The organism is Synechococcus sp. R5-15 (genome assembly GCF_047462035.1).
Classification (GTDB): domain Bacteria; phylum Cyanobacteriota; class Cyanobacteriia; order Thermostichales; family Thermostichaceae; genus Thermostichus.
This window is the reverse complement of sequence record NZ_JANSIK010000047.1, coordinates 1-43,440: the sequence shown is the minus strand read 5'-3', so window position 1 is coordinate 43,440 and position 43,440 is coordinate 1. Positions and strand designations below refer to the sequence as shown.

The 43,440-nt window shown below is 59.8% G+C and carries 36 protein-coding genes; 19 read left to right on the top strand and 17 right to left on the bottom strand.

Annotated features, from left to right (window positions below):
* Positions 1-128 precede the first annotated feature (128 nt).
* Positions 129-938 carry a hypothetical protein gene (locus tag NW839_RS05005; protein ID WP_414329129.1) on the top strand — a complete coding sequence of 270 codons (810 nt, stop codon included), beginning with the start codon at positions 129-131 and terminating at the stop codon, positions 936-938.
* On the opposite strand, the gene argB is transcribed toward NW839_RS05005, so the two are convergent.
* From argB to NW839_RS04990, 3 genes are all read right to left on the bottom strand, one after another.
* Positions 935-1,873 (bottom strand): acetylglutamate kinase, encoded by a 939-nt coding sequence (gene argB, locus NW839_RS05000; RefSeq protein WP_414329128.1) that lies wholly within the window; start codon positions 1,871-1,873, stop codon positions 935-937. The genes NW839_RS05005 and argB overlap by 4 nt on opposite strands.
* A gap of 154 nt (positions 1,874-2,027) precedes the next feature.
* Positions 2,028-2,909, bottom strand: coding sequence for a M56 family metallopeptidase (locus tag NW839_RS04995; protein WP_414350622.1), 882 nt, complete (start codon positions 2,907-2,909; stop codon positions 2,028-2,030).
* Positions 2,906-3,340: a BlaI/MecI/CopY family transcriptional regulator gene (locus NW839_RS04990; protein ID WP_011433287.1), complete on the bottom strand. Its 435-nt coding sequence runs from the start codon at positions 3,338-3,340 to the stop codon at positions 2,906-2,908. Before NW839_RS04990 ends, NW839_RS04995 begins: the two co-directional genes overlap by 4 nt.
* 122 nt (positions 3,341-3,462) lie before the next feature.
* Between NW839_RS04990 and miaB the strand changes: the two genes are divergently transcribed.
* Positions 3,463-4,797, top strand: coding sequence for a tRNA (N6-isopentenyl adenosine(37)-C2)-methylthiotransferase MiaB (gene miaB, locus NW839_RS04985; protein ID WP_414332191.1), 1,335 nt, complete (start codon positions 3,463-3,465; stop codon positions 4,795-4,797).
* 286 nt (positions 4,798-5,083) lie between these two features.
* Here miaB and NW839_RS04980 read toward each other — a convergent pair whose 3' ends face one another.
* Positions 5,084-5,434 (bottom strand): hypothetical protein, encoded by a 351-nt coding sequence (locus NW839_RS04980; RefSeq protein WP_011433285.1) that lies wholly within the window; start codon positions 5,432-5,434, stop codon positions 5,084-5,086.
* A 234-nt stretch (positions 5,435-5,668) separates the two neighbouring features.
* Between NW839_RS04980 and gltX the strand changes: the two genes are divergently transcribed.
* The 3 genes from gltX (at position 5,669) to NW839_RS04965 (ending at position 9,240) form a co-directional block, all read left to right on the top strand.
* Complete coding sequence (gltX, locus tag NW839_RS04975; RefSeq protein ID WP_414350623.1) at positions 5,669-7,108, top strand: glutamate--tRNA ligase; 1,440 nt, start codon at positions 5,669-5,671, stop codon at positions 7,106-7,108.
* A 78-nt stretch (positions 7,109-7,186) separates the two neighbouring features.
* Positions 7,187-7,993, top strand: coding sequence for a GAF domain-containing sensor histidine kinase (locus NW839_RS04970; protein WP_414350624.1), 807 nt, complete (start codon positions 7,187-7,189; stop codon positions 7,991-7,993).
* 167 nt (positions 7,994-8,160) lie between these two features.
* Positions 8,161-9,240 carry an isocitrate/isopropylmalate dehydrogenase family protein gene (locus tag NW839_RS04965; protein WP_414350627.1) on the top strand — a complete coding sequence of 360 codons (1,080 nt, stop codon included), beginning with the start codon at positions 8,161-8,163 and terminating at the stop codon, positions 9,238-9,240.
* A 59-nt stretch (positions 9,241-9,299) separates the two neighbouring features.
* Here NW839_RS04965 and NW839_RS04960 read toward each other — a convergent pair whose 3' ends face one another.
* Entirely contained in the window at positions 9,300-10,226 is a 927-nt protein-coding gene (locus NW839_RS04960; protein WP_414350629.1) for a D-isomer specific 2-hydroxyacid dehydrogenase family protein, read from the bottom strand.
* 335 nt (positions 10,227-10,561) lie between these two features.
* On the opposite strand from NW839_RS04960, the gene NW839_RS04955 reads away from it, so the two are divergent.
* From NW839_RS04955 to queA, 4 genes are all read left to right on the top strand, one after another.
* Entirely contained in the window at positions 10,562-11,773 is a 1,212-nt protein-coding gene (locus tag NW839_RS04955) for a phosphodiester glycosidase family protein (protein ID WP_414350631.1), read from the top strand.
* A gap of 1,078 nt (positions 11,774-12,851) precedes the next feature.
* Positions 12,852-13,559, top strand: a complete 708-nt coding sequence (locus NW839_RS04950) for a cob(I)yrinic acid a,c-diamide adenosyltransferase (protein WP_414350633.1) — start codon at positions 12,852-12,854, stop codon at positions 13,557-13,559.
* 123 nt (positions 13,560-13,682) lie between these two features.
* Positions 13,683-14,264: a dCTP deaminase gene (gene dcd / locus NW839_RS04945; RefSeq protein WP_011433274.1), complete on the top strand. Its 582-nt coding sequence runs from the start codon at positions 13,683-13,685 to the stop codon at positions 14,262-14,264.
* 83 nt (positions 14,265-14,347) lie between these two features.
* Positions 14,348-15,526, top strand: coding sequence for a tRNA preQ1(34) S-adenosylmethionine ribosyltransferase-isomerase QueA (gene queA / locus NW839_RS04940; protein ID WP_414350635.1), 1,179 nt, complete (start codon positions 14,348-14,350; stop codon positions 15,524-15,526).
* Here queA and NW839_RS04935 read toward each other — a convergent pair.
* The 4 genes from NW839_RS04935 to NW839_RS04920 all read right to left on the bottom strand — a co-directional run bounded on the left by NW839_RS04935 (position 15,523) and on the right by NW839_RS04920 (position 18,247).
* Entirely contained in the window at positions 15,523-16,344 is an 822-nt protein-coding gene (locus NW839_RS04935; protein ID WP_414350637.1) for an HAD family hydrolase, read from the bottom strand. The two genes, queA and NW839_RS04935, sit on opposite strands and share 4 nt — an antisense overlap.
* A 61-nt stretch (positions 16,345-16,405) precedes the next feature.
* On the bottom strand, positions 16,406-16,675 hold the full coding sequence (locus tag NW839_RS04930; protein WP_414350639.1) for a hypothetical protein: 270 nt from the start codon (positions 16,673-16,675) through the stop codon (positions 16,406-16,408).
* Positions 16,676-16,687: 12 nt separating this feature from the next.
* The gene (gene fabF / locus NW839_RS04925; protein ID WP_414350641.1) at positions 16,688-17,968 is read right to left on the bottom strand and encodes a beta-ketoacyl-ACP synthase II; all 1,281 of its coding nucleotides are present in this window, start codon (positions 17,966-17,968) and stop codon (positions 16,688-16,690) included.
* 33 nt (positions 17,969-18,001) lie between these two features.
* Complete coding sequence (locus NW839_RS04920) at positions 18,002-18,247, bottom strand: acyl carrier protein (RefSeq protein WP_414343279.1); 246 nt, start codon at positions 18,245-18,247, stop codon at positions 18,002-18,004.
* Between the two features lie 231 nt (positions 18,248-18,478).
* On the opposite strand from NW839_RS04920, the gene rpsF reads away from it, so the two are divergent.
* From rpsF to NW839_RS04900, 4 genes are all read left to right on the top strand, one after another.
* Positions 18,479-18,769, top strand: coding sequence for a 30S ribosomal protein S6 (rpsF, locus tag NW839_RS04915; RefSeq protein WP_011433268.1), 291 nt, complete (start codon positions 18,479-18,481; stop codon positions 18,767-18,769).
* 73 nt (positions 18,770-18,842) lie between these two features.
* Complete coding sequence (locus NW839_RS04910) at positions 18,843-19,241, top strand: single-stranded DNA-binding protein (RefSeq protein ID WP_414332102.1); 399 nt, start codon at positions 18,843-18,845, stop codon at positions 19,239-19,241.
* Positions 19,242-19,268: 27 nt separating this feature from the next.
* Entirely contained in the window at positions 19,269-19,973 is a 705-nt protein-coding gene (locus tag NW839_RS04905; protein ID WP_414350642.1) for a M14 family zinc carboxypeptidase, read from the top strand.
* Positions 19,974-20,068: 95 nt separating this feature from the next.
* Positions 20,069-20,716, top strand: a complete 648-nt coding sequence (locus tag NW839_RS04900; RefSeq protein ID WP_414350644.1) for a universal stress protein — start codon at positions 20,069-20,071, stop codon at positions 20,714-20,716.
* 4 nt (positions 20,717-20,720) lie between these two features.
* On the opposite strand, the gene NW839_RS04895 is transcribed toward NW839_RS04900, so the two are convergent.
* The 5 genes from NW839_RS04895 to purM form a co-directional block, all read right to left on the bottom strand.
* Complete coding sequence (locus NW839_RS04895; RefSeq protein WP_414350645.1) at positions 20,721-22,181, bottom strand: DUF4340 domain-containing protein; 1,461 nt, start codon at positions 22,179-22,181, stop codon at positions 20,721-20,723.
* A 14-nt stretch (positions 22,182-22,195) separates the two neighbouring features.
* A complete protein-coding gene (locus NW839_RS04890; RefSeq protein ID WP_414350646.1) occupies positions 22,196-23,755 on the bottom strand; it encodes a GldG family protein in 1,560 nt (519 codons plus the stop codon).
* Between the two features lie 47 nt (positions 23,756-23,802).
* Positions 23,803-24,588: an ABC transporter permease gene (locus NW839_RS04885; RefSeq protein WP_414350648.1), complete on the bottom strand. Its 786-nt coding sequence runs from the start codon at positions 24,586-24,588 to the stop codon at positions 23,803-23,805.
* A complete protein-coding gene (locus NW839_RS04880; RefSeq protein ID WP_414350650.1) occupies positions 24,585-25,595 on the bottom strand; it encodes an ABC transporter ATP-binding protein in 1,011 nt (336 codons plus the stop codon). The genes NW839_RS04885 and NW839_RS04880 overlap by 4 nt, the downstream gene beginning before the upstream one ends.
* A gap of 215 nt (positions 25,596-25,810) precedes the next feature.
* Positions 25,811-26,875, bottom strand: coding sequence for a phosphoribosylformylglycinamidine cyclo-ligase (purM, locus tag NW839_RS04875; RefSeq protein WP_414350651.1), 1,065 nt, complete (start codon positions 26,873-26,875; stop codon positions 25,811-25,813).
* A 144-nt stretch (positions 26,876-27,019) separates the two neighbouring features.
* On the opposite strand from purM, the gene NW839_RS04870 reads away from it, so the two are divergent.
* Positions 27,020-28,186, top strand: coding sequence for a septal ring lytic transglycosylase RlpA family protein (locus tag NW839_RS04870; RefSeq protein WP_414350652.1), 1,167 nt, complete (start codon positions 27,020-27,022; stop codon positions 28,184-28,186).
* Here the strand turns inward: NW839_RS04870 and NW839_RS04865 are convergent, their stop codons facing one another.
* The 3 genes from NW839_RS04865 to NW839_RS04855 all read right to left on the bottom strand — a co-directional run bounded on the left by NW839_RS04865 (position 28,187) and on the right by NW839_RS04855 (position 33,425).
* Positions 28,187-29,197 (bottom strand): response regulator, encoded by a 1,011-nt coding sequence (locus tag NW839_RS04865; RefSeq protein ID WP_414350654.1) that lies wholly within the window; start codon positions 29,195-29,197, stop codon positions 28,187-28,189.
* Complete coding sequence (locus NW839_RS04860) at positions 29,194-32,115, bottom strand: PAS domain S-box protein (RefSeq protein ID WP_414380492.1); 2,922 nt, start codon at positions 32,113-32,115, stop codon at positions 29,194-29,196. Before NW839_RS04860 ends, NW839_RS04865 begins: the two co-directional genes overlap by 4 nt.
* Before the next feature lie 311 nt (positions 32,116-32,426).
* Positions 32,427-33,425, bottom strand: a complete 999-nt coding sequence (locus NW839_RS04855) for a ribose-phosphate pyrophosphokinase (protein ID WP_011433256.1) — start codon at positions 33,423-33,425, stop codon at positions 32,427-32,429.
* A gap of 133 nt (positions 33,426-33,558) precedes the next feature.
* On the opposite strand from NW839_RS04855, the gene NW839_RS04850 reads away from it, so the two are divergent.
* The 5 genes from NW839_RS04850 (at position 33,559) to NW839_RS04830 (ending at position 43,354) form a co-directional block, all read left to right on the top strand.
* Positions 33,559-35,073 (top strand): ABC transporter ATP-binding protein, encoded by a 1,515-nt coding sequence (locus tag NW839_RS04850; RefSeq protein ID WP_414350657.1) that lies wholly within the window; start codon positions 33,559-33,561, stop codon positions 35,071-35,073.
* A 154-nt stretch (positions 35,074-35,227) separates the two neighbouring features.
* Positions 35,228-39,826 (top strand): NINE protein, encoded by a 4,599-nt coding sequence (locus NW839_RS04845; RefSeq protein ID WP_414350659.1) that lies wholly within the window; start codon positions 35,228-35,230, stop codon positions 39,824-39,826.
* Between the two features lie 223 nt (positions 39,827-40,049).
* Positions 40,050-41,360, top strand: coding sequence for a rod shape-determining protein RodA (gene rodA, locus NW839_RS04840; RefSeq protein WP_414350661.1), 1,311 nt, complete (start codon positions 40,050-40,052; stop codon positions 41,358-41,360).
* A 120-nt stretch (positions 41,361-41,480) separates the two neighbouring features.
* Positions 41,481-42,686 (top strand): cysteine desulfurase family protein, encoded by a 1,206-nt coding sequence (locus NW839_RS04835; protein ID WP_041436530.1) that lies wholly within the window; start codon positions 41,481-41,483, stop codon positions 42,684-42,686.
* Between the two features lie 59 nt (positions 42,687-42,745).
* Positions 42,746-43,354 (top strand): CPP1-like family protein, encoded by a 609-nt coding sequence (locus NW839_RS04830; RefSeq protein WP_041436527.1) that lies wholly within the window; start codon positions 42,746-42,748, stop codon positions 43,352-43,354.
* Positions 43,355-43,440: the final 86 nt, after the last annotated feature.

Genomic DNA, 43,440 nt, shown 5'->3' with positions numbered 1-43,440 from the left:
AGCAGAGCAGGCTCAGGGCTACTGAAAGCCCGCTCCGTACCGCTTAGCGGTCGGAGTCGGGTAGTTTACGAGCTTCTGGCCGCTCGGTTCGGGCAGGCTGTAGGCAGCTTGATGAGGAGAAACCGGCAATGTCTTACTCAACCTCTTACTCCGTGTCTTACTCGAAAATCTTTTTCCCAGTTTGGGTGGCGGGGCTGCTGTTGTTGATCGGCGGTGGGATCCTGTTTGGCCTGTTGCGGGCTTTTGGGCTACCTATTGGGGAGCTGGCCGACTGGGCCATTGGGATCGCCAGCTTTTGGTGGCTGGTGGTGATCGTCACCCTTCCCTGGAACCTCTACTTTCAGGCCAAGGCCGTTCAGCAGGAGGCGGTCGTGTCTCAGGAACGAGGGATCCCGGTGGAAGATTCAACCTTGGCTTTCCTACAAAAGCTCAGCCGCTGGTCGTTGCGCGTGGCCATTGCCCTGCATGGGCTGTCGGCTCTAGCTTTCTATGGCTTGGCCGTTGGGCAAGTCACCCCCATTGGCTACCCCAGCGCCGTGGCTGCGGTGTTGTTAACGGCTCTGCGCCCGGCCATCCGGGGCTACGAGTATTTGGCCGACCGCTTGGCCCAGTTGCAAGGGCAAATCCGCATCCCTCGCGAAGATGCCCTCGAGCTGGCGGAACGACTAGAGCAGTTGCAGCGCCAAGTCGAGCAGTTGCAGGAGCAATGGGATCCCGGCAAGCCCGGTTCTTGGGCCCAACAGGAGGAAGAAACCCGGCGCTACCTGCGGCAGGAGCTGGCCGCGCTCAAAGCCCAACTGGAACAGTTCCGGGCCAGCAACGAGCTGGAGCACAGGCAATTGCGCCAGGAGACCCACCAAGCTGTGGCTCAGCTCAGTGTGGATAGCCAGTTTCTCGGCCATGTGCGGGAGATTCTTCGCTTTATCAAGGAAGCTTAGCGGGATCCGTTGTTCAGTCCTTCCAACTGGGCGGCAAATTGAGAAGGAACCAGCTTGGTGCCCACGCCGGCATCGGTCAGCAGCTCCAGCAATAGGGAATGAGGGGATCCTCCATCCAGAATGTGGGCCGCCCGCACCCCTTGTGCCAGGGCGCGAATGCAACACTGCACCTTCGGGATCATGCCGCCCTTGACGACACCGGCTTGGATCAACTGGCGAGCCGTCTCGATATCCAGCAACGTAATCAGAGAGCTGCGATCCTGAGGATCTTTGAGAATGCCAGGGGTGTCGGTGAGCAAAATCAGCTTTTCTGCCCCCAGAGAGGCCGCCAGTTCTCCCGCCACCGTATCGGCGTTGATGTTGTAGGCTTGGCCCGTCTCATCGGCAGCCACACTGGAGATCACCGGAATCTGTCCACCTTCCAATAGGGTTTGCAGCAACTGGGGGTTGATACTGCTCACTTCCCCAACAAAGCCAATCTCCGCCCGGCCCTGGGATCGCGCCTTGATCAAGTTGCCATCTCGCCCGCACAGCCCCACCGCCGATCCGCCGGCCAAGCTGATGAGCTGCACGATCTGCTTATTGACCTTGCCCACCAACACCATCTCCACTACTTCCATGGTGGCGGCATCGGTAACCCGCAAGCCATCCACAAACTTGAAGGGAATGTCCAGTTTTTGTAGCCAACTGTTGATCTCCGGCCCCCCCCCATGCACCAACACCGGGCGGATCCCCACACAGGCCAGAAAGACGATGTCTCGGAGCACCTCGGCCCGTCGCTCTTGGTGCACCATGGCTGCGCCGCCGTATTTGATGACAATAACGCGGCCCTGGTACTGCTGAATGTAGGGTAAAGCCTCGATGAGGATCTGCGCCCGCGTAAGGGGATCACACGCCGACCCGGTCGCCTCAGAAAGGGAAGAGTTGGTTTGCACTGCTGTAAGTCCCTAGAAGTCCAGAAAACCTGACCTAGAGTATCCCATTCTGCTTGCAAAGCAGATCTCAGGCTTTGGGCGTCAACTGGTGGTTTTTTTTCAAGCTCGCTTCCCCAACCCAAGGACAATTTGGTTGAGGAATCGCCGTCAATCTTCAGGTATGGAACGGGATCGCCAGCAAAGGCAATAGGGACAACCCCAACCAGGCCCAACCCCGAATGGAAGAAGAATGGGGTAGGGGATCGACGGGCCCTGACTCTGCCTGCTGCAGCAGGGCATCGATACGCTCCTGCAGCCGTTGCCCTGAGTCTGAACTCACGGCCATTGCAAAGCCAACCCAGGCCGCCGCCGGTTGCTCCACCACGCCATAGCCCACCACCTGCAGCAGGGCCTCTCCCAACAGCAAGGGATCCACCCGTTGGGCCGCCCAGCGATCCGCCCGCAGCTCCCGTAGGGTGAGCAATTCCTGCCAGAGGGCCTCGGTGTTGGGCAGCCAGCCGGTGAGGCGTCGCAGCCAGCCCACCCCAAACATCCACAGGGTGTCGCGGTAGTGGCGATGGGCTTCTTCGTGGGCGATTACAGCCCGCAAGTGCTCATCATCCAACTGCTCCAGCAGGCCGCGGCTGACCACCAACTGGGCATTCCACACCCCCACTTGGGCAGCAAAAGGAATCTCCAAATCCAGCACGTAGGCCGGAGAGCCATGCAAATCCACCTGGGCCAGAGCTTGCAGATGGGCACGTCGATAGGAGCGCCAGTATTCCCAAATCCAGTGCAAGGCCACGCCGCCGGCCACGGCCAGCAACAGCAGGGCACAGCCGTAGCAGAACCAGCCCCCCGCTCCGGCCATTTGTCCCCACGGCCCCATCCAGGCCAAGGCCAGAGCAGTGGTCAGCAACAGCAGCGGGGGCAGCAAGAAGTGGATCCAAGCCCGCTGCCAACGCCGGCTCCACCCGCCCCCCTTATCCAGGCGCACTTGCACCCGCCACAGCCAACTGAGGCCCAAGCCCAGCAATAACATGCCCAAGTGGCTCATCGCGGATCCCTCCTGGCTTGACGGGCTGCCCGCAGCCGTTCGGCAATCGCCTGCAACTGGGACACACTGGCCTGATCCAGGCTATCGGCAAAGGCTGCCACCGTATCGGGATCCCCTACAGCCAAAAACTGCTGCAGGTGGGTGAAGGCCCTGAGGCTGGCCGCTTCCTGACGCGAAAGACGAGGCCGCCACAGCATGGGCAGATTCCGCCCTTGGGGATCGGTGCGGCGCTCACAGCTCACCCAGCCCTTCTGGCTTAAGCGCTGCAAAACTGTAGTCACAGAGGCATAGGCCAGCTCCCGATCCGGATCGGCCAAGATGCGCTCGTGGATTTGACGGGTGCTGGCACTGCCCAGATCCCAGAGGATGTCCAAGATTTCCGACTCCAGAGGGCCCAGCGACAGTTGCTTGGGACGATGCTTGGGCAACATGAGCCTTTGCCGGTGTAGGAATTTCTATCTAGCTAGATTAACTGTTGGAGTCTCAAGCCCCTCAGCCATTTTTAAGGATCCGCTAAGCTCGAAGATGGTGGTTCTTTGTGCTGTTACTTCCCATGGCTGCTCCCACCTACCACACCATCACCTTCGGCTGCCAAATGAACCGCGCCGATACCGAGCGCATGGCCGGGATCCTGGAGTCCCTGGGGTATGTGGCCACCGAAGATGAGTTGCAGGCGGACTTAGTTCTCTACAACACCTGCACCATCCGCGACAATGCTGAGCAAAAGGTCTATTCCTACCTGGGCATCCAGGCACAGCGCAAGCGCAAGAACCCGGCCATCAAGCTGATCGTGGCCGGCTGTGTGGCCCAGCAAGAGGGGGAGAAATTGTTGCGCCGCGTCCCTGAGCTGGATCTGGTCATGGGCCCCCAGTACGTGAACCGCCTTGGGGATTTGCTGGCGCAGGTGGAAGCCGGAAACCAGGTGGTGGCCACCGATCCGGTTGAGATCCCAGAAGACATCACCAAGCCCCGCCGCGACAGCCAGGTCACTGCTTGGATCAATGTCATCTACGGTTGCAACGAGCGTTGTACCTACTGCATCGTGCCGCGGGTGCGAGGGCAAGAGCAGTCCCGCCAGCCCCAGGCCATTCGCGCCGAAATCGAAGACGTGGCCAGAGCGGGCTACCGCGAGGTGACGTTGCTGGGGCAGAACATCGATGCCTACGGACGGGATCTGGATCCGAAAACCAACCTGGCCAGCTTGTTGCGCTTCGTCCATTCGGTGGAAGGTATTGAACGGATTCGCTTTGCCACCAGCCACCCGCGCTACTTTACCGAGGAGCTGATCGCCACCTGCGCCGAGCTGCCCAAAGTCTGCGAGCACTTCCACATCCCCTTCCAGGCGGGCAGCAACGAAGTGCTCAAGCGGATGCGGCGCGGCTACACCCACGAGCGCTATCGCCAGATCATCCAGCTCATCCGCCAATACATGCCCGAAGCCGCCATCAGCGCCGATGCCATTGTCGGCTTCCCGGGAGAGACCGAAGCTCAGTTCCAAGAAACCCTGCAACTGGTGCAGGACATTGGCTTTGACCAAGTGAACACCGCCGCCTACTCCCCTCGTCCCGGCACCCCCGCCGCTGAGTGGCCCGACCAAGTGCCCGAGGAGGAAAAAAGCGACCGCCTGCAACGGCTGAACCGACTGGTGGCCGAGGTGGCCGCCGCCCGCAGTGCCCGACTCCTAGGCCAGGTGCAAGAGGTGCTGGTGGAAGGACCCAACCCGAAAAACCCCCGCCAGGCAATGGGGCGTACCCGCGGCAATCGCTTGGTGTTCTTCGAAGGGGATCCAGAGCAACTGAAGGGATCCCTGGTGCCGGTGCGCATTACCGCCACGCGAGCTTTTTCGCTGACCGGAGAGGCAGTTACCGTCCGCGCGAGCGGGCCATAGGATGAAGGCTCTCACAAACACAACTTTCCCCAGTTCCCTCTTGTCCGATTGCGCTGGCGGAGCGCCTCTCCAGGGAGCTGTTTCGCTGAGAAAAACCATGCCCTCCTGGGTGAACAGCTTTAAGGCAACCGCCAGGCAGTCACTGCCCTTTCCGCCACGCCGACCAGGGCACAACCACCGCCCTAGCTAGCTTTCTTCCGCGCAGCAGTAGAACGGAGCTTCATACACAACGTTTTGGCAACAGCAACAGGCCGGCGCTGGAACAGGCCCCGAATACCTGCCCTGCCTAGCGCAAGATTTCAAAATCCAAAACGGGCTCTGTCTGGGTCACGCGGTAGTACCCGGCCTGGGTACGAACCGAAGCCTGATAGGGACTGGGCAAATCTAGCGAGCGCAGGGGTGGGATGTTGGTGCGTTGGTTCAGCAGCGTGGTGAAGAAGGCGGTGGTCTGCCGGGCCTGGGAGCGCACCACCTCCTCAGGGAAAATGACCGGATCCACATTCCTACCTGTATCCAACAGGATCCTGTCTAGGGCATCTCCCACCGGATAAGAAGGATAGGCAATTTGGGCCAAGGCGGATCCAATCGGGATCCCGGCGGACAGACAACCCAGAAGAATGGCCAAAGTCAGACGCATGTGCTGGGATTCCTCCTGCGCTACAGCTTTTCCTCAACACCGGAAAAAAGGGGGGGTTGGACGTTGCCAATCAACCTTGATCCCCGTGCAGCCTACCTTTTGACCGGCGGCTAGAGCGGATTCTACTCGAAATGCCTCAATTGGCAACCGCCTGCAACCCAATGGAGGGCCAATATGACAAAGGATCTCGCCGCCGACTAGGATCAGGATGCTCTGCTTGGGAGCCTTCAGCCTGTGAGTGTTTGTGTTCGCATTGCCCCCAGCCCAACCGGAAATCTGCACATCGGCACCGCCCGAACGGCAGTGTTCAACTGGCTGTATGCCCGTCGCCACGGTGGCCGGTTCATTTTGCGCATCGAGGACACCGACCGCGACCGCTCTTTGCCCCGCTACACCCGCAACATTTTGGCGGGCCTGGCCTGGTTGGGCCTAGACTGGGACGAAGGGCCGGTCTACCAATCCAAGCGCATCGAGCGCTATCAAGCGGTGGTACAGCAGCTTCTGGATCGAGGGTTGGCCTACCGCTGCTACGTCAGCGAGGCGGAGCTGGAGGAGATGCGCGCTGCCCAGAAGGCCGCCGGCAAAGCCCCCCGCTACGACAACCGCCACCGCTTTCTCACCGAAGCCCAGCGACGGGCCTACGAAGCCGAGGGTCGGCAGCCGGTGATCCGCTTCAAAATCGAGGAGCCCCTGGAAGTGTCTTGGGTGGATCTCATTCGCGGCCCCATTACCTGGAACACCCAGGACTTGGGGGGGGATATGGTCATTGCCCGGGCGGATGGCTACCCTCTCTACAACTTGGCGGTGGTGGTGGATGATATTGACATGGGCATCACCCATGTGATTCGCGGCGAAGATCACATCGGCAATACCCCCAAGCAGATTTTGCTCTACCGCGCTCTTGGCTACGAACCTCCCCAGTTCGCCCATTCTCCTTTAATCCTGAACCCGGAGGGGAAAAAGCTCTCCAAACGGGATGGAGCAACTTCGGTAGCAGAGTTCCAGCAACTGGGCTTTTTGCCGGAAGCTCTCAAGAACTATTTGGCTTTGCTCAGTTGGTCGCCCCCGGATGGGGAAGAGCTTTTCTCTTTGGAAAAGGCGGCTGCGCTGTTCGACTTTGACCGGGTTAACCGTGCGGCTGCCCGCTTTGACTGGGACAAGCTCAACTGGATCAACAGCCAGTACATCAAGCAGCTTTCCCCGCCAGAACTGGTGGAGCGGCTCACCCCCTTTTGGCAGGCGGCAGGGTTTGACCTTTCCGGAGTGCCGGATCCCACCTGGTTGGAAGATGTGGCCCGCCTGATTGCCGATGGTATCGACCGCCTGGCAGAGGCTCCTCCGCTCAGCCGCTTTTTGTTTCAGGAGCCCCTCAGCTACACGTTGCCAGCTCTGGAACAGTTGCGCCTGCATGGGGTGGCAGAGGCTATGGCTGCAATGGCCACCACGTTGGCTGCTGCCGAGCTGCCCCAGGTTTCGGCGGACAGCTTAAAACCGCTGGTGGATCAGGTGGCCAAAGCCCAGAACATGAAAAAGGGCCTGCTGATGAAGAGTTTGCGGGCCGCCCTGACAGGGGATCTGCAGGGGCCGGATTTGCTGCAATCTTTTGCGCTTCTGCAGCGGCGGGGCTGGGCCTTGGGGCGGTTAGAGGCTGTGCAGAAGTTGGTTTCTTGTTGATGGAAGTTTATCTCTTGCTGTTAAGCCTTCGGTTGCCTCTGTTGAAAGTGCTCCGCACCGCTGCCGCGATGGGATCCCATGCTGTCACGCCAGCTACAGGCTGCAAACCAAATTGTCCAAGAACTGGTGCTGCTCTCTTCTCAGTTGTCTTCCCCATCCTCTTCGGACTCTGTAGAGACGAGGGAGCTGGAGCAGTGTGTGCTCAAGCTGGCCCAGACCTTGGTACGGCAGATGGTGGATCGTCTGGGTGCAGCCTCAGCTCGCCTTTGGATTTTCGACCCGCAGGAAGGATGTTTTCAGTCGGTGGCCCATGCCGGCCTGCTCAGCCCTGCTCACGACCAAATTCAGCGGATCTATCCTGACGACAGCCCTTTGGGACGGGTGGCCCAGGAGGGTCTGCCGCTTTTGAGCAACAATCCCGCCCAAGAAGCCTGGATGCCCGCCCCAGAGTGGGTGAAGGCCAATGGCTTGCGAGGCTTTGTTGCCTACCCGATTAACCGGGGGGAGGAGCGGCTGGGGGCTTTGGCTCTGCTGAGCCGGACACCTCTGGAAGCCAGCTTTCTGATTGTCAAACACGCGGGGGCACGGCGCATCGATCTCATCATTCAGCCCAAGGCGCAACAGGACGCCGGTTCCTCTATCAACCCTCAGGCTCCCTACACCCACTTGGAGCTGAAGATCATCGACGATGGCTGTGGTATGCCGGAGTCCAAGAGCGGGGTGGATCCCGCCCAGCCGCCCGGCCATGGCCACGGGTTGCTCAACATGCGCTACCGAGCCGAGTTGATCGGGGCAAGCATTGCTTGGCGTAATCGCCGCTTTGGCAGTGGCACAGTTGTAGAGCTGCGAGTCCCTCTGCCGCCGAGTCCCCGATCTTGCGGCTAGCCCCCCCTTTTCTGAGGTAGCAGACGCAGCATTTTCAGTCTCAACCTGTTCTATAGTCGTTTAAGCTCAAGGGTTCCCGGTTCTCTAACCTGTCTGGTGGAGGGATCCTCTCACGCCGGCAGGACGGAGTTTCTGCACTGTCGTTGACACTGCGAGGAGAAGCATCTGTGGCCTATCGTGTGACTTTGATCCCTGGGGATGGCATTGGCCCGGAAGTGGCCAAGGCGATGACCACGGTCTTGGAGGCTACTGGGGTTCGGTTCGAATGGATCCCGGTAGAAGCAGGAGTGGAGGTGATCGAGAAATACGGCACCCCCTTGCCGCCCCAGGTGTTGGAGTCCATTCGGGAAACCAAAGTGGCGATCAAAGGGCCGATTGGCACTCCCGTAGGTACTGGCTTTCGTTCGGTCAACGTAGCCATTCGCAAGGAGCTGGATCTCTACGCCAATCTGCGCCCGGCCAAATCCATGCTCGGTGTCAAAAGCCCTTTTCAAGACATTGACCTAGTGGTGGTGCGGGAAAATACTGAAGATCTCTATGCCGGGATCGAGTTTGAACGGGGCACGCCGGAAGCCATCCAGGCGCGGGAGGAAATGATGCGCCTCTCCGGCAAACCCATCCGCGAGGGATCCGCCATTGGCATCAAGCCCATTTCGGACTTCGGCAGCCGCCGCATTGTCAAATTTGCCTTTGAGTACGCCCGCCAGAATGGCCGCAAGAAGGTGACGGCAGTGCACAAAGCCAACATCATGAAATTCACCGATGGCTTGTTTCTGCAGGTGGCGCGGGAGGTGGCCCAGGAGTATCCCGACATCGAGTTTGAAGATCGCATCGTGGACAACATGTGCATGCAACTGATGCAAAAGCCGCAGCTCTACGATGTGCTGGTGCTCACCAACCTCTATGGGGACATCATTTCCGACTTGTGCGCGGGGATGATCGGCGGGCTGGGGGTGGCGCCGGGGGCCAACATCGGCGACGGCATTGCGGTTTTTGAGGCCATTCACGGCTCTGCTCCCAAATATGCCGGCCAAAACAAAGTCAACCCCTGCGCTCTGATCCTCTCCGGGGCGATGATGCTGCGCTACCTAGGAGAGCGGGAGGCTGCCGCAAGGGTGGAGGCGGCGGTGCAGGCGGTGATCGCCGAGGGCAAGCAGGTCACCTATGACCTGGCCACAGGGGATCCCGTCGGCACTCAGGAGATGGCAGAGGCCATTGCTGCCCGCGTGCAGGAGATGGCTCCGTAGTAGGGTTTGGCGTCAAATGTTCTGATCCCAGGCTCCTCAAAAGGGAGGGACTGGGGGCCTCAGTACCCCAAAGCCAGATCCACCACCCCCAGCAAGGGATCCCCGGCCCGGAAGCGCCGCACATTTTCTCGCACCCGCTTAGAGAGGGCTGGGACAATCATGGCATCGGTAAGAGCAGTGTGGGGGGTAATCAGGCAGTTGGGCAAGCTCCAGAGGGGATGCCCATCCGGTAGGGGCTCGGGATCCGTGACATCCAAGGCGGCCCCGCGAATGACCCCCTGCTGCAGGGCGGCCACCAAGTCGGAGGTCACGATGTGCTTGCCTCGCGCCACATTCACCAGCCAGCACTGGGATCCCATCTGCTCCAACTCAGCTTGGGCGATGATCCCCTCGGTTTCTGGCGTGAGGGCCAAAGCCAGGATCACCACATCTGCCCCTGCCAACACCGTTTGCCGTTCCGCGAGTGTCACCACCCGCGTGGCCCCCGGCAAGGGATCCGCCTTGCGACGCACCACGTCGATGGAGCACTGAAAAGGCTGCAACAGCTTGATCAACTCTTGGGCGATGCCCCCGGCCCCGAAAATGACCACGCGGCTGCCCCAGAGGCTGGTACCGGAGCCTTCCTGCCACGTTTGGGCCAAGGCGCGGATCTTCAAGTCGCGCAAGCCGGCCAAGGTCAAGGCCAAGGCATGTTCCGCCACTGGCTGGGCATAGACCCCCTTGCCACAAGTCCACACATAAGCGGGATCCAAGACTCCCGCCCGAACAAAGGGTTCCACCCCTGCCCAGGGCAGCTGCACCCAGCGGATCCCTTTCCCTTCCGCCAGACAGCACTTCAGGCCGGGCACATCAAAGGCATCGGCCCAGACCAAGGCTTCTGCTTCTGCCAGGGGCACAATTTCGCCACCCCCTGCCAAAACAGCCTCTTTGAGCCAGGGGCGAAGATGGCCGGGTTCGACGGCAATGCGTTTGCCTTGGATGCCCATAGGAACCGTTGGATGAGGCTTTCCCCTTGCCAGGATACTGTCGGCAGAGCGAGAGATGGCATGCACGGGCAGCCGCAAAAACCGGTGATCGAGTGTTAAGGGATCCCAAAGGGAGCCTGGAGCACCCTTCTGGGATCGCTAGGGTGGAAGCCGGAGCTGTTGTGTTGGTTAAATCTCCAGTAGGTGGCATTCCCCGATGACCCTTTCCGAACTGCTGATCTTGGTGACGCTGCTCTTTCCCGGGATCCTGTTGTCGCTCATTGTGATGGGAACCTTTGCCGCAGGGGGATAATCATCTCCCAATGACAATGGTGAAGCCCTAAAGACGTGAAGACATGTCCAAAACCAAGCTGAGCGCCTGGGTCATGGGCTGGGGGTTAGCCTGCACTGCTGCTCTCTTTTTGCCCAGCGTGGCTGCTCAAGCTCAGGTGACCCTCGGTGTGCAGCCGGTGCGGGTGGTGCAAGGGATCCCTTTGTACCAGAAGGAGGTTTGGGTTGGAGACAATCGGATCCCCGTTTCTATCGTGGTCATTTCTCTCGCAGCGGGCCAACTGCGGCCTATCTGGGCTGCACCTGCGGGGCTGGTGGGTCTGGGGGAGCTGTCTTCCTTTGGCCCCGAACAGGGAGCAGTAGCCGCCATTAACGGTGGGTTTTTCAACCGCAACACCCGTCAGCCGCTGGGGGCAATTCGTCGGGATGGCCGTTGGATCTCCAGCCCCATTTTGGGCCGTGGGGTCATCGCTTGGTCGGATGGGACGGCAGGGCAAGAAGGGGGATCCGTGCGCTTTGCCCGTTTGCGGATGCAAGCAGAGCTGCGCAATGCCATTGGGGATCAAATCCCAGTGGTGGGCATCAATACAGGCTATATCCTGCCCGGCATCTCCCAGTTCACCCCCGACTGGGGATCCACCTACACCACCCAAACGGACGACGAAATGCTCGTGATGGTGCGGGAGGATCGGGTGCAAGAGATTCTGATGGCTGGCCTGGCCGGCAGTTTAACGGTACAGATTCCCAGTGAGGGGTATGTATTGGCAGGGCGGGGGCTAGAAGGTGCCCTAGAAGCCCGCAAGCTGGTTCCCGGGGATCGCCTCAGCCTTCATCTGCGCTTGGATCCGCCCGAGCTGGAAGCTTATCCCCACATCCTAGGGGCAGGGCCGCTCTTGCTCTTGGATGGGCAGGTGGTTTTGGATGCCCGATTGGAGGCATTTCAACCCCTCTTTCGCAGGCAGCGAGCCGCCCGCAGTGCCATTGGCCAACTGGACAGCGGACATTTGCTGCTGGTGACCGCCGGCAATGCCCAGGAAAATCAAGGGCTCACCCTGCTGGAGATGGCACAGTTGATGCAGCAATTGGGCTGTCGCCATGCCCTGAACTTGGATGGGGGCAATGCTTCCACCTTGGTGCTGGGGGGAGAGGCCGTCAATTGGGAACACCGACACCCAGAAGCCAGCCCACCCAACAGTGAGACGGATCCCAGTCCCTCCCGGCGGCGCACACCCCGAGTTCACAATGGCCTAGGGTTTTTCCCAAGCCCAAGTCGGTGACAGAAAACTTTTGTGCCGGCGGGATAGAGTCTTTTCCCTTTGATCCAGGGATCGAGGGTGGGATCCCCGGACTTCCCGGCTGCTTGGATGAGGGATCAGGTATTCTCCAGGATTGGATCTACCTTCTCAAGAAAAAGATCTCTCCCCCCGCCAGAGGAAGGACTCGGCTTTGATTGCGCAATGGGATCCCGGCAATCTCAGCACCCAAAGCCCCAGAGCTTTTTCAGGTCAATTTTAAGTGGGATCCAAACTGAACGCCCAATGCTCATTTCTCATAACAGAAATAGAGATTAAATTAAGTAGAAAACATCGGCCTTGAGACCGGTAAGAAAAATGATCAAAGAGGCGATCTCTTGAAGAAGACGACCTCAGAGTATAAAAGGCACGCAATTCTTTACGCTTCTGCTAAATCAGATGCTGGTTTTCAAAAAAGTATTGTCAATAATCCATTTTTTGACGAAGATGATTGACGAATTTATATTTCTTCACTCTCGAGGTTAGAAATTAACTCCTTGGACTTTTGGTTACAATTCTCTCTACTACGAATGTTCGCTAATGTGTAGGCCTACCCGGCTCCCGACCAAATGTATAGTTATTTTAAAAATGACTATCTCTCCTGGTGGACAAGGCTTTTGGGGTAGGTTGACCCTTGCTCCTCTCTCGTGGGTGGGCTGCTGGTACTGGCATTCCTGTTTGTGAGAGTTAATCTTATTTGGAAGAAATTGATCTTTTTCTCAAATTTTTATAGAGCACCTCTATACTCAAGTGAGATAGCCCCACACACAAGCTTCTGGGCTAGGCCTGAAATTTTATTGAGATCCCCTGTCAAAGCTTTTCAGGTATTGCCTCTTGTGCCAAAAGGCTAGGATGGGCAAGGATTGTATTTTCTATTACTCTATTGGGGATGATTTGTATGCCAGCTAGAAGCAGAACCGACTCATTGACGGATACGCACAGGTGGTGTTTCATGGAATCCATAGCCGACGCTCTCCACCACTTGTAGGCCCTATAACCTAGGGCCGTGTTCTCTAGCCTGCTCGCGAGATAGAACGTGGTTTGCACTGCTTCTCCAAATCCTATGCCTTCCTCCAAGGATGCCGCTCCTGTAGCCCGCGCCAAACAGCCTGCGGCTCAAGCCAGCCCTGCTGCCGGCGAGCTTTTCCTTCAGCAGAATGGATCCCTCTCCGCCCAGTTGGTTCCCCAGGGATCCCTGCAGCTTTACACCCACCCCAGCCGAGGCATGTTTACGCCTGTCATGGCCCAGGCGCTGCGCTTGGCCGGCCAGGGAACGCGGGTGCTGATCGTGCAATTTCTCAAGGGTGGGATCAACCAGGGGCCCGCAAATCGTCTCTCCTTGGGCAGATCCTTAGAGTGGGTTCGCTGTCGCCTGCACCGGTGCATCGATACACCTCACCTAGAGCCTGAGGAGCGGGTGGCGTTGGATGAGCTGTGGCAATTCACCCAGGAGGCTGTCAGGAGTGGCCGCTACGACTTGGTGGTGTTGGATGAGCTGAGCTTGGCTGTGAAGTTGGGCCTGATCTCAGAAGCTGAAGTGCTGAGCTTAATCGACCAGCGCCCCATCTCCATGGACATGGTGATCACCGGGCCGGAGATGCCGGATTCGTTTCTGGAGCGGGCGGACTTGATCACGCAGCTGCGCCTACGTGGCATCCCAGGCCCAGGGCTCCGCACTGCCGATGGGAATGTTGCCTGTTCTCTGGATCCCCCTCAAGTCAGCGGCACAGGTGCTATGCCTACAGCAGCCCATGTTGCTCCGCACCGCTAGCGCAAACAGTTTCCGCTCCGAAAGACCTAGGCAACACGGGTCGCGTCAGGGGGGCGGAGTCCCAATAAGACTGGAGCTTGTCCACCAGATGTGCCCTCACTCTCCAGGAAGCCGGCTGTAGCCATGTTGAAAAACGACCGCTGGATCTGTGAGCAAGCGCGGCGAGGGATGATCGAGCCGTTCTGCCCTGAGCTGGTGCGCGCTGTTGAGTCTCGGCCTGTTTTGAGTTACGGGCTGTCCTCCTATGGCTACGACATCCGCCTGTCGCCGGTGGAGTTCAAGATCTTTCGCCATGTGCCCGGCACGGTGGTGGATCCCAAGCGGTTTAACCCCAAGAATCTGGAAGCGGTGGAGCTGCACCACGACGAGATGGGGGATTACTTTATCATCCCGGCCCACTCCTATGGGTTGGGGGTGTCTTTGGAGCGGCTGCAAGTTCCGGATAACATTACCGTGATCTGCATTGGCAAATCTTCCTATGCCAGGGTGGGCCTGATTGCCAACCTGACGCCCGCTGAGGCGGGATGGCGGGGTTATCTCACCCTGGAGTTTTCCAACGCCTCCAGCGCCGACTGCCGTGTGTACGCCAACGAAGGGGTGGTCCAGCTTCTGTTTCTGGAAGGGGATCCCTGCCAAGTGACCTACGCCGACCGCGCCGGCAAGTATCAGGATCAGCCGCAGCAGGTGGTGGTGGCCAAGGTTTAGCTGCTTCCCTCAAAAGGGAGAGGGTTGGCGGGATCCGGTTGGCTATGCTGGATCCACGTAGAACCCCATCTTGATTCATCTCCATGCCTGACTCTTTTTCGCCTGCTGCCGCTCCCCCCGGTGAGGCTGAGCCTTTGGGCGATAGGGAGCCCAATCCGGATCTGCTCACAGCTTCCTACGACTACACCCTCCCTCCAGATCGGATTGCGCAAACGCCGGTGGAGCCCAGGGATCAGGCGCGGATGCTGGTGGTGTACCCGGATAGGCACGAGCATCGCCGCTTCTGCCATCTGCCTGACTACCTGCAGGAAGGGGATCTGCTGGTTCTCAACGATACCAAGGTGATCCCGGCCCGCCTGTTCGGGGCCAAGGAACCCTCCGGGGCGCGGGTCGAAGTGTTGCTGCTGGAGCCTTGTCTGGAAGGGATCCCTGCCGCTGCGCAACCTCTGCCGGATCAGGCGTGGAGCTGGCGGGTTTTGGTCAGGCCGGGCAAACGGGTGAAGGTGGGGGATCGGATTGGTTTTTGGAGCAAGCAGGGATCCCCCTCTGGGCTGAGGGCCACCGTTCTGGCTTTGGATCTGGAAACCGGCGGGCGAGTGGTGCAGTTTGAGTGGGAAGGGGCGCAACCTTTTGAGGAAATCCTGGAACAGGTGGGCCGGATCCCGCTTCCTCCCTACATCAAGGCTTCCGGATCCCCGGGCTCAGGACAAGTTCGCCCTGAAGACTACCAAACCCTCTGGGCCAAACACCCCGGCTCGGTGGCTGCTCCCACGGCAGGGCTGCACTTTACCCAGGAGCTGCTGGAGCGGCTGGCCCAAAAAGGGATCCAAACGGCCTACATCACCCTGAACATCGGCCTGGGTACCTTCCGACCGGTGGAAGCGGAGCGGGTAACCGAGCATCGTCTCCACAGCGAGTGGCTCAAGGTGCCGGCAGAAACGGTGGCAGCCATCCAAAAAGCCCAAGCCCGAGGGGGGCGGGTGATCGCGGTGGGAACGACTGTGGTGCGCTCTTTGGAAACCGCGGCAGCCTCTGGCACCTTGCAGCCTTGGCAGGGGAAAAGCGATCTATTCATCTACCCCGGCTACTCCTGGCGGGTGATTCAAGGACTGGTCACCAATTTTCATCTGCCCCGCTCCAGCCTGATGATGCTGGTGGCTGCGCTGATCGGGCGGCAAAGGCTGCTGGATCTCTACCGAGAGGCCGTCGACCAGGGGTATCGCTTCTATTCCTTTGGGGATGGCATGCTGATCCTGCCCTAGGGCTGGGGCTGACCTCCCTGGGATCCCTTGAAGGAACCGGCCTCCGCCTCTCCTTCAACTGGGGTCGAAGGACGGTCTTGCCCGCCGGCAAACCAGTTCCGGATGCGATCCCATTCCACCTGATGGTAGCCGTCCACCACCCAATTGGCCCGCCGCTGCAGCATGTGCAGAGGAAAGAAGGTGGCCAGAGCCAGCACCGGGATCCCTGCCGAACGGGCTGCCTGAATGCCGGAGTAGGTGGCTTCAATGCTCAAACACGCCTGGGCAGGCAATTCCATCCGCTGCAAAAGCAGGCGGTGCAAGTGTCCTGGGGAAAATATTGGGCCTGCATCATCCCCCGTCACTCGATAGGAGCCCACATCGGTCAACTGTATCAGGGCCGGGCAACAGGACTGGAAACGCTCCAGAAAAGCGGTCACCTCGGCTGCCGATTGGCCGCACAGCAGGCCGACCTTCAGTTGCAGCCGCTCCAGCGTCTCCAAAGTTTCCCTCAGGCCGGGAATGAGAGGCAGCTCCCTTTGCCCCTGCAAAGCTTGCTGGTAGTATAGGGCCTTGCGTTTCAGCAGCTCTTCCAGCTGCTTGGGGTTGAGCACCCGCCCCTGCTCCCCCCACAGAGCCGGCAGGCGCTCTCGATCCGGTCGGCCCAGGTATTGCAGCCGATAGAGCTCCCGCTGCCCAGGGGATCCCGACTTCGGCCAGCACAGGTTCCAGGGGCGCAGGTTCTCTTCCACCAGCAGTTGGTTGATGGCCTGTAGGTGCAAGTTCTCGTCATCGGCCACCACTCCACTCCAGCTCAAGATCACCCCTTGCAGTCCCATAGGGGGGACATCACCCTCTGCTAACGACCGCAACCCAACTGCATCAAAGCAGATGGCTTGTCTATCCATTTTGGACGCGACGCTCGAACTCTTCCCGAGTGGTGTCCACCAATTGCACTGCCTCTGGATAGAGCTGAGGATGGTTTTGCTTCAGCCAACTGAGCACCCGTGCCAATTGAGCTGCACACAGATCCAAATCCGCTTGAAAAATAACCGCCGCCGCCATGTGCTGAGCATATTCGGGCGGGTGACCCTGCTGCGCCAGCTCCGCCGTCAAAGCGGCCAAGGCTTGTTGGCGAACTGAGGGCAGTGAACTTTCGGGAGAAGACATAGGCCAAGCCCTTCAAGCGGGAGAGTAGCGGCGCAAGGCCAGCGTGACGTTGTGCCCACCAAACCCAAAGGCATTCACCAAAGCGGCCTCAACAGCCATCTGCCGCCCCTTGTGGGGGACAAAATCCAGCCCTTCGCACTCGGGATCGGGGTTGTCCAAGTTGAGGGTGGGAGGAACCCAGCCGTGGTGGATGGCCAAAGCTGTGGCCACCGTGGCAATGCCGCCCGCTCCCCCCAACAGGTGGCCGGTCATGGACTTGGTGGCGCTGATGGCCAAACGGGGGGCATGCTCGCCAAAGACCGACTTGATGGCCTGGACCTCGGCGATATCCCCTACAGGGGTGCTGGTGGCATGGGCATTGATGTGTTGCACATCCCCAGGCTGAAGCCCGGCATCCTTGAGGGCCAGCCGCATCGCCCGGGCCGCTCCCTCGCCGCCGGGGGCAGGGTTGGTCATGTGGTGGGCATCGCAGGTGAGGCCATAGCCGACTATCTCCGCATAGATCTTGGCCCCGCGGGCGCGGGCGTGCTCCAACTCCTCCAGCACCAGGATCCCTGCTCCTTCCCCCATGACAAAGCCATCCCGATCCCGATCAAAGGGCCTACAGGCTTGCTCCGGGGTGTCGTTGCGGGTGGAAAGGGCCTTCATGGCACTGAACCCCGCCATGGACAAAGGGGTGACCGCCGCTTCCGTGCCACCTGTAATCGCCACTTGCACCTCTCCCCTCTGGATGAGCCGAAAGGCATCGCCAATGGCGTTGGAGCCAGAGGCACAGGCCGTAACTGTGCAGGAATTGGGGCCTTTGGCGCCAAAATGAATGGCCAGGTGACCCGCAGCCATATTGGCGATCATCATGGGCACCATGAAGGGGCTACAGCGATCCGGCCCTTTCTGCAGATAGATGGTCTGCTGCTCTTCCAAGACGCGGATGCCGCCGATGCCGGTGCCCAAGATCACCCCCACTTGCTCAGCGTTGAGAGCGGTGATGCGAAAGTCAGCGTCCTCCAAGGCTTGCCGGGTGGCCGCCATCGCCAGGTGCACAAAGCGGTCGGTGCGCTTGACATCCTTGCGATCCAAGTAGTCGAGGGGATCAAATCCCTTCACCTCTCCGGCAATACGGCAATCGTGGCGGGAGGCATCAAAATGGGTAATCGGCCCAATGCCGCAGCGCCCTGCCAGCAGGCTCTGCCAAAACTCGGCAGGAGAGTTGCCGATGGGGGTGACCGCGCCCAGCCCCGTAATCACAACGCGGCGGGTTGGCCTGAGAGCAGTGGCGGGATCCAGAGTAGCCATCGTCCGGTGTTAGCCCAGGGGTATGGAGGCAGATTAGGCAGCTTTCTTCGAGAGGATGTAGTTGACAGCGTCTTGCACGGTGGCGATCCTTTCTGCATCTTCATCGGGGATCTCCAGGTCGAATTCCTCTTCAAAAGCCATGACCAGCTCCACCGTATCAAGGCTGTCGGCCCCCAGGTCGTTCTGGAAATTGGCTTCTGGGGTCACTTTGTCATCTTCCACGCCCAGTTGATCGGACACGATCTTGCGAACACGGCTATAAACTTCGTCTGCGCTCATGCTTGGAATCCCAACTCTCGATTCAGCGTGTCTTGGCCGGGCCAACCAGCGGCCAATGAAGCAATCCCTATTGTATCGGACAATGGATCCCCTCTTGTGAGCAGCCTCACCTGCATTGGCTGCTGCGGCCAGGGTATGGGAATTGGACGGCAGCCTTTTCGGTTGTGGGAAAGAAAAGCTAGTATAGTCCACTGCGTCTCTACCACTGGATTCTAAGGAGAACTTGCTTCCATGCCCCGCGCTTACGAAACGATGCTGATTGTGCGTCCTGATCTGTCAGATGAACCCCTCGAACAACTGCTCAGCAGTCAGGAGGCAATCCTGCGAGAGAACGGAGTAACCCACGTGGAGATTACCAATAGGGGCAAGCGCCGCTTTGCCGGGTTTGAGATGAAAAAGTTCAAGGAGGGTCTGTACATCCAGTTCAACTACGAAGCCGAACCCAATGCGGTGGCTGCCTGGGAGAAAAACCTGCGCATCAACGAGAGTGTGCTGCGCCACATGACTCTCCGCGTCGGCTAGGTTTGACGGCATCCTGGCCTGCGGGCATGATGGAAGTGCGCTGAGCTGCCCCTTATCCCTGGATGGCTCCGTTATGAACTCGATTGTGTTGATGGGCGAGGTTCTGTCTGAGCCAGAGCTGCGCTACACCCCTGATAACTTAGCTGTTGCGTCCTTGGTGATTGGCTTTCCCAGCTTGCGCCCGGATGAGCCGCCCTACCGGGTGCGCGTTTCCTCTTTTGGAGAACTGGCCAAAAGGGTGGTGGACACCTGCCATGTGGGCGACCAAATCACAGTGGAAGGCCAACTGCACATGAATGTGGTGGAGCGAGATGGGCGCAAAGAAAAGCTGGCCGAGATCACCGCGCGCCGTGTCCATCAGCTGGGATCCGCTCGCGTTCTCTCCCTGACGGGGATGGGCGAACCGGCGATTGTGGAATCCTCTGAGGGGGATGTGGTTTCCCCACCGGAGCCGGACGATCTCCCGTTCTAACGGTTGCGAGACTTGCCGGGATCCCCCATGTCTCAGGAACTTGCTGCGGGTGAACCTTTGAGATCCCTGCGGGTCATCGGCTACTCGGTGCAGGGGCGTCCCATTCACCTTTGGCAGCTCACCCAAGGGATCCGCTCCTTGCTGCTGATCGGCGGAGTACACGGGGACGAGGTGGAAGGATACACTCTGATCGAGCGCTATGTGGCCTCGGGGAGATGGGGATCCCTGGCCGGGAAAGCGACCCTATGGGCAATCCCTCGCTTGAACCCGGATGGCTGTGCCCTGGGGCAACGTCTCAATGCCAACGGTGTGGATCTCAACCGCAATCTGCCTACCCAAGATTGGATCCCGGCCTCTTTGGAAGCTCGCTATCCGCCCGGAGCAGCCCCAGGCTCCGAGCCCGAGACGCAGGCGTTGTTGGGGGGCTTGGCCCAGATGCGGCCCCAATTTATCCTTTCTGCCCACTCCTGTCAGGCACACCCCTGTGTGAACTACAACGGCCCTGCCCTTGAGCTGGCCCAGGTGATGGCCGCTTGCAACGGCTTGCCCATTACCGCCGACATTGGCTACCCTACCCCTGGTTCTCTGGGCACTTGGGCAGGGCAGGAACGGCGGATCCCAACCCTAACGCTGGAAATCCTGCGGGGCACTCCCCTCGATCAAGTCTGGCAAGAGCAGGCCGAGGCGCTGCAGGCGGTGTTGGAGTGGGCAGCCCAAGGCGATGCCTTCTGACCGGTGTCAAGATCTCTGAACTTTCGTTGCCAATCTGCCTAGTTCGTTCAAGATATCTGGGGTTTTCTCGCCCAAATCTTCTACAACACAGATAGGTGGGGCAGAGCAGAGGGGAGCTTGGAGTCGAGGGAAAAGGGGTCAGAGGTCAACCCCGAAGTCACGCTGCTTCTGCCTTGTGCCCCGCTGTCAGCCATCTGGAGGAAGCCGATATGTTCAGCAGGATTTTGGTGGCATTGGATCGGTCGGAGCTGAGCCAGGGAGTATTTCAAAAGGCCGTCCAAGTGGCCAAGGCCATGCAGGCCCAGATGATGATTCTCCATGTTCTGTCTCAGGAAGAGCCGGGCGCCCCAGAGCCGCCGATGATCCTGGGGGTGGACTATAGCTCCGCCATCAGCGCCGAGCTGTGGCAGTCCTACCGGGAGCAATGCGCCATCTTCGAGCAAAACCAGATCGACTACCTGCGCTCGCTGGTGGAGAAAGCGGCTGAGCACGGGATCCGTGCTGAGTACAGCCTCAACTACGGCAACCCCGGTCGGGTCATCTGCGATCTGGCCCGCTCTTGGGATGCGGACTTGGTGGTGGTGGGCCGCCGCGGCCACTCCGGCCTGAGCGAGCTGTTTCTGGGCAGCGTCAGCAACTACGTGCTGCACCGCGCCCCCTGCTCGGTGCTGACGATACAAGGGGAAGCCCTGAAAAAAGCAACCCAAACCGCGGAGGAGAAGACAGCTACCTCTGCTGGCTAAGGCTCTAGGAACTCGGGGGCGAGGGGGTGGAAGGCGGTTGCGTGAGTGGGGCGGAGTCCTTGCTCTCCGGCTGGCCCTCCAAGAGGCGATTCACTTCGGTTTCCAGGCTGTTGAAGGTGCTCAGCTCGATCACGGCAATGTCCGGCTGGCGGCTGCTTTGCACATAGGCCCGCAAGCCAGAGGAGGCCAAGCTCAGGGCCAAGGGATCCTGCTCGGCGTCAGGCTTGGGCTCAAAGGTCAGCCGTAGGTCGGGCTCAGACAACACCCTTTGGGCTTCCGCGTCGGCCTGTTCCACAAACTCCTTGGCGCGGGCAGCATTCAGGCTGGAGAACAGAGAGCCGAGATCCACAGGCTGGCCCGGTCGCTCCGGGTTTTCCCAGCGCAGCTCCAAGGATCCCTTCTCTGAAGGCCGAGGGGTGAGGGTGACCTTTTCCCCTTGGGATTCTAAGGTGACTTGGCCCACTTGGTTGGCGTTGAGGCGGGCAATGCGGTGATCCCGCAGCTCTTCCAAGTCGGAGCGGAGAATATCGGCGGTGGAGGTGAGCAAGGTGGCTACTGCCGGGTGCTCAGAGGTGATGACGTACACCTGGCCATCTTTCTCCGATCCCAAAGCGACCTTCAGGGTTTTGCCCTCCTCCAGCTCTACCGTCAGCCGGGCGGAAGGCTGCTCCAAGCCATAGGGGGCTAGATCCGTCTGGGTCTCGGCGGGGAACTCCACGGCCTGCAGGCGGGCCAGAGTATTGAGCAAGCGGTTGACGTTGATCTCATCGGCAGGCAGCTCTCTGGGCTCGACAATCTGCCAAGTATTGTCTTGCCGCTGCAGGCGAACAACTTCCGGCTCCGCCTCTGCCAACTGCACTTGCAGGGCCTTCACCTCGGCAGTGTCAAACCGAAGCAAGGTTTTGTCCCGCAAAGCCAGTAGGGAGGGCAACAGGGATCCCTTCTGGGCACTGCTTAGAAGCACCACCTGTCCCCCTTCGGGCTGGGCGTAGAAGCCGGAGCCATCGAAGTTGTCGTTGCCGATGGCTAGGCGGTAGGGATCCCCTTCTTTGGGGAAAAGGGCGATTTGGTGTCGCGGCTGATCCAGGCCAAAAGCGGCCAGGTCAGTGACCCCCTCCAGAGTGATTTGGGGGGTGAGGCGGGAGAAGGTATTGAGCAACTGCTCAATGGGGAAGTCCAGCGCCGCTGACTGAATGGGACTGACAATCCGCCAGCGGGATCCCTCTTCTTCCGGAGTGCGCTCCAAAAGGATTTCCAAGTACTCCGCACCGCTGCCGCGAACGGGTTCCCCCTCTTTCTGTTGGCGGATTTCAATGCGGGCAATGGTATCGGTGGCAAGATGGAACAGCCGCGCTCGCTCCGCCTGTTGCTCCTGACGCAGTTGCTGGATGTTGTCCAAGAGGAAGTAGCCCAGCAGACAGGCCACCGCCAAACCCAAAAGAACCCAGGTGGTTCGCTTGAACATACTGGACTCTCCTCCTACCGTCTTTGCCACCACAGGGCAGCTCCGGAACCCAGGGCCGCCAAGGGCAAAAGGACCGTTGATCCCAGCACCAGCCAGCGGAAGTTTTGACCGGTCAGGGTGAGACGGCGATCCGTGATGGATTTGGGGCGGATGGAGATCTGCTCCGTTTGCTCAGTCAGCCAGTTGAGGGTGTTCAAGAAGAGATCCCGGTTGCCCTGCTGCCGCAAGTTGCCGTTGAGGGCAAAGTTGACATTGCCGATCACCACCAGGCGGGCCTCCTGCGGGGATCCTGTGTCGGCCTGGTCGGCGTCCAAACGGCGGGTTAAAGCAACACCCAAGGTGAGGGGGCCGGGCTTGTCCTGATCCGGATCGAATTGCAAGGGGCCACGTTCCAGCTCAGGACTGGTCTCCCCCCAACTTTGCGGGCCGGTGCGCAGCAAGGGCGTGGCTTGGATCCCTTCCCGAGCTTGGGTTTCTACCGAACGAGCTAAGGGAAAGAGGGTCATCAGCCGCTGGGCGGCCAAGGGGGCGGTAATGGGGTGATCCCCGTAGGTAGTAACCAGGGCAACCGCCGGCCCTGTCCCCAGAAGCTGGCTGATGCTGCTCGCCTCCAGGATGATGTCATCCCCCAAGACCACGCCCCACTCTTCCAGCAAGGGATCCAGGCCGGCATCCACCCGCGGCCCAATCAACAACAGCAGCCGTCCGCCTTTCGCCAGATAATCCTGCAGTTTCTCCACCTCGCCGGGGAACAAAGCCCGCTGTGGCCCCGCCAGCACCAGGACATTCGCATCCTCTGGGATCCCCTCTTGCACCAAGTTGAGGGGCTCTACCCGATAGCCTTCCTGGCCCAGGGCTGCCGCCGCCTGAGCCAGAGTTGGGGCGCCTTCCCTCGCTTGCAGCCCCACTTCCCCATGCCCTTGCACGAAATAGGCCACTAACTCCCCTCGGTTGACCACTTTGGACAAGACAGGGGTCAGTCTGCTCTCCAGGTCAGGGGCAGGGGGCTGAGGCAGTTGTTGCCGGCTTTCTCCGGCCTCCACCACCAGGGTGTTGTTCTGGGTCACCTGCAGCCGCTGAATGGTCAGGGGATCCCGGTTGGGATCCACAAACTCAAACTGGAAGCGGTTGGGGTTGAGGCGGCGATAGCGCTCCAGTTGTTCCCGCAAGTTGGGATCCGGCGCCGTGGTGACCACCCAAACTTTGACCGGTTGCGCCAATCCCTGCACCAATTGCCGGGTTTGGGGCGAGAGGGTAAACAGACCCTCCTCAGTGAGATCCAGCCGCAGGTCGTAGCGCACCGCCACCACATTCACCAGCACCAGAATGACGGCCATCGCCGCCGCCGCCACCAGGATGTTGGCGTTGGTCTGGGTGGAACGCAAACCGAGGAAGACCCCCACCTCCTGCCGGTGGGTGATGCCCCAAGCCACCAGCAGGGCCAAACCTGTTGCCAGCATGCTCAGGGGCACAGCCGTCCAACCGGTAAAGGCGGATCCCACCACCAGGCCAATGGCGATGACGCCAATGCCCAGGATCCCTGTCCAGTCCTTTAACGCGCGCCAGTCCTTCATAATGCTCCGCACCGCTGCCGCGAACACCGCACTCCTCCCATCTGACCTCAGCTCTGTTGCCAGCGCAGGCTTTCCACCGATTGCACCGTGGCAAACAGCCCCAGGACGATGATGCTCAAGAAAAGAATGAGGCTGCTGCTGCTGAGGATCCCTTGCACCCAGTTGCTGTATTGCTGCAGCAAAGATACATGCCGCAGCGTTGCAGCAATCCAGTTTTCCTCCTGGCCGGCTGCCGCGTCGATCACCCAGAGCAACAAAATCAAGCCAAAGGTGGCCACTGCTGCGATGAGGGTGCTGTCTGTCAGAGAAGAGATAAACAACCCCAAGGCCATAACGCTACCCGCCAGCAGGGTTAGGCCCACATAACCCATCAGGGTCAGGCGGTAGTCCACTGCCGGGTTGGCGCTGCTCAGCACCAGCACATGGTAGACCAGCGGCGGCAGCAGCAGCGTGATGAAAAACACCCAGACCGCCAACCATTTGCCCAGGGCCACCTCCAAGTTGGTGATGGGAGAAGTAGCCAGCAGCTCCATCGTGCCTCGCCGCCGCTCCTCGGCATAGGAGCTCATGGTGAAGATGGGCAATAGAAATAAGGAGAGGGTGCCCAAGAGGTTGAGAAACTGCTGCGACAGGATGGTGGCGGCGTCAAAAGGGTTCTCCTGGCCGAACTGGGCGAAAAGATCCACCTGCTGAGAAAAGCTGATCACCCGCACCAGAATATTAAAGAAGAAAAACCCCGCCAGTCCCCAAAACACCGCGGCCACCACATAGGCGATGGGCGAGGTGAAGTAGCCGCGCAATTCCTTACGAAAAATGGCAATTGCTCCGTTCATGCCGCTTCCTCCAGTAGGCCCTCGGATCCCTCTTGCGTAGTGAGCTGCAGGAAAATCTCTTCCAAAGAAGCCTGCGGGCGGCCTATCTCGTAGAGGTCGATCCCTGCCTGCACCAGCACCCTGGCCACCTCCGGGATCCAGCCGTCCGCGGCAGCGTTGCTCTTGAGCTGCACCTGCCAGCGGGAGAGATCCGCCGCCAAGGGCTGTAGGCTCACCACCTCCACTTGGGGCAAAGGCTGCAGGGCCGTCCGGATGGCCATTGCCTCGGTTGCCCCCACCACCAGCTTTGCCTGCTGCCGATCCTGGAGCTGGGCTGTCAGCTCGGCAGGCGTGCCAATGGCCGCCACCTGGCCGCGGTTGATGATCACCACTCGGTCGCAGGTCATGCTCACCTCGGGCAGGATGTGGGTGGAGAGGATGATGGTGTGCTCCCCCGCCAGGCTCTTGATGAGCTTGCGCACCTCGATAATCTGCTTGGGATCCAGCCCAATGGTGGGCTCATCCAGGATGATCACCGGCGGGTCGTGAACCAGAGCTTGGGCGATGCCCACCCGCTGCTTAAACCCCTTGGAGAGCTTGCGGATGAGGGTGTGGCGCTTTTCTTCTAGGCTGCAGCGCCGGATCACCTCGTCCACCCGCCTGGATCGGTCGCCGGGGCTGACCCGCTTGATCTGCGCCACAAAGTGCAGATACGCCTCCACCGTCATCTCCATGTAGAGGGGCGGGTTTTCCGGCAGATAGCCAATGCGCTGCCGCACCGCCATCGAGTTTTCGTGAACATCAAACCCGGCCACCCGCGCCGTCCCCTCGCTGGCAGGCAGATACCCCGCCAAAATGCGCATGGAAGTGGTCTTGCCAGCCCCATTCGGCCCCAAAAAACCCATGATCTCGCCGGCGTTCACCTGGAAGGAAACATCGCGGATGGCAGTGAAGCTGCCGTAGGTTTTGCTCAGATGCTCAACTTCGATGGCACCCGCGGTTGCACGAGCAGTGGGTAAACCTGTCATCAGCAACTCCTAACCTAGAGGGTCAGCAGCGATTAGCAAACGGTCCAAGGCCGAGTTACCCCTATTCCCAAAGAGGACAAATGTCGGGAAGCAGGCTCGGGCAAGAAGGCGGGCAACAGCGCTGAGGCCACATGCCAACTTAGCATAGCGACGGCGAGGATGAGTCGAGGGAACTGGGATCCCTTTCCCCCTTTTGGTGGGGATCCATCGGTTGGCTAGTCGGCAGGGCTTGTGAGGGATCCCCACTGTTCCAGTCCCAGAACGCGGCTTTCCCCTGGACAGGCCGCCACCACCTCCCCAATGGGGAAGGCTTCGGGGAGCAGGGATCTCACCTGATTTTCCGCCTCAGGGGGGATCACCAGCACATAGCCCACCCCCAGGTTGAAGGTGCGGAACATCTCCAAGGTCTCCACCTGGCCCTGTTCTTGGAGCCAGAGAAACTCCTGTGGGATGGGCCAGCTATGGGGCTGCAGCCGCGCCGCCTGGTTGGGGGCCAAACAGCGGGGCAAGTTTTCCGGGATCCCGCCGCCAGTGATGTGGGCCATGCCGTGGATGGCGATCCCTGCTGCCTGCAGCCGCTGCACCGCCTGCACGTAGATGCGGGTGGGGGTGAGGAATACTTCCGCCAAAGGCCGATCCCAGCCGGGAGGCCGGTGATCCCAGCGCCAACCCCGGTCGGCCACAATCCGCCGCACCAAGCTGTAGCCGTTGCTGTGCAGGCCGCTGCTGGGCAAAGCCAACAGCCGATCCCCAAGCTGTACCCGCGACCCATCCAGAATGGCCGCCTTCTCCACAATTCCGACACAAAACCCGGCCAGGTCGTATTTCCCAGGGGGATAGAACCCCGGCATCTCCGCCGTTTCCCCCCCCAGCAGTTGGCAGCCCGCCTCCTGGCAGCCCGCCAAGATGCCGTCGATCACCTGCAACAGGGCTTCCGGCTCCAGTTTGCCGGTGGCCACATAGTCCAAGAAAAACAGCGGCCGGGCCCCCACCGTCAGCACGTCGTTGACGCACATCGCCACCAGATCAACACCTACCCCCCGGTGCTGACCCCACTGCTGGGCAATGTCCAGCTTTGTCCCCACCCCATCGGTGCCCGCCACCAACACCGGCGCTTGATACCCCGTCGGCAGCTCAAACAGACCGGCAAAGCCGCCGATGCCGCCCAAGGTTCCTGAAGAACCTGAGGACGGAATTTGAATCCGTTCAACGCGCTCGCGGATCCCCCTGACAAAGGCCTGGCCCAGATCGATGTCAACCCCTGCTGAGCGGTAGTCCAAAATGCCAAAACCCCTTATGCTATCAAGACTTGAGCTCCTGTGTCCGACCGTACAAACGGGTCAACTCAGAAACCTATGGTACATTAACTTCTGTTTTAACCGTCGCACTGGAAGTTGTACGAGATTGGAGAGGAGCGCGGCCTCATGCGAAATTGGAAACAGCTTGGACAGGGACTGGATCCCGCCCGCAAAATGGGCTTGGTCAGCTGTCTCTGTGTCACGGCTTTGGGCTTGCCGGTAGGCATGTTGGGCGGCTTGACTTCGCGAGCACAAGCCTCGACGCGAACCGGATCCCTGAGCACCCGAGCAGCGGAGCTGTCACCTGCATCCAAATTGCCCCCCCCGGCCACCCCTTCCCAACCCCTCCCTGCTGCCGCAGCCCCAGTCAGAACGCTGCCGAGAATTCCCCAAACCTCTATCTCCGACCACAAAGGTCTTGCCCCTGCCAAACTGGGTACCCTGAACTTGGATCATCCCTTGAACCGATCTCGCCAGGCGATCCTGCCCCGTCGAGCAGAAGAACCCATTCTCAAGATCGGCGAACAACAGCAGCACACCAACCAGCCCATCTCCACCCTCTACGACTATCAGATGGACGGGCAACAGGTGGTTACTGTCTATGTGCGGGATCTGCCCATTGTCAGTTTTGTCGAGCACCCTGGGCTAGAACCACCGCTGATGCGGGCCAGCACCCTTGTGGCCCAGCTCAACCAAATGGCCCAGGGATCCCTGAAAGACACCACCATCACCTTAGGTTGGGCAGGTTTGGAATTGGCCGAACAAGGCTTGGGTGTTCCTCTCTACACCATTCAGGTCAACAACAAGGAATTGCTGCGCATCGACGATGGAGTGCTGTTGATCGACAACCAGCGCCCGGTGGATGTGGCTGTTTTGGCCGCCAATCGTCTGCGCCGTCTGCTGCTCGATGCCCCGCCCATTGCAGCTCCGGCCCTGCCCCAGCCGGCTGCTCTGACCGCCAAAGCCGCTGTTGCAGGTTCCAAGCCGAAAACAGCCCCTCAACAGGAACCCGCCCCTGTCCGCGTGGTTGGGCCTGTGCAAGAGGGCATTGCTTCTTGGTATGACCTGCACCCAACCCGCCATGAGATGACGGCTGCCCACCCCACCCTGCCCTTTGGCACCGAGGTACGGGTGACCAACCTGAAAAATGGCCGCCAGGCCGTGGTGCGCATCAACGATCGCGGCCCTTTTATTCCCGGTCGGATCATCGACCTTTCCCTGCGGGCGGCAGAGGTGTTGGGGATGGTGCGCTCAGGGCTGGCGCCTGTGCGGGTGGAAGTGGTGCAACGCTAGCTAGGGCACGGGTGAAAAGCGCTTGGAATCGGGGGAATAGCGCCAAGAAATGCCCTCGGGATCCCGGCTGCGGCTCCACTCCGGAAACCCGGTTTTGAATTTCCAATAGGTAATGGCGGAAACCACCACCCCCAAACGTTCCGCCAACTGAGTCTGGTTGAGGGGGCGCAGCGGTGCCCGTGGCGCCGTAACGGCGGTGGGGCTGGGTGTGGGGGCAGAGCCTGCCGACTCTTGGGGGGCCGTGGCTGCAGGGGTGGGCGCTTCCTCCTCCAACCGGTGACTACGGCTGGGCTCCTGGGGACGCAGCAGGCTGAACTGGCTCAACAGGCCGACATTTTCCAGGTTTAAAAGATTTTCCAGGTTAGAGGTTTGGTGGATCAGCTCCAGCTCACGGCGAAACTCATCCTCCAGCACCTGCAGATAGTGCTCCCGCTTCTGCTCCGACTCGGCATCCTTGAGCAGACCCAAGGCAAAGCTGAGGTTCGAGAGGGGCTCGCTCAGATCCTGCAAGAATTTCTTGAACAGAGTGCCCTTCACGTCCGTGAACTGCTGCAACTGCTGCAGTTTTTGCCGCAGCTCCTCGATTCTTTTCTCTTCCAGCTTGCGGTTCTCAAGGCTCTGGCGGTGGTTGTGCAGGGCAATTTCAATGGTGGTGTAGAGTTCCCGCTCTTTGAAAGGCTTGATGATGTAGCCAAAGGGTCGGGTCTCTTTGACGCGGGAGAGCGTGTCCTCATCGGCGTAGGCCGTCAGATGCACCACCGGAATGTTGAAGCGCTCGGTAATCCGCTTGGCGGCTTCTATACCATCGATATCGCCTTTTAGGACGATATCCATCAAGACCAAGTCCACCGGCATCTCTTCCAGCCTTCGGATCGCTTCTTCCCCGGAAGAAGCAATGGCGGGCACAGCGTAGCCGAATTTTTTCAGAACGTTGGCAATGTCCTTGGCGATGATCTTCTCGTCCTCGACGACCAGGATACTGCCTTTGACAAGGGGTGGAACTCTCTTCAAGGCTCGCTCCTCAGAAAGGTAATGATGAAGGTGGTACCCGGTTTGCTCCTCAATTGTATCTTGCCCTGTAGCTGATCGGTGAGGGTTGCAACCAGTTGTAAACCCAGAGATTGAGTTTCCTTGAAGTCAAAGTTCGGGGGCAAGCCAATGCCATTGTCGGAGACTCGCAACTGAGTATATTTGCGGGTTTGGCTGAAATGAATCTCTATCTCCCCGCTGCGGCCCTTCGGGAAGGCATACTTGAGGCTGTTGGTCACCAACTCGTTGATGATCAGGCCACACAAGACCGCATCGTCCAGGTTGAGGCGGATCCCTTCGGCGCGGATGTTGGCGCGAATGCTCTCGGGGTTTACCCCGTAAGAGTGAAAGAGGTTGGAGATCAAATTGTGTAGGTACTGCTTGAGATCCACAGCGGCCAGATTGTTGGATTGGTACAAACCTTCGTGGATCAAAGACATGGCTTGAATACGGCTGCCGGCATCCTTAAAAACGCGGGCGTACTTGCGGCTTTTGATTTGGTCAGCTTGGAGCCGCAGCAGGCTGGAGATGATTTGCAGGTTGTTTTTGACGCGGTGGTGAATCTCCCGCAGCAGGACTTCTTTTTCCTGAAGGGCAGCTTGGATCTGCAGCTTTGCCCGTTTTTCTTCGGTAATGTCTTCGCAAATGCCGATGATGAAGAGGTTTTTGCCCTCGGGATCCCGGACTGCAGAGACTGCCAGGCGGCACCAAACCACCTTTCCGCTGCGGTGGATGTAGCGTTTTTCCAGGTGGTAGCGATCCCGTTGGCCGTTCAAAACCTCCTGGAAAAGGCGCCAATCTTCCTGAATGTCCTCGGGATGGGTGAGGTCGCAGAAGCTCATGTGGGTCAGTTCGGCAGCGCTATAGCCCAAGATCTCTTCCAGAGCGGGGTTCACTTTTAGGTAATGGCCCCGATGATCGACGATGGAAATGCCCAGGGCTGACTGCTGGAAGATGCCCCGTAAACTCAGCTCACTTTGGCGAAGGGCTGCCTCGGCTTGCTTGCGCTCGGTAATGTCCAAAATCTGGCTTAGAAAGTAGCTGGGATCCCCTTGGGCCGTGCGCACCAGGGTGATGCGAAGAATGGCATAGACTATTTGGCCGTTCTTGTGGATGTAGCGTTGTTCCTGTTCGCACTGATGCACCTGGCCGGCCAGCAGGCGGTTGCTGTTTTCCAGAGTGGTGGCGATGTCGTCGGGATGGGTGATGTCGAGGACGGTTTTCCCTTTGAGATCCTCCAAGGTGTAGCCCAGGGTTTCGGTAAAAGCGGCGTTGATTTGCAAATAGGTGCCATCCACGTGGGTCATGGCCTTGGCAATGGGGGCCCATTCAAAGGATTGGCGGAAGCGTTCTTCACTTTCTTTGAGGGCAATTTCTGCCTCCACGCGGGCGCTGATGTCGATCACCTGGTTGAGAAACTGGGTGGGCTGTCCTTCCTCGTCGGTGAGCAGGGTGGCCTGAAACAGCACATGAACAACCTGGCCGGAACGGTGGGTGTAGCGAATCTGGCGCTGGCTGACAGAGACCTTCCCTGCCAGCAAAGCCTCATTGGCCTCCAGCAGTGGGTTGACATCTTCGGGGTGGAGAATGTCCAGTTGTTGCCGATGCTTCAATTCTTCGGGGGTGTAGCCGACAATCTGGGCAAAGGCATCGTTGACCTGGATAAATCGCCCCTGCAAGTCCACAAGGGCAATTCCATTGGGGGCCAGCTCAAAAATCTGCCGAAAATGGTTGGCGCTTTGTTGCCAGGCTTGCTCTATACGACGCCGTTCGGCTTCCAGTTGCTTGGACTCAGTGATGTCTTCGACGATCCCTGCCACCCGATAGATTTTGCCCTCTTTGTCGGCGATGGGAAAGGTGCGTTCCCGCAGCCAAATCAGGCGGCCATCAGTGTGATAAATGCGGAAGACAACATCGGTGGATTTGCCCTCCGATTGGGCTTTGAGGATGGTGGGGAACAACCAGCGGTCGTCGGGGTGGATTTGGCGCATCCAGGCTCGGGGGTTGGCGTAAGCCTCTTCGGCGGAAAGGCCCCAAAGGGCTTCGCAGGCTGGGCTGACGTAGATCAGCTCTTTGCTGTAGAGTGTTGTGATCCAAAACAGTTGTTGCGTATTCTCTGCCAGTTGCAGAAAACGATGCTCGCTCTCTCGGCGAGCCTCTTCCAATTGTTGTTGTCGTTCTTTCAGTTGACGGGATGCTGTGATGTCAGTAACAAATCCTTCAAAATAGAGGGGATCCCCTTGGTCGTTGTAGATGGTACGGGCATTTAAAGAAATCCAAATTAGCCTGCCATCTTTGCAGCAGACTTGGTGTTCAAAATTCACAACTTGACCTTCTCTCAGCATGCGCTGGATGAATTCGGCTCGTTGCTCCGGATCGCTATAGATTTGGGTGCCAATATCGGAGACGTTGTGCATCAAATCCTCAGGGGATTCGTAGCCGAAAATATGGGCCAAGGCCGGGTTGGCAACCAGATATTTGCCCTCTAGGGTGGTTTGAAAAATGCCTTCGACGGCGTTCTCGAAGATCTGCTGGTAGCGGGCAGCAGTGCTGCGGCTGTCCTGCAGTTGGGATTGGAGCTGCTCGAGGGTTTGCCGATGCTCCTGGGCTTGGAGAAGAATGTGCTTCAGGCTGAGGGCAACGAGGTCAATCTGTTCCCGTTCAAAGGAACTCAGTTGGCGAGGATGGCAGTCAAGCAGGTGCAGATCGGCCAACCGGATCCCCTGCTCAGTCTGCAAGAGGAAGGATTCATGAAAAGGCCATTGCTCAGAGCCGACATCGGGGTTGAAAGGTTCTCCGGCTGGGATCCCTTGCGGATCCCGGTAGAGGATCCCTTTTGAAGGCGAGTGGGGATCGGATCCCGGCTGGGCCAGTTCTAGATAGACCAAAGGTACTTTCAACAGTTGACCCAACAATTGCAACAGCGGGTACAGCGCCGAAGCGGACTCAGTATCCGGTTCAGTTCGAAGGGACTGCCCTTCCCTGGGAGCAGTCCGCGGGAAAGCAAAACCGTGCACAACGGATCTTGGCGAGCGAGAAATGGGAGGTGACATGGGAAAACCTGGCCGAGGAGCTGGCTCAACCCAGTCCATCACGACAGATCGGGGGTGCCTGGTTGGGCTGATCTCCACAGGGAAAAGGAGCAGGCGCACCCATTCTGCACCCACTCTACTCTAGCGATACTCTGGAGAAACTTACTTTGAAACTTACTTTAGTGAAACATGCTGCTGACGGAGCTATCTTCATGGATGCGCCAGATCGCTTCCCCCAGCACATTGGCTACCGAGAGAACGGTTAACTCGGGAAAGTGCTGCTCTGGAGGGATAGGGATGGTGTTGGTGACGATCACCTCTTCAAATAGACCACCCCGCAGGCGTTGAATGGCCGGCTCAGAAAAAACAGGATGAATGGCGCAGGCATAAACCGCTTTGGCTCCCAGCTTGCGCAGCAATTTTGCCCCTTCCGAGATGGTGCCTGCGGTATCGATCATGTCATCCACAAGGATGGCAGTTTTCCCCCGCACATCCCCAATCAGATTCATGACTTCCACATCGTTGTGGGCTTGGCGGCGCTTGTCAATGATTGCCAGAGGGGCTTCCTTGAGTTTTTTGGCAAAGGCACGGGCACGAGCCACACCCCCCACATCGGGAGAGACGACCACAATGTCTTCGTCGAGCAAGCCCTTTTCCTTGAGGTAAGCCTGTAATACCGGCTGGGCGTAGACGTGGTCGAGGGGAATGTCGAAGTAGCCTTGAATCTGGGCCGAGTGCAGATCCATAGCCAGCACGCGGTGAGCTCCCGCCTGGGTAATCATGTTGGCCACCAGCTTGGCGGTGATCGCTTCTCGGCCTGCCGTTTTGCGGTCGGCACGAGCGTAGCCGTAGTAAGGCAAGACGGCGGTGATCTGCCGGGCAGAGGCACGGCGACAGGCGTCAATAATGACCAGCAGTTCCATTAGGTGGTCGTTGACGGGGCGGCAAGTGGGCTGCACCAAGTAGACATCGGCACCCCGGATCGACTCTTGGATTTGGATGTACAGCTCGCCATCGGCAAAGCGCTTGCGCAACATCGGGCCCAGATCCATGCCCAAGTAACGCGCCACCTCCTGAGCCAGAGCCGGGTTGGCGCTGCCTGAGAAGATTTTGAGGCGGTTGCTATCCGAGATGGGTGGCAGGGGAGAAGGGCGAAGAAGGGGTGCAGGGCGAACCACAGATCGATGCTGAACTCGTCCGTAGCCAACGCCTAACGGCGAGCTGCCGCTATCGTAGCACTGGCGCTTGCAACCTCAGCAAGTGTATTCTTCCGGATTTTGAGTTTGGGGGGAGCAAGTTACCATAGTCAAGATGAAGGTCGAGCTGCTGCACATCCACAAGCGTTTTGGGGCGGTACAGGCGAACCGCGATGTGTCCTTGCGGGTGGAGGCGGGCACGATCCACGGCCTGCTTGGGGAAAACGGGGCCGGCAAAAGTACCTTGGTCAAAATCCTGAGCGGCTTTCTGCGCTGCGATCAGGGGGAGATTTGGATCGATGGGCGACCGGTTCGCATCAACAGCCCTGCAGCGGCCATTCGTCTGGGCATTGGCATGTTGCACCAGGATCCCTTGGATTTTCCTTCTCTGACGGTGCTGGAAAACTTTATTGCCGGGCAGCGGGGGCGCTTGGGTTTGGGGCTGCGAGAAAGCCGGAAACGTCTTGAGAAAGCCTGTGAAGAGTTTGGTTTCAACCTCAACCCCGATGGAGCCATCGGCAGCTTGACGGTGGGGGAACGGCAACAACTGGAAATGCTGCGGTTGCTTTCCCTGGGGATCAACACCTTGATTTTGGATGAGCCAACGACGGGCATTTCTGCAGCGCAAAAAGATCTTCTGTTCGCGGCTCTGAGAAGGTTGGCGGAGCAGGGCAAATCGGTGATCTTCGTCTCCCACAAGCTGGCCGATGTGGAGTGCCTTTGCGATCGGGTGACGGTGATGCGGCAGGGGGAGGTGGTGGGGGAGCTGCCTGTTAGAGGTGAGGACATTGCCCTGCTGGAACAGCGGTTGATCGATTGGATGTTCGGGCGGGAGTTGACACCCCCGGCTCGGCCCCATTCTCCGCAAAGGAGGGCGGATCCCCTGTTGGAGTTGCGCTCCCTGGTGGTGCGGCATGAGCCGTTTGCCTTGGCTTTGCCAGATCTGGCGGTGCAGCCGGGGGAAGTGATTGGGTTGGCCGGTTTGGAAGGCAGTGGGCAACGCTCTTTCCTGCTCACCTGTGCAGGGTTGTTGCCGCCCAGGCGTGGCCGGATTCTGTTGGGGGGGCAGGAGATGACAGGCCGTCCTTACGGCGACTATCTGCGCTGTGGGGTGGGGTTTTCTCCGGCGGATCGGCTGCGGGAAGGGCTGATCCCCGGCTTAACCTTGCAGGAGCATTTTGCCCTCCAGCAGCAGGATCCCTGGATCAACTGGGCTCTGGCCCGTCAGCAGACCCAAGCGGCCATCGAACACTTCAGCATTCGGGGTCACCCCTACAGCCGGGTGGAGCAACTCTCGGGGGGCAACCAACAGCGCAGTCAGTTGGCTCTCTTGCCCACACCCCTGAGTCTTTTGCTGATGGAGCACCCAACGCGAGGGTTGGACATTGAGTCGGCGCTGTGGGTCTGGGGGCAATTGCTAGAACGCACCCAAGCGGGTACGGCTATTCTTTTTGCCTCGGCGGATTTGGACGAGATCCTGCAGTACAGCGACCGAGTGATGGTGTTCAGCGGCGGACAGGTCTCGGAACCCATTCCGGCGGCGGAGCTCACCGTTTCGCGGCTGGGGCAGATGATGACACTCCCCGTCACCAACAGCAGCGAGATTCCAGGGATCCCGACTGAGGTTTAGAGGGCTAATCGAAGCCCTCTAGCGGTCGCGTCAGCGGTGCGTAGCTCTTTCGCTTTGCCGCAGCAGGAGAAGGATTTGAGAACGGCATGGCAACCGGCTAGAGCAAGGCTTAGAGTAGCAGTAGCCCCAAGCCTTTTGCTCAAGGAATCTGGCCATGGGATCCCAGGATCGCCTCTTGCCTCCAGGAGCAGAGGAGCCGCAATCTGACCGCTCGCCCTCCTCGGAGCAAGTCCTTTTGGAGCTCACCGTTCGGGGATCCCGGCAGCAAGTCTTGCAGGGTTTGCGGGCCTGGCTGGAGCTGAGCTTGCTGACTCCAGAGCACTTTCGCTTGCTGGTGGAGCAGTATCGGCTAGAGGGGGAGGAACCAAGGTCAGCGGCAGTTTCCCCCAGCGACGAGATCCCGGCTCGTCTTGGCTCGGCCTACGTGCTCTGGATTTTGGGTTTGTTTGGCATCTGTGGCCTGCACCGTTTTTATCTGGGCCGCTGGCGGACGGGTTTGCTCTGGCTGTTGACCTTTGGGCTGCTGGGGATCGGTCAGCTCCTGGATTTGATTTGGATCCCGGGGATGGTGCGAGAAAGAAATGCTCGCCTGGCCGGATCTGGGGTTGAGGAACCTGCGGTCGAGGGGGGAGAAGAGCCCCAAGCTGCCCCTCAATCCACTCGCGCTACTCGGACGGAGTCCTTGCCCCCCCCTACCCCGGCGCTGGCTGTTTTGCTGCGGAACTTGCTGTCCGAGCTGAGCGTGGCTTGGCTGTTGCTGCTGGGCCTGTTTTTGGTGGTGGTGTCCTCGGGGGTGCTGGCGGCCAGCCACTGGGAGCAATTTTCTCCAACTGCTCAGTATGGGGTGCTCTTGGCCTATACGGCGGCTTTTGGGGTAGGTGCTGGATGGATCCAACGGCAGGAAGGGCTGCGTCTAACCGGTCAAACCTTGGAGGCTATTGCCCTGCTGCTGGTGCCGGTGAACGTGTGGGCCCTGGATGGGCTGGGGATCCTTTGGGGGATCCGCATCCTGGCGCTGGGCTTGCTGCTGGGGATCCCGTTGACGGCTGAGGGTCGGGTGCGCTCGCTGGGTTCAGGTGCCGGCTTTCGCGACAGCGGTGTGGAGCCCAATGCCTTTTACGGAACCTTGGTGAACTTTTTGGCCCTCTCTGGCTTGCACGCTTTCTGGAGCTTGGGGCCGCAGGAGCTTCGCCCTGCTTTTGTCCTGGGGATCCTGTATCTGGGGATCCTCAGCACCGTGATTTACACCTGGAGCCGCCGGTCTCGGGAATTACGGGGCTCCAAGATCTGGCTAATCGGGGCTGCCGGATCCCTGTTAATCCTACGGGGGCTGCTGTCTGGGCATGTCCAAGTGCCGCAGTTGGGGTTGGCGGTGGCCCTGTTGGGTTGGCTAGCAGCGGAATGGCCCCAGGGATCCCCGGACGTCGTAGCAGAAGGCGCTCAGGAGGGGACGCTCTCCCGCTGGTGGGAGGGGAGCTGGGTGCTGTTGGTGGTGGGCTGGCTGCTGGCTGCCATTGGCTTGGCGGAGAGCCCTTTCAGCGGCTGGCAGTTGCCGGGCATTAGCCTGCTGGGGATCCATGTCTTAATCGGGCGCTTGCGCCGACACACCCAGTCGCCCCAGCGGGACGAAGTCCTTAGGGTGCATTTGACGTTGCTGTTCTTGCTGGGCCTGGAAACTTGCTGGGCTTTTTGGCAGGTGTGGCCAGCAAGCTGGCGGCAAGAGGTTGTAGCTACAGTAACCAACTGGTTTCAGCCCCTTGATTCCCCTTGGGGCTTGCTGGGGTTGGCGCTGCTGCCCTACGAGGTGCTGTGGCTGGGGTTGGCGGCCCGCTGGCAGAGGAGCGGTCCAGAAGCCGGTGAGACAGGCTTTTCTAGGCTGGTAGAACCGACAGAGTGCTTGGTGCTGGGGTTGGGCGGATCCCTGCTGCTTTTGAGCCTTCCCCATCCGGCCATTCGCTTCTGGCATTTGCTTTTGAGTACTGGCATCCTGACCTGGTGGCTGCGGCAGAAGTCCAAGAGAGCTGAGCTCCTCGATCCCCGCTGGGTATTTCTCACCCATGCCTACGGGCTGGGGGCGCTGCTGGCCGGGATCCGCTGGCTCTTGTCTGACTTGAGCCTGTCCAGTTGGGGAGTGGTTCTGCTGCTGGTGGGCCTATTGCAATGGGCAGGGCGGGTAGCTCTGGGTGGGTCAGAGCGCTTTTTTTGGGGAGTGCCTGCGGAGCTGTGGCAGCGAAGTGCAGATGGCATAGGGCTGGTGCTGGTGGGATCCAGCTACTTGGCGTTTTTGCTGCAACGGTTCCTTGATTCGTCTGCGACTGGTGAACAATCCATGGGCTGGCTGTGGCTGCTGGTGCCTCTTGCTTTAACGGCAGCTCAGGTATTGGCCCTGCCCCCCCTGGAGTTCATGCCCCGCTGGCTGCAGAGCCCAGAGCAAGGGGCATTGGGATCCCTTTCCTGGCGGCAGGGGATCCCAGTGCGGGGATCCCTGCGTCTTTGGGCCGTGCTCTCGCTGGTGATGGCGCAGTTGCTCACCTTGGGCAGGCCGGGCCCGGATCTGCTCGGGCTAGGGCTGGGGTTGCTGCTGCTAGCTACCCAGGTGTGGCTATGGGCTTGTCCCTTGCCAAGTTCCCCTACTCCTGGAGCAGAGGGGGAAGCCCTGCTGGCGGTGGCCTTCGGCTCAGGGTTCGGCCTGGTGGGGATCAGCCGGCTCTTGCCGACACTTACGGAAGCGGAATGGCTGCTGGTCTTGGCAGCGCTGCTGTTGCTCTTGAGCGGCTGTCGCTACGGCATCCGGCACCTCTCTTCTCGCCTGCAAGCCGCTTACCGGCCAGCCCTGGATGGCTGGGGTATACCCTTGGGGTTGGTGCTCTTGCTCTCCCTAACGTTGCCCACCGCGGCGGCCCTCTTCACCCCTTCCTCGCCCCCTGCTTTCTCGGCAGCCATACCGCTGGCCTCTGGGGTTACCTGGCTGGCCATTGGTCTCCGACTTTGGGTAGAGGTTGCTCCGGTCTTCTCTGCTCCCATTGCCGAGACGGGATCCTCTCCGACCCTCCCCCCTAGCGCTAGCGGGACGGAGTCCTCTCCGACAGGGGATGCCCCTGAAATTGCCCAAGCCCTTTCATCTGGCCAGATCAAGGGTCAGATGGATGGGTTGTTGTACGGGCTGGGCTGGGCTTTGGAGCTACTGGCGGCAAGCGGCGTGTTGTGGGCTGTGCAGGGATCCCGTCCTGTTGCCCCTCTGCTTGCCGTCATCAATCTGAGCCTGGGGATCCTCTTTTGGATTGGGCCGGAGAAACTCCTCTTTGAGCGGCCCGATCGCGCTGGTGGGACGGAGTCCTCAGGGGGACAACTCCTGCAGCGGGTCAAGGCTCTGAGTTGCTGGGGGACAGCGCCGCTGATCTATGCCGGCTTGGGCTGGCTGGGATCCCATGCCCAGTGGAGTGAGGTAACGGGCTTGGGCAGCTTAGGTCTCTCCATCGTGTTGCTGGGCCTGGGGCGTCGACAGGCGGTCCAACGGGCGCAAGAGCAAGGCCGGGAAGACCTCCGTCCTGCCAACTGGAAAGGGCTCCTGGGCGCTTGGGGCGTGTCTGTGGCCGCCTACGAGAGCTGGGTTTACTTCCTCAGCCAGCGAACTGGGGGATCCCTGGCAAATGGGTTGGTGTTGATCGCTCTGTTAGGGCTGAGCTTGGCCTGGGGCTACGGCTTTTGTCCCCCTTGGCTGGCGGCGACCCTGCAGCTTAAAAGAGCTGGGTTGCGCTGGATGGCCTTGGCCAACTGGGCTCTGGCCAGCCTTGTCCTCTGGTCTGCCCTTTTCGATCCTCGCCTCAGCCGTTGGGGACAGCTCCTCTGGGTGCTGACGGGATCCGGCCTGGTGGCCTATGCCGCCGGACAGGCGAGAACCTCAACTCTAGAATCTCCAACAGAGCAAAATTGGGTGCCAACGGTCTGGGGTTACCTCAGTGCATGGCAAGGAGCTGGGGTTCTGCTGGGCGGTGTGTTCCTGGGGCTGCCGCAGCTATCCATAGCGCGATGGGCCGGATCCCTGCTCTGTGGGCTGGGGCTGGTTTACCATGGCTTGCCCTGGCGACGGTGGGGCTGGCCGGCGGCTCCTTGGCAGAATACAGCCTTGGTGCTGCCCCTGGCCGCTTTTCTGGTAACCGCGGGAGGAAATAACACCCTTAATCTGCTGCTGGGGGCAACCTACTATGCCCTGCTGGCTATCTGGAGATCCCAAGTGCGCCTGGGCTATGTCAGCCTGTTCTTGAGCAACTGGATCCTGTGGAGTTACGGCTGGCATCAGGATTGGGCTTCCCTGACGTTCTATGCCCTGCCCCTGGTGGGATCCCTGCTCTATGTGGCTCAGGTGGATCCGGGATTACAGGAAGCCAGCGGGCGACAGGGGCGACATTGGCTGCGGCTGGTTTCCTTGGGCACATGGCTGCTGGTGGTGATGGTGGAAACCCACGGGCAACTGTGGGCGGGATTTTGGCCGGTGGGGCTGGGCTTAGCTTTGGGTCTGCTGGGCTTGGCCTTGCGGGTAAGAGCTTATCTCTTCGTGGGCACGCTGGCTTTTGGGCTGGGGATCCTGCGGCAGGGATGGCTACTGGTGACAGCTTATTCGCTGCTGTTCTGGGCCACTGGGATCCTGCTGGGCCTGCTTCTGATTTGGACGGCAGCCAATCTTGAAGGGCGTCGAGAAGAGGTGGGATCCCGCCTCTCCGCTTGGCTAGGGCAACTGCAGAGCTGGGAATGAAAGAATCCTGAGTCCAGCCAATCTGAGCAGGATCAACTTGAGGAGGGCTGACCTGTTCGCGACAGCGGTGCGGAGCACTACTGAGGCCCTATCAGAGGAGGCGCACACGCCAGAAAATGGATCGACGAGGAATCGACACTCAACGCGAGTGATGAGAAAACAAGTCGGTAGGGCAGGGGGTATGTCAAACTGAGGCTGGCCTTGCTTTGGAGGATGGGGTCTATTGCTGGGCAACGTTGACCCAAAGGTGTCTTCTCAGCCTAGGTGGAAAAAGCTTCTGCGGCAGATCTTGGCTCCTTGGCGCGAGTTCGATGGCATGTTGCTGGCCACGGTGCTGGCCTTGACAGGCATCGGCATTCTTGCCATCCGCAGCGCAGTCTGGGAGCGTCCCATCAGCCACTATTGGCTGCAGCAGTTGATCATGGCCGGGATCAGCCTGGTGTTTTTGGGAATGGTAGCCCGGATCCCGTATGAGCGGCTTTTGCGCTGGCACTGGTTCACCTACTTCCTGACCTTGGCGAGTTTAATTGCAGTGCTCTTTTTCGGCACGGCGGGGGGAGGGGCGGAGCGCTGGCTCTCCATCGCTGGCTTTCAGGTGCAGCCTTCTGAGTTTGCCAAGCTGGGGGTAATTGTTACCCTGGCTGCTCTCCTGCACCACTGGCCGATCAAGTACTTCAGCCAGATTTGGGTGGCCGTTGCCGTCATTGCTCCTCCCTGGATCTTGATTTTCCTGCAGCCCAACCTGGGCACTGCCCTGGTGTTTGTGGTGATTGTCCTGGTCATGCTCTACTGGGCCGGAGCCAAGGGCAGTTGGATCCTCTTGCTCCTGTCGCCGGGGGTGGGAGCCATTCTCTATGGCTTACACACTCGCCCAGAGCTGAGCTGGATGCTTTGGGTTTGGCTGCTCTGGTGTCTGGGAATGGCGGGGTTGGCTGCTTGGCGTCTCCCCTGGCAGTGGACGGGGGCCGTAACTTTTGGGGTAATCAACCTGCTCTCGGGACAGTTGGGTCAGCTAGCTTGGCACCTTCTCAAGCCCTATCAGCGGCGGCGGCTGGAGATTTTTATCGATCCCATGCAAGAGCCCTGGGGAGCCGGCTATCACCTCATTCAATCCCGCATTGCCATCGGAGCCGGCGGCCTCTGGGGCCGCGGTATCCAGCAGGGCACCCAAACCCAGCTGGACTTCATCCCCGAACAGCACACGGATTTTATTTTCTCGGCCATTGGGGAAGAGATGGGTTTTATCGGCACCCTGACGGTGCTGATCCTGTTTTGGATCCTGTGTGCGCGGCTGATCTGGATTGCCCAAGGGGCCAAGGACAATTTTGGATCCCTGATTGCCATTGGGGTGCTGGCGATGATCCTCTTTCAGGCGGTGGTGAACATCAGCATGACCATCGGCCTGGCCCCGATTACCGGCTTGCCTTTGCCTTTTCTAAGTTATGGCCGCTCGGCTCTACTGACCAATTTTCTGGCCATTGGCTTGGTGGAATCGGTGGTGATGCACCGCCAGCGTACTAGTCTTTTCAAGTAGGCAGGCTCAATTTGCCTCCAGCGGGTTTGGCCTCAACAAGGGGAAGCTGCTGCCAGCGTTGGGCAACACTGGCCAAGGATCTTAAGATAGGAACACGGAGCCCCGGCTGGTCGAGCTGGCATGTTGCGTTTGGATCCTGCCCTCTACTTTGACCACAGCGCCACCACTCCGCCTCGGCCTGAGGTGATCGAGGCCATGCAGATGGCGATGCAGGAAAGCTGGGGCAACCCCTCCAGCTTGCACGGGTGGGGAGAACGGGCCGCCATGGCCATGGAGCGGGCGCGGCAGCAGGTGGCCGAGCTGCTTAACTGTGAGCCGGAGGCGCTGCTGTTTACCTCAGGCGGGACGGAGTCCAACAACCTGGCCCTGTTTGGGGTGGCCCAGCGCTACTCTACTCCCCAACATCTCATCATCTCCAGCGTCGAGCACGCCTCGGTGGAGAATGCTGCCCGCCAGTTGCAGTCCCAAGGCTGGCAGGTCACCCGTCTGCTGGTGAACGCCGCCGGCCAGGTGGATCCCCAGACTTTGATCCAGGCGCTGCAACCCAATACCGTTTTGGTCTCCATCGTCCACGGCCAAAATGAGGTGGGATCCCTGCAGCCCATTGCAGAGCTGGGTCAGATCTGTCGCCAGGCGGGGGTGCTCTTCCACACCGACGCTGTGCAGACGGTGGGGCGGATCCCGCTGGATCTGGCGCAACTGCCGGTGGATCTGCTCTCCCTTTCCGGGCATAAACTCTACGGGCCCCAGGGGGTGGGGGCGCTGTACGTGCGCCCAGGGGTGGAGCTGCGACCGCTGCTGCGGGGGGGTGGGCAAGAACGGCGGCTGCGGGCTGGCACCCAAGGGATCCCGGGCATTGTCGGCTTGGGAGTGGCGGCAGCTTTGGCGGCCCAAGAGCTATCTCAAGAAACGGCCCGCCTGCGGCAATTGCAACGGCATTTGGCCCAGTTGCTAGCGGAGGTGCCCGGTTTGCGGCTGACCGGCCCCGTCCGTTTGGAGCAGCGCCTGCCCCACCACCTCAGCTACTGCGCCGCAGGGATCCCGGGGAATGTGCTGGTCAGGGCTCTGAGCCGCCAGGGGATCGCCATTAGCGCCGGCTCCGCCTGTAGCAGCGGCCAACTGATCCCCAGCCGCATCCTTTTGGCCATGGGCCACTCAGAAGCCGAGGCGCTGGGATCCATTCGCCTTAGCCTTGGCAAAGCCACCACCTACGCTGCGGTTGAGTATGTGGCCCGATGTCTACAAACGGAGCTTGCCTCCATCTCCAAATCCGTAGCCTTGGGGAATGCGGCAACTCAATCCCCGTTGTCGATCCCCGTCACGTAGCCGGATCGAAGGTCGGGCAGGCTGGGTTAAGGTGATAAAGAGTTACAGGGCTGGTCGCTATGGCTGAGATGAGTCCGTATCAGGTGTTGGGAATTAGCGAAGAAGCCTCTTTTGAAGAGATTCAATCGGCGCGGGCTCGGCTCCTGGCCAGCTTGGGCGCCGATGAACAGCAGCAAGAGCGGGTGGAGCAAGCCTACGATGCCATCCTGATGCAGCGCCTGCGCCTGCGCAAAGAGGGCAAAATCGCCGTTCCCGATCGCATTCGCTACGCCGAACAACGGGCTGCCCATCCTGAGCCGGAGCTGAGTTTGCCTCGCCCTGCTGCCCAAAATCCCCCCTGGGTCAGCCGCTGGTTGGATACCCCCTCTACCGCCGATGCCCTCTGGCCTGCGGCGCTGCTGGGTGGGCTGGGGGGTTGGGTTATCCTGGCTCCCGATGAGTACCCCTCGCTGCAACTGGCCTTGGGGCTGATGGCTTGTATCTATTTCCTGTACCGCAAAGAGCGCCGCTTCATTCGCGCTTTTCTCTTGGCCCTGGCGGGCCTGAGCCTGGGGCTGATGTTGGCCTACGGCATTGCCCTTCCTCTCACCGGTGGCGATGCTCCTGGTGCGCTGTTGGTGGGGATCACGTTTACGGTGATGTGGTTGGTGACCAGCTTTCTGCGCTAGGTTGTGTTGATCTTTACATTTGAGCCAAAAGAGAGCACTGACGAGATAGAGAAAACTCAAGAAGTTCCTGGCCAATTTGTCAAAAC

Coding starts and splice junctions, on each gene's coding strand:
- NW839_RS05005 (WP_414329129.1), top strand. CDS start 129: ATGTCTTACTCAACCTCTTACTCCGTGTCTTACTCGAAAATCTTTTTC.
- NW839_RS04995 (WP_414350622.1), bottom strand. CDS start 2,909: ATGAGCCACTTGGGCATGTTATTGCTGGGCTTGGGCCTCAGTTGGCTG.
- NW839_RS04990 (WP_011433287.1), bottom strand. CDS start 3,340: ATGTTGCCCAAGCATCGTCCCAAGCAACTGTCGCTGGGCCCTCTGGAG.
- miaB (WP_414332191.1), top strand. CDS start 3,463: ATGGCTGCTCCCACCTACCACACCATCACCTTCGGCTGCCAAATGAAC.
- NW839_RS04980 (WP_011433285.1), bottom strand. CDS start 5,434: ATGCGTCTGACTTTGGCCATTCTTCTGGGTTGTCTGTCCGCCGGGATC.
- NW839_RS04970 (WP_414350624.1), top strand. CDS start 7,187: ATGCTGTCACGCCAGCTACAGGCTGCAAACCAAATTGTCCAAGAACTG.
- NW839_RS04960 (WP_414350629.1), bottom strand. CDS start 10,226: ATGGGCATCCAAGGCAAACGCATTGCCGTCGAACCCGGCCATCTTCGC.
- NW839_RS04955 (WP_414350631.1), top strand. CDS start 10,562: ATGTCCAAAACCAAGCTGAGCGCCTGGGTCATGGGCTGGGGGTTAGCC.
- NW839_RS04950 (WP_414350633.1), top strand. CDS start 12,852: ATGCCTTCCTCCAAGGATGCCGCTCCTGTAGCCCGCGCCAAACAGCCT.
- dcd (WP_011433274.1), top strand. CDS start 13,683: ATGTTGAAAAACGACCGCTGGATCTGTGAGCAAGCGCGGCGAGGGATG.
- queA (WP_414350635.1), top strand. CDS start 14,348: ATGCCTGACTCTTTTTCGCCTGCTGCCGCTCCCCCCGGTGAGGCTGAG.
- NW839_RS04935 (WP_414350637.1), bottom strand. CDS start 16,344: ATGGGACTGCAAGGGGTGATCTTGAGCTGGAGTGGAGTGGTGGCCGAT.
- NW839_RS04930 (WP_414350639.1), bottom strand. CDS start 16,675: ATGTCTTCTCCCGAAAGTTCACTGCCCTCAGTTCGCCAACAAGCCTTG.
- fabF (WP_414350641.1), bottom strand. CDS start 17,968: ATGGCTACTCTGGATCCCGCCACTGCTCTCAGGCCAACCCGCCGCGTT.
- NW839_RS04920 (WP_414343279.1), bottom strand. CDS start 18,247: ATGAGCGCAGACGAAGTTTATAGCCGTGTTCGCAAGATCGTGTCCGAT.
- rpsF (WP_011433268.1), top strand. CDS start 18,479: ATGCCCCGCGCTTACGAAACGATGCTGATTGTGCGTCCTGATCTGTCA.
- NW839_RS04910 (WP_414332102.1), top strand. CDS start 18,843: ATGAACTCGATTGTGTTGATGGGCGAGGTTCTGTCTGAGCCAGAGCTG.
- NW839_RS04905 (WP_414350642.1), top strand. CDS start 19,269: ATGTCTCAGGAACTTGCTGCGGGTGAACCTTTGAGATCCCTGCGGGTC.
- NW839_RS04895 (WP_414350645.1), bottom strand. CDS start 22,181: ATGTTCAAGCGAACCACCTGGGTTCTTTTGGGTTTGGCGGTGGCCTGT.
- NW839_RS04890 (WP_414350646.1), bottom strand. CDS start 23,755: ATGAAGGACTGGCGCGCGTTAAAGGACTGGACAGGGATCCTGGGCATT.
- NW839_RS04885 (WP_414350648.1), bottom strand. CDS start 24,588: ATGAACGGAGCAATTGCCATTTTTCGTAAGGAATTGCGCGGCTACTTC.
- NW839_RS04880 (WP_414350650.1), bottom strand. CDS start 25,595: ATGACAGGTTTACCCACTGCTCGTGCAACCGCGGGTGCCATCGAAGTT.
- NW839_RS04870 (WP_414350652.1), top strand. CDS start 27,020: ATGCGAAATTGGAAACAGCTTGGACAGGGACTGGATCCCGCCCGCAAA.
- NW839_RS04850 (WP_414350657.1), top strand. CDS start 33,559: ATGAAGGTCGAGCTGCTGCACATCCACAAGCGTTTTGGGGCGGTACAG.
- NW839_RS04845 (WP_414350659.1), top strand. CDS start 35,228: ATGGGATCCCAGGATCGCCTCTTGCCTCCAGGAGCAGAGGAGCCGCAA.
- NW839_RS04835 (WP_041436530.1), top strand. CDS start 41,481: ATGTTGCGTTTGGATCCTGCCCTCTACTTTGACCACAGCGCCACCACT.
- NW839_RS04830 (WP_041436527.1), top strand. CDS start 42,746: ATGGCTGAGATGAGTCCGTATCAGGTGTTGGGAATTAGCGAAGAAGCC.